The following is a 57,671-nucleotide window of genomic DNA, read 5'->3' on the forward strand; positions in this document are numbered from 1 at the left end:
AGACAAAACCGGCCCGCGGGCCGGTTTTTTTTCGTCCGCAGAATTGGCTGTCGTGAAATTGATTGTTACGCAATTGAATTGCAAGCAATTCAAAGCGCTTCTATCCATGTGTCCTGTTGCACCATAAAAATATTTTTCACGAGAAATGAATTTCCGTGGAACCATTTCTGGTATGCAATGCTCTGACGAAACGTTGTCCTTGAGCATGATCAAGGGTCGTTTTCAAGAAAGGGGACTATTTTGCATACTTCGACGATTCATCGCCATTCGCTGGCTACCTTGGCTTCCGCCTGCGCCGCCGTTCTGCTCGCTGCCTGCGGAGGCGGTTCCGGCAGCGCGGTCGATACCACCACGAGCGCCACGGCCGACAGTACGGTCGCCGCGCAATCCGCGGTCCAGACCGCCGACAGCGCCGGCACGGTAGTGGAAGCGCAATCCGCAGTAGCAGGGGCGGTCGTCGCGTCCCCCAACAGCACCGTAGCGGCAGCCGCCGCGATCGCGGACGGGAGCAGCAGCGCGCCGGGCAAGTCCGGGTCGCACGCGTCGTCGAATTCCGCTAACGCGAGCACGTCGTCCAGCGGTTCGATGGTTGCCACCGCTCCGGCGACCAGCACCGTGGTGCCCGCACCGGCACCTGCGCCGACTCTTGCGCCCGCACCGGCGCCGACTGCCGCACCCACCGCTGCGCCCACGGCCGCACCCACTCCGGCGCCGACTCCTGCACCGGTACCCGCGCCCGCGCCGGTCCCCGCACCTGCACCCGCACCTGCACCTGCACCCGCACCTGTTCCCATGCCGGCTCCCGCGCCGGCGCCGGTGCCCGCCAACCCCACGCCTTACGGCCAGGATGCGAGCCAGTTCACGCTCTCCTTCGATGAAGAGTTCAACAACGGCTTCAACAGCAGCGTCTGGAATGACCACATCTGGTATGCCGGCTCCAACGCCACCAAGAACTTCACGGTGGAGAATGGTTCGCTGAAGATCTGGCCGCAGCGCGATGCCAGCGGCAGCTTCTTCGACCGCACCATCGACACCGACGGCAAGTTCTACCAGACTTACGGCTACTTCGAAATGGAAGCCAAGCTGCCCAAGGGCAAGGGCACCTGGCCGGCATTCTGGCTGTTCAACCACATCGGCAGCCGCCGTCCCGAGATGGACATCATGGAAGCCTATGCCGGCGGCGAAGGCTGGGGCTACACCAACAGCAGCAACGTCGCCATCCCCACCACCTATGCGCCGACCGTCTGGAAGGGCGACGTCGACGGCCAGATGATGGGCTCGCGCATGTATGACTCGGGAACCGATCTCTCCGCCGGCTTCCATAAGTACGCGGTGAAGTGGGAGCCGACGAAGCAGACCTATTACTTCGACGGCAAGGAAGTGCTGGTCGTGAACGTCACCATGGGCGACCCGATGTACATCATGCTGGACCTGTGGTTCGGCAGCGCCAGCGGCACGCCGGACAACTCCACGCCGCAGGGCAAGGACAACTCCTACGAAGTCAACTACGTGCGCGCCTGGCAGTTCAAGTAAGTCGCCACCGAGCGCATAGCCAGCACAGCAAGGCCGGGTTCATCCCGGCCTTTTTTCATTGGCGGCATGAAGCGACGCGGGAGCCGGCGGGCGATGCCGGCGCCCGGGGCTCCCGGCGAAACGGCGCAAGGGTCATCGTGCATCAAGGCATGTCATTGAGGACTCTCAACCGGAGGGAGCGTGAAAACGGGAATGATGACCACGTTTGCACGAATCCATCCTGTCGCCGACGATGCGCGCCTTCCTCTTTCTTTTCTCGATCATCCTCGTCGCTTCCTGCGGCGATCGCGCGGCCGCGGATGCCCGCAAGGAGAGCGTTGCCGCGTCCCGCGAAGGCGGGGCGAAAGGCGCCTCCGGCAAAAGCCAGTCCACGCGCGACGTGCCGCATCCTGGCGGTCCTTACGGACAGCGCGCCGATGACTGGGTCCTCACGTTCTCGGAAGAATTCGAGCGTTTCAACAAGGACCTGTGGAACGATCACATCTGGTATGAAAAGCCGAACCCGACGCAGAATTTCGCGGTCGAGGATGGCCGCCTGAAGATCTGGCCACAGCGAGACGCGACCGGCAAGTTCTTCAACCGCACCCTGGATACGGACGGCAAGTTTTCCCAGACCTACGGTTACTTCGAGATGGAAGCCAAGCTGCCGCGGGGGAAGGGCACCTGGCCTGCTTTCTGGCTGTTCAATCACCCGGGCGACAGGCGCCCCGAGATCGACATCATGGAAGCCTATGCCGGCGGCGAAGGCTGGGGCTTCGTCGACAAGAAGGGCATGCACCGGCCGAACGTCTATGGCACCACCGTGTGGATAGGCGATGGCAGCTCGGCCGGATCGAAGATGAACGAGACCCACAAGGACCTCTCGGAGGGCTTCCACAAATACGCGGTGAAATGGGAGCCGGACCGCCAGACCTTCTACTTCGACGGCAAGGAAGTGATGAGCGTGCGCACGGCCATGCACGATCCCTTGTACATCATCCTCGACCTCTGGTTCGGCAGCGCCAGCGGCGAGCCGGACGACAGCACGCCCCAGGGCAGGTCGAACGCCTTCGAAGTCAATTACGTACGGGCATGGCGCGCCAGGAACGTGCCGTCTTCCGAGCGCATCCTGCAGAACCGCTAGCTTGCGCCGGCATGTTGCCGGCAAGCCTGACATTCCGTCCCGGAACGAAAAACGCCATCAAGTCTGTACCGTATCAGCAACGCGGCCCCGCTTGATTGTGTTAACGCAAAGTCAAAAGACCGTGCTCCACGAAACTAAGGATGTCCGACGACGCTCCTTGCTTTCCCGGCGCCGTCCCTGTTGTAACTCATCCGGCCGCTTTCCGGCCGGTCATCCGAGATGACGTGCAATGCTCTATAACTCCTACGAATTCATCTTTCTTTACCTGCCGCTGGTCTTCTGCGGCTTCTTCCTGGTTGCGCGCAAGTCGCACCAGCTCGCGGCGCTCTGGCTAGCGCTGGCCTCGCTGTTCTTTTATGGCTGGTGGAATCCGAAGTTCGTCGCGCTCCTCGTCGGGTCGATCCTGTTCAACTTCGGCGCCGGCTACCTCATCGGAAAGCGCAGGGAACACGATCCGGCCGAAGCGAAGATGCTGCTCATCGGCGCCATCACCGGCAACCTTGCCCTGCTTGGCTATTTCAAGTACACGAACTTCTTCATCACCACCTTCAACGGCCTGTCGGGCCAGAACGTGCTGATGCTCGACATCATCCTCCCGCTTGGCATCTCGTTCTTCACCTTCACGCAGATCGCCTTCCTGGTCGACGTCTACCGCGGCATCGCCAAGGAATACCGCTTCGTGCACTACCTGCTGTTCGTGACTTACTTCCCGCACCTGATCGCGGGCCCGGTGCTGCACCACAAGCAGATGATGCCGCAGTTCGCCGCCAAGGAAACCTACCGCATCAACTGGGACAACGTCGCCATCGGCCTGACCATCTTCGCGCTTGGCCTGTGCAAGAAAGTCCTCATCGCCGACAGCCTGGAGCCGATCGCGAATGGCGTGTTCAACGGCGCGCACCGCGGCGAGAACCTCATGCTGTTCGATGCCTGGGCTGGCGCGCTTGCCTATGCCTTCCAACTGTATTTCGATTTCTCCGGCTACTCCGACATGGCCATCGGCCTCTCGCGGATGTTCAACGTCAAGCTCCCGCTCAACTTCAATTCGCCTTACCGCGCGACGAGCATCATCGATTTCTGGCGCCGCTGGCACATCACGCTGTCGACCTTCCTGCGGGATTATCTCTACATTCCGCTGGGCGGAAACCGGCAGGGAGTGGCGCGCCGCCACGCCAACCTGATGCTGACCATGCTGCTCGGCGGCCTGTGGCACGGCGCCAACTGGACCTTCGTGGTGTGGGGCGGCCTGCATGGCGTCTACCTGGTGATCAACCATCTCTGGCGCGTCGCCAGCGAACGCATGGGCATCCGCAAGCTCGGGCCGGCCTGGCTGCGCGCCGGCACCGGCTGGCTGATCACCTTCCTCTGCGCGCTGGTGGCGTGGGTCTTCTTCCGCGCGGAAAACTTCAACGATGCATCCATGATGCTGCAAGCCATGGCTGGCATGCGCGGCCTGTCGGTCGGCGTATCCGCCCATCTGCCTGCCGCGGTGATGTCGCTGGTGCATAGCCTGAAGATGCCGGTCGAGCTGCTCGGCTTCCTGCCGCTGGCCACCGGCGCTTCCGGCCTGAGCGTGCTCGAGGTCGGCCTGCTGCTGCTCATGGCGGCAACCATCGCATGGACCATGCCGAATACCCAGCAACTGCTGCACCGCGTGCAACCGGCGCTGGAGCCGGTGGCCCGGCCTGCCTACTTCGCCGGCCTGTGGAGCGCGTCCTCGCTGTCCTCGCGCATCGCGGTCGGCATGCTGCTCGGCTGCGCCATCTTTGCCATCAATCGACAATCCACTTTCTTGTATTTCCAGTTCTGATGCGAAACTATCTGCTAAGTGTGCTGCTGATGACCGCCGCAACGTTGATGTTGCTGGCAGGCGTGAACTATGCGGTGGATCCGCTCAACCGCATTCGTCCCAATACTTCGGGTGTCTACCTGAAGGCGCAGGAGCGCGAGATGAATCCCGGCGTCGCGCGCAGCATGAAATACGATACCGTGGTGATCGGATCGTCGATGATGGAGAACCTCGATCCGGCATATATCGAGAAACTCTCCGGATGGAAGGCCATCAACCTCGCGGTCGAGGGCAGCACCGCCTACGAGCAGCGGCGCAACCTCGAGGTGGCGCTGCGCACCGGCCAGGTCAAGCGGGTGATCTGGGGCGTGGACTGGGGCTCGTTCTCCCATGGCCCGTTCGAAAGCGCGCCGGGGCCGGGCGTGCCGGACTACCTGTATCGCGACGACAGCGCGCTGGATTACGTGAAGTATGTGTTCAACGTGTCGGTGCTGCGCGCTTCCTTCAAGCGGCTCGCCGGCGTCGGACTGGTGCCCGAGAGCGAGCTCGGCCGAGTGCATAACTGGAGCAATACCTATGACTACGGCTGCAGCCAGATCGCGGTCGAGGAAGCGCGGTTCAAGCGCGTCGGCTCCATCTTCAAGAACCACAAGATCGGCACCTACCGGCAGAGCGTCGACATGAACTTCTTCGCACTCGTGGACGAATATCCCAAGGTCGAATTCTATGCGATGCTGCCGCCTTACTCCGCGCAATGGGTCAGGTCGCTGAGCAACTACAATCCTTTCGCGCTCAACGACTTCCTTGGATTCCGGAAATACCTCGCTTCCTGGAAGCGGCCGAACCTGCGTCTCTTCGATTTCATGGCCGACGAGTCCATCGTTACCAACGGCCATAACTACCGTGACCTCGCGCATTTCCATGAATCGGTCAACCAGCTGATGTTCAGGCGCGCGCTGGCCGGCGAACACCTGCCGGTGGTCGACCACGTCAACAGCTACATCGACAAGCCCATGAAGTGCAACTGACGGAGAAGGCGCGCACCGCGTAGCGGTGCCGCGCATGCTGCCGACGTACTTTCATTTCCTTTCCTAACTTTCTGATTCGCCAGCGAAAGCAATCGCCTTTGTGGCGAATACAAGGTCGGTCATGATTTGCGTCAGGCACGGTCGGCGTGGCATCTCCTACACTTGCTTTCAATGCTCCGTGCCACGCCGGAGACCCGCGCCTCACGCTTCAAGGAGATCAACCTGAGAGTCGCCTTCGTCACGAACACCCCGCCGCCGTATCGCGTTCCCGTTCTACAGCGTATTGCCCGCGTTCCAGGTGTCAGCTTCCGAGCGATCTTTTGCGCGCGGCGCGAGCCGAATCGCAAGTGGGATCTGCCGGCGCTCGACTTCGACCACGTATTTCTCCGGGAACGCTTCTTCACGGTGTCCGGGCGTTACATCCACAACAACCCCGACGTCGTGGGAGCGCTGCGCCGCTTTGCCCCTGATGTCGTCGTGACCGACGGCTTCAATCCGACCCACCTGTATGCCTTCTTCACCGCCTGGCTGAGCGGCCGGCCGCATGTCGCCATGACGGACGGCACCGACGTGTCCGAGCGCGGCCTCGGGCGCCTGCACCGCGCGGCGCGCAGGCTGGTCTATGCGCATTCCGCCGCATTCGTGCCGGCGAGCGCCGGCGGCAGGCGGCACTACGAAAGTTATGGCGTCAGCCCGGATCGCTGCTTCACGTCCTGCCTGTGCGTCGACAACGAGCGTTTCGCGCCGGCGCCGAACCAGGAGAAGCGTTTCGATTTCATGTTTTCCGGACGCATCGAAGCGGTGAAGAACCCGGTGTTCGCGCTCAGCGTCGCGGTGGAAGCGGCGAAGCGCCTCAAGCGCAGGGTAAGCATGTTGTATGCCGGCGCCGGCGGCCTCGAGGAAACGGTGCGCAATGCGGCTGCCTTGCATGAACGTTTCGTCGATGTGCATTTCCACGGCTTCGCTCGCCAGGATGAATTGCCGGCGCTCTATCGCGCGTCGCGCATCTTCCTGTTTCCTACCTTGTGGGATCCCTGGGGCGTGGTGGCCAACGAGGCTTGCGCGGCCGGCGTGCCGGTGCTGGTGTCCAATGAAGCGGGCGTTGCCGGAGAGCTCGTCAGGCACGGCGAAAATGGTTTCATCTGTCCGATGGAAGCCTCGATGTGGGCGGACCGCGCCGCGCTTCTGCTGTCCCGTCCGGACATCTATGCCGATTTCTCGAGCAGGGGCCTGCACATCGTCGGCGAGTACAACTTCGACAATGCGGCGGCGGGTCTGCTCGACGCGTGCCGCTTCGCGCTATGTGAAGCGGAGGCGGGAAAGGTCAAGATGCAGGTGTGATTCGTCATGGCATGCTTGGTTTAACGGTTTTCCTGGGAATATAAAGTGGTTCAGCACGTCATCCGCATTCGTTTCGACATCAACATGGCCCGTCCCGGGCTTCCGGCCGGCGCACCGGCGGGAGGCATGCGATGAGTCTGCTGTTCACCTGCTCCATCGACGACGGCCATCCGCTCGACATGCGGACCGCCGAGTTGCTGGACAAGCATGGCCTGCGCGCAACCTTCTACGTTCCGATCAAGAACCGCGAAGGATCCTATGTGATGACGCGCGAGAACCTCCGCGAATTGTCGCGGCGGTTCGAGGTCGGCTCGCATACCTATGACCATTGCTACCTGCGCGAGCTCGACGTGCGCCGGACCTACTACCAGATCTCGAAAGGCAAGAACGGGCTCGAAGACGTGCTCGGCCTGCCGATCAACGGTTTCTGTTATCCCGGCGGCAAGTACAGCGCCAAGGACATCGACATGGTGCGCGCCTGCGGCTTCGTCTACGCCCGCACGACAGCCAATCTTTTCCTGGATGCCGGACATTCGCGTCTGGAACTGCCCACCACCATCCAGTTCTATCCGCATTCGCGCGGGGTGTACCTGCGCAACTACGCCCGGTCCGGCGACTGGCTCAAGCGCGCCGGACCGCTCTACCTCGCCTTGCGCAACGATCACTGGATCAAGCGCCTGCATGCCCTGTTCGACCATGCGGTCGAGGCGGGGCGCGTGTTCCATCTCTGGGGGCACTCCAAGCAGATCGACGAGCTCGACGCCTGGGATGAATTCGAGGCCTTCCTGGCGCACGTCGGACAGCAGGTGAGGGCGGATGCACGCCTGACCAACGGCGAGCTGGTGCAGCGGGTATATGGCGTCGAGCGGAAGGTGCTGGCGCCGACGGCGGCGCATTTCAAGGCGGGATGAGAAGGGAATGAGAAGGGGACGAGACGCGGCGGAGAGCCGCGCCCGTCGCCCGGCCTAAACCGTCCAGCCGCTGGAAACGAAATCCTGGTAAGGCGCGGCCTGCAGGATGGCGTTCAGTACATGTGCCCGCAATACCTCGCGGCGCGGCGATTCCAGCATCGAGGCATGGGTGCCGCCGACGTGCACCGTCGACAGCCGGGTGCAGAGACCGCCCCAGCCATAATCCTCCGGCAGGTCGGGCAATCCCTGGTCCGACAGGAACAGGGTCACCGGCATCGCAAGCGGCTTGAGTTTCCAGCGGCGCAAGGCATCCACGCGCATCCGGTAGTTGCGTTCCCGGTAGAAGGTATAGGAGATCGCCTTGTTCGGCCGCGACGAGGCGGCCCAGGAAAGATAGCGGCCCAGCGCCACGAAGCGCTTGCGCACGAGGCGCAGCACCGTGACGGGATCGGCGGCCAGGTTCAGGTAGCGCAACGCCTGCGCGCGCAGCACCTCGGCGCGGCTTTTGCCGAGGGCGGCGGACATGCCCCACATGCGGCTGTCGATCAGTCCGACGAAATGCACCTTGCGTCCGGCCTCCATCAGGCGGCGCGCCGTTTCGAACGCGACGTAGCCGCCATAAGAGTAGCCGGCGAGCGCATACGAGTCGCAGCCCGGTTCGGCGATGACCTGCCTGAAGGCCGCATCCACGATGGTGCTGAAGTCGCCATCAGCGGGATCATTGCCGCGCCATTCCGGGTAGTCGATGACCTTCATCCGGACGTTGCCGCCGAAGGCGGCGCGGAAATGCGACAGCAGCGGCTCGTCGCCCAGGATGCCCGGCATCATGAACAGCATCGGCTTGCCGGCGACGGGAGAGGCGGTTTCCTCGGCTGCGGCGCCGCGCAGTTGCCGGCCGAGCGCCGCCGCCAGCGACCTTGGCGTACTGGCCGGCTCCAGGATGTCGATCGCCACCTTCGCACCGGCCCGCTGCTCGATCTGGAACCAGAATTCAAGCGTCTTGAGCGAGTCCGCATCCATTTCGTCCCAGCGCATGTCTTCCCGGTAGGCGTTCGGCTTGAGGACCTCGCGCCAGGCGCGTTCCACGATGGTCAGCAGCGCGGGATCAGCCGGCTCGTCGCCGGAAATGCCTGCATTGACGGCATCACGCACGGGGCTGGAATCATTGCGCATGGCTTGCTGGCGTTCCAGTTCTTCCTGGTCCATTCTTTCCAGGCGCTTGACATCCGGCTTGAATCCCGGAAGCAGGGGAATCTGGTCGAGCATGCGGATCTCGGATGGCCGCATGTAGGCGGGCAATCCTGCCGCCAGCCTGTCCTTCAGGTCCGCAAGGACTTGCGTGCCATCAGCGTCGCCAGACGCATCCGGCACCACGTACGCCACCATGCCGATCGTTTCCGTCCCGGCGCGGCGGGCAATCACCACGGCGTCGCGGACGCGGCCCTTGCGCAGGATGGCTTCCACCTCGCCGGGATCGATGCGCTGGCCCCGGATCTTGATCTGCCTGTCCTTGCGGCCGACCAGTTCCCACAAGCCGTCGGGAAGCTGGCGCACGAGATCGCCGGTGCGCTGGATTCGATGGCCGGGCAGCTCGGGGTCGGGCTCGAAGGGACCGGGTTCGAGCTTGCCCAGCTTCCAGTAACCGATGGCGCCGTGGCGGGTGCGCACCACGAGTTCGCCGGTTTCGCCCTGCGCCACCGGCTGCCCAGCATCGTCCACCACCCTGAAGCCGATACCTTGCTGCGGATGCCCGACCGGGACCCGGGCTTGGGTCGGCTGCCAGTCCCGGGGAACGAACCACTGGAAGGCATTGGGCATCTCGGTCGAGCTGTAGCTCACCAGGAACAGGCAGGAAGGCGGCAATACCCGGCGGACCTTCTCCAGGTCGGTGTCCCGCGTCACGTCGCCCGCCACGCGCATGATGCGCAGGCTGGCGCAAGCCTGCATGGCATCCGGCGCGTCGAGCAGCGTGCGTAGCAGGGAAGGAACCGTATAAGCCAGCGTGACGCGCTGCGCCCGCATGAACTCGAGCGTGCCGCCGATGCCGAGGCGATGCACGTCGGCGATGCACAGGCAGGCGCCGGAAAGAAGGGTGGTCAGAATCTCGCGCGTGCCGGCGATCGTCCAGGGGCCGCTGAGCAGCAGCATCCGGTCATCCGGGCCGACATGGCAGGTATTGGCCGAGGCGGCGGCGCGCTGCAGGAGTCCGCGCTGGCTGTTGCAGATGCCCTTGGGCTTGCCGGTGCTGCCGGAAGTGTAAAGGAGGCAGGCCGGCGCATCGACATCCGCCGGCGCAGGGCCTTGCGAAGCGCCTGCCGTCTCGTCCTCGCTCAGAGACGAAGCCACGTCGATGCGGGACAGCGCGGCGGGGAGGTTTTCGACCTGCGGCATCGAAAGATCGCAGATCACGGCATGCATCGCCGACTCGGTGGCGATTTCATGCACGCGAGCCGCGGGTTGCTTGGGATCGATAGGCACGTACGGATGTCCGGATGCCATGCATGCGAGCATGGCGAGCGGAAACCGGCCGTCATTGGGAAAGAAGATGCCGACGGCGCCGCCGCGCGGAACCTGCCGGCCGAGCTGGCTTGCGAGCCGGCGCACTGCCTCGCGCAGGCCGGCGTAGCTCAGCTTGAGATTGCCATCATCCAGGGCATTGCGCTGCGCGTGGCGGTCTGCGATGAACTCGAAGCGCTGGAACAGCGGGCGGTCCAGCCAGTCATCCTCGAAGCCGTCGAATGCGAGGCCGCGGGGACCGCCGTGGTCGATGGGGATGGCGTCCCCGGCGTAGCACCAGGCATCGCGCTGTCGTACCGACGCCTTGACGGCGCCATCAAGTTCAAGTTTGCCGTGATTGTCTGCTGAAGTCATTTGCACAAACGCTTGTTTCACCTGTTGATCGATGGGCGCATGACGCGAGACTGGCGGCCTTCACGAGATGGTCGGAACAAGGCTTCCGCTGGCGTTCGTCGATGCGGTGTGCCATCGGCATGCCGGCGCCGGAGATGCTGGCCGCGAGCGTTTCCCTGCGTTCATTTGCTATCCCGGTTCGACTATAGAAAAAGATTCACTTTCCCAACTTGTTTCATCACAACGATACGTCCGCTTGACAATTTTTTACATGAGGTCGAAGCGGCGCAGCGCTATCCATGCACTTCGTCCGGGGACTAGGGAAGGTGTGATCGAAGCGCCTCCTGATAGGCGCGGTTGACATACCTGATCGCTTCGGACAGCCCTGACGCCGTATGCACCAGCGTATAGCGGTCGCCCGACAGGTGCGATCGGTAGATCCGTATCCTCATCTTCGCTTTGCCGAAGAGGCCGGTGCCGGCACTCGTCTGGACGAGCGCGAATTCATAGCCGAAGTTCTTGGAACGCAGGCGGACCACGCCTTTCGCAAGCAGTTGCCGGTCGGCGGCGAGCACGAGATCGTAGTGCGGCCCGGCGCGCCTGGCGGCGATCATCAGGCGTGCATGCAGTTTTTCGCCGGCTGCGGCGTCATAGGGGCGGTTGGCGGATGACATTTGCAGTATCTCGAAGGTAAGGTCGCGCAAAGGGGCCGAAGGAGGGGTGACAGCGGGGCGTGGCGCCTCCCGGACATCGCTTGCGGTGTCGTCGATTGCGTTCTGAACCACTGGAATGACCTCCGATTGGCATTGCCTATGGATGACTATATTTAAACTGGGAAGCCTAACTTTGTTCACGCACAATATTGGTCGGCGTCGGCCTTGCTCATCGGTATGAATTGCCGTCCTTCGATGCGTCTCGTCACGATTTCCGCGCGCGATACCGGCACGTGTTCAGGGCGTGTTACTTCGTTCGGTTGCGCTCGCCGTCGGATGCCGTGGCGCCTTTCGTTTCCGCCAGCTTCCAAGCCCTCACATACTTTACTTCGAAGGCATTCTTAGGCCCGAGGGGCGTGGTGCTGTCGACCGGGCCGCTGGCGCTGCCGTATTGCATGTTGAGCAGCACGTACATGCGCTTGTTCATCCTGACGCTGGCGGCATGGATCAGCTTGCCGTCGAAATAGAACGACAGCTTATCGGGTTCCCACTTGAGCCCGTACTTGTGGAAGTCGGAAGATAGGTCGCCCGCATGATGCGCATGGGTGGCGTGCGGCCCGGGCTGGCCATTGCCGTTCTGGTAGTAGCTGACGCCATAGCGGATGGGCCGGCGCCTGGCGTCCGCCCAGTATCCCGTCTTGTCGCCGGAGTAGGCTTCCATGATGTCGATCTCCGGCTCGCCCGGCGGCGCGTCGGAGTTGAGCAGCCAGAAGGCAGGCCAGCAACCGGCGCCGGTGGGAAGCCTGGCTTCCATTTCGAAGTACCCGTAGGTCTGGTCGAACTTGCGGGCGGTCGTCAGGATGCGCTGCTTGAATTCGCCGTTCTCGTCGGGCTGGGGCCAGATCCTGAGCATGCCGTCCGCGACCCCGAAGTCGTGCGTGGCGCGCGGCTTGTCGTACCAGATGTGATCATTCCACTTGCTGGCATCCAGCCTGTCGCCATCGAATTCATCGCGAAAGCTCAGGACGTAGTTGTCTGCTTCCTGTCCGTATGGCGCGGGGAGCGAAGCGCGCGGCGATTCCTTCGCGGCCTCGCATGCGCTGACGAGGAGGATGCACGCCGTCGCAAACAGCCCGCCGGCAATGATCATCTTGAAGGTAGGTCGACGTGGCGGGAGACGGCCCGCGCACTGGCCTGCGGAGGGTGGTGTCATGATGCGCTCGACAAGAAAAAGAACCGCCTGCGGTTGCGGCGGTTCCAACGATCTCGTGACGCGCCGGCCGGATCCGCTTCCCGTGGAAGCTTGTCCGGCCGGCTGCCTTGCCTTACTGCTTGCGGCCGATGAAGCCCGCGATGCCGACCTGGCCGCCGGCGTTTGACAGCGCGAAGGTGCCCGCGATTTCGGCCGGGCCGGCGCCGGTGGCGCCCGTGGAAATGACGGGGCCGAAGTAGCGCGCGCCCACGCCGCCCTGCAGCGTGTCTGCGGTCGCCGGACCGGTGAGGTAGTTCGCCACCGTAGTGCCGGCCGCGCCCATGCCCGCCTGCGCCGTGAAGTTCAGCGGGATCGCGGTCGCATACTGCTCGCTCAGGTCGAAGTCCGCCTTGGTGTTGAGGATCTTGACCGTCACCTGGCGGGTGGCGAAATCGACGGTGATCTCGCAGTCGCCATGCACGTAGGCGGCATCTTCGGAAGCATTGCGGGCATACCACCCGAAGACGAAGCCTGCATAGGTTGCCGTACCGGAGGTGGGGATGGCGGACGGATCGGTGACGTTGCCATAGGCGACCAGGCCGCGGCGGTTCTGGTTGAATTCCTTGGGCGCGCGCCATTCGGCGATGCCGACCGTGTCCTTGGTCTTCCAGGCGCCGATGTTCGAATAGGCCATGTTGTAGTTGGTCAGTTCGCGTTCGCCCTTGGTGCCGGCATACGGCACGCCGGCCGCCGTCGCGCCGGCGAGGAAGGTCGGGTTGCCCGATGCATCGGGCAAGCCGCTGCCCGCGTGGATGTCGCCGTCGCCGTGCACCCGCTTGGCGGTCGTCAGGTCGGGGATGTAGCCGCCGTTGCGCCAGTCGCCCGAGCGGAATTTGATGCCCGCGGTTTCGGACGCGGGGCAGGGCATCATCTCTACCGGGCAGCGGGTCGGCAGCGTGCGGGGAAAGTACTGGTTGTTGGCATAGTTCGCCTGCGTCGCGCCGGTGCCGCGTGTCGCGAAGTCGTAGTAGGACACGTCGGACGGATCGGGCAGGGCAGCATAGCTGATCGCGCCGCTGGCATCGAGCAGGGTGCGTCCCGCCACGGGACGGAAGGTTTCCACGATGGGCGGGCGCTCGTTGATGCTGTCGAAGGAAATGCCCATGTTTGTCAGGACTACCGCCGTGCCGGCGACGCTGCCATCGGCCGCCTTGTTCACGCGCAGGTCTGCCGTGCCGCCCGAGGCCAGGGTCAGGCCATAGGCCGTCGTCGGGTTCTTGATCACGGGCTCGAGGTCATTGGTGGATTTGCCATAGACCTGCACGCCCGAACTGGTCAGGGCGATGCCGTTGTCGGTGCGGATGATCGAGGAGCCGCTGCACTGGTAGCTGGCGCCGTCCACGCAGGTCATGACCATCGGCGCGGTGGTGGTCGCCGGCAGCGCCGCGCCTTGCGTGGTGGGAGTGGTGGGAGTGGTGGGAGTGGTTGGCGTTGTAGGCGTCGTCGGGGTGGTCGGCGTGGTGGGCGTGGTGGGCGTTGTACTGCCGCCCGAATTGGAGGCCGTCGTCGGCGTCGTGCCGGAGGAGCCGCCGCCGCCGCCGCATGCGGCGAGCACGGCCAGCATGATGACGGACAGCGGAAGCTGATACTGCATGAATTTTTTCATAGGGACTCGCGGAAGTGGTTGGTCAAATGGCGGCGATGGTGCCGCCTGATTCATTCGGTCTTCGGGAAAATCGGATATCAGAGTTTTAGCTTTTGAGTTGAATATCCGCGATCAAAGTTACTAGTTCAACAAGAGGGGCCAATTGATTCGACTCAAGCAAGTTTGATAGGCGTGGGATGCGATGAAACTAAATTGCGATGCCACAATCGCGCCGCAGCGCATGCGGCGCGATGTTGCAGGAGGCGGGAACTCAGGCGACGCAGTGATGCAGGTCGCCGTAGGAAACGAGCTTGTCGGGACGCGTAACGCGGCTTAGCAAGGGACGGAAGGGCTGCTTCATCTCGGCGTCGATCAGGCTGCCGTCGGCGGCATAAGCCGGATGAACCATGAGTTCGACGACGGTATCCTGCGACATGCATTCGCGCGGAAGGGATGCGATGTCGTTCAGGTCGCAGAAGTAATCCGTGCCTTTGAGGCCGTTGAGTGAAATGATCCAGTTCAGGTTGGCCTTGTAGGTCCTGCGCGCGATGGACGCGGCCCTGACATTGTCGGATAACCTGAGGTAGGGAACGGAAAGTCTGCGCAGTTCGCGGACCACCGCGAGCGAGATGAACAGCTCGGTGTGCACATGGTGATGCGAGTCTGCATGCGTGAGCGAGATGCCATGCTTGCGGCAACGATGGATTTGCTGGGCCACCTCTTCGCGCACCAGGTTGATTTCGTCACGCGGCAGCCAGTAATGCGTGAAGCGCTTGAAACCCAGGTTGCCTTTTTCATCGCAGAAGATGCGCGACTGGCGGATGCCGGTCGTGAGCGGCCGGCCTTCGGTCAGGTTGAGGTGGATGCCGATCTTGTCGGCGAAGCCCATGCGCCGGGCGAGATCGCAGGCGTGTTCGAAGGCGGGCGCGTTCGCCATGATGGTGGTGCTGGAAATCAGTCCGGCGGCAAACGATTCCGCGATTGCCTGGTTGACGCTTTCAGAGTAGCCGAAGTCGTCGGCATTGATGATGAGCATGGATGATCGTTGGGTTAGACATAGGGTTGGGAAACGCCGGCTTCCGACGGGTCCTGCTTCAGCAGGTCTTCGAATTCCCTCAGGATGTTCCGGATGTTGAGCTTGGTTTCCGCGTATTCGCGGCCCGCCTTGCCGAGCGCGTGCCGCCGCTCGCGGTCGTGCGCCAGATCGCGCACCGCCCCGGCGAACGCATCGGCGTCGCCAGGCGCGGTGATGACGCTGCACTTGGACACGACGCGTCCCAGCTCAGTATCGGCATGCGCGGTGGCGACGACCGCGCGTCCGCTTGCGAGCATGCCGGTCAGCTTCGAGGGCATGACGAGGTCTGCGGCATCGGCGCGCTGCGGAAGCAGGTGGATGTCGGCGAGTCCGAGAAGATCGTTGAGCCGCTCGAAGGGCTGCAGGTCGAGGAAGCGGACGTTCCTGAGGCCCGCCGTCTGTTCCTCCAGCTTGCTCCGGCCGGCGCCGTTGCCGCAGAAGACGAACATGATCCGCGGTTCGTCCGCCAGCCGGCGTGCGGCGTCGGCAAGGATTTCCAGCCCTTGCTTGTTGCCCATGTTGCCGGAGTAGAGGGCAACGATGGTGTTGTCGGCAATGCCGAGTTCGCTCCGGTAGCTGCTCGGCCCGTCCAGCGGATAGATGTGGCTCAGGTCGATCCAGTTGGGGCAGTGGACCAGCCGCTCGGCTTCCACGCCCTTGTCGAGGGCATGCTTCATCATGCTGTCGGAAATCGTCGACACCTGGTCGAAGCGCCGCATCAGCCAGCGCTCGATGCCAAGCACCATGCGCCGCGCCAGGCTGCCCTTGAGCAGGCCGAGCGCGAATGCAGCGTCGACTTCGTAATCCTGGATGTGCAGCCAGGCGCGGGCGCGCGTCAGCTTCGCCAGGCAAAGCGCGGCGGGGGCGCAGGCAAGCGGAGGCTCGACCACCCAGACGACGTCCGGCCGCCATAGCAGCTGCCTGGCAACGACGGGAAGGCTGGCGATGGCGAAGCTTGCCAGGTGCAGCAGCCGCTTGCCGCCGGATGGCTGGCGCGGCACCCACAAGGGCGCGCGCCATACCCGCGCGCCGCCCCAGCGTTCATGCTTGTAGAGCAGGGCGCTATACCCCTTGGGGATTTCCCAGTTCGGATAATAGGGCGGCGCGGTGACGACCCGAACATCATGGCCCGCCTGGGCAAGCCACGCTGCCATCTCGCCGGTGTATTTACCGATGCCGGTGAGTTCTGGAGCGAAGTTGATGCCGTACAACAAAATCTTCATGAGGTTCCTCAGCAAGTCGTGGTTTTACGGGCCGGGCCGGCGATCCCATGCAGACCATGCCCGCGGGCATGTCGCGAAAGACGGAACTGCGCGCACCCACGACGGCGCCTTTGCCGATCGTTATTCCAGGGGCAACGAAGACATCCGCTGCCAGCCATGCTTCATCTCCGATGGTGATCTTCCTGCCCCTGATCGGGAAATCGACCTGGGCATAGTCATGGTCTCCGCCGCACAGGTAGCAGGCCTGGGAAACGACGGCATGCTGGCCGATATCGATCTCGCCAAGGCTGTAGAGCACCGCGTGGTCGCCTATCCAGGCGTGATCGCCGATGCTGACCTTCCAGGGATAGGTGATGGTCGCGGTAGGACGGACAAGCACGTTCTTCCCGATCCGGGCGCCGAAGCGCCGCAGCAGCCAGTTGCGGAAGCCGTACATGAACTGGGGCGAGGCGCGGAACAGGGTGGCCTGCACCAGCCACCAGAGCTGCACCGTCACCGCCGAGCGGCCGCGGAAGTTGGGCGGCAGGCGAAAGCGGGAAAGGTCCTGCATCATGCCTGCACCCGTTCCAGCGCCTGGTCACGGTCCGTCATGTTGAGCAGCAGGCGGTCCAGCCTCGCCTGGTGCAGCGTGCGGAGCCTCAGGTATTCGCGGTAGGCGCCTTCGGACAGCGCCTCCAAGGACGTCGTTCCCGTCAGGATGGCCTTGATCGCTTCCGAGGCGTGCTCGACGAAATGATCGATGGTCGGGCAGCCGAGCGCCGCCTGCGCGCCCACCAGCGAGCGGATGCAGCCGCGGTCCGCGGCGAGCACGGGAACGCGTTCGCGCATGGCCTCGAGGATCGTCAGCGGTTCCGCCTCGTTGCGGTACTTGGTCGGGAACAGCAGCAGGTCGACGCCCTGGAGGTAGGCGTCCTTCCGTTCGCCGTAGACCGGGCCGACGTATTCCACTTCCGGATGGTCGCGCATCAGGGCGTCGAATTGTTCGCGGATGGCGGGGTCAACCGGTCCTGCGACGCTGCCTTTCACGGCATACCCTTGCTGGCTCAGGCTGGCGATCACGTCGAAAAACTCGACGATGCCCTTCTCGAGGATGATGTTCGACAGGAACCCGAGGGTAATGCCATGCCCGCCTGCCTTGCGGGGCATCGTTGCCTGCTTCCTGTCTTCGAGGAAGGCGGCATTCGACAGAACGTACAGGCGATGCCTGGGAATTCCGTAGATGGCTTCGAGCTTTTGCGCCATGTCCGCGCATAGGCAGACGTGAACGGCATCGCCAGCGAGCCAGAAACACCATCGGTTGTGGCGTCGCGGCGAGTTCAGATAGACGAAGCTGTGGTGATGGAGATAGATCCTCGCTCCGGACATTCTCGCGACGCCGATCAGCACTGCATCGAACAGCTGGCCGAGGCCGCCGGACAAGCCGACATACATGGCATCGGGCCGCTTGACGAGCGCGAGCGCGAGGAAGGCGATCATCTGCCAGAGCCTTCCCGCCGCGCGGGATAGCGTGCCCAGACGACCGGGAAGGGGCAGCCGGCTGCCCAGCGCGGTCGGCGAGTTGTCGAAGGCGACGACCTCGGTTTTCTCGCCGAGGCATTCGAGCATCTTCTGGTTGATCGCGGCAAAGCCATGCACCGGGGGAGGAAGCGGGCCAAGGAAAAAGATCATGCCTTCCTCGCTTTGTCTTCAAGGATGGTGGAGCAGCCTTCCAGGATCTGCTGGGCGGCATGCTGGGGCGTGAAGGTCTGCATCAGGTCGATGCAATCGCGGGCGACCGTTTCCGTGTCGTTCATGCGGTCGAGGACGAGTTGCAGTTTCTCGGCGAGGTCATTGGCACTCCCTGTCTGGAAGACATGGCCCGTGCGTCCTTCCACGATCAGGTCGGGCGCGCAGCCGCAATGCGCGCTGACGATGGCGGGGCAGCCGTAGCTGAGCGCTTCATTGACGACCAGTCCCCAAGCCTCGCTCCGGCTGGGAAGGACGAGGCATGTGGCATCGAGGTAATAGGAGGCGAGCTGGTCGATGTTCGCGGCGCCGGGAAAGCGGACCGCGTCGGCGAGCCCGAGGGATTGCGCGAGCGCCTGCAGTTCGGATAGCATCGGCCCGCTTCCCACCACGGTCAGCGTCGCATCCGGAACCGTCGCGCGGACCTTGCCGAGCGCCTGGATCAGGATGTCGATTCCCTTGCCGCGGGAAAGCAGGCCGACGAAGAGGAAAGCCGCCCGTCCTGCCACGCGTCGTCGCGCGATGCGTTCCTGCAGCGCGCCGTTCGCGGTGTAGCCGTGGGGAAGCGCCGCCGCCTGGCAGCGCGCGGTGATCTTGTGCGCCGGCACGCCGAAGGTCTGGATGTATTCCTTGCTTCGCTGGCCATAGGCGAAGAAGCCGTCGCACAGGGCGAAGAACAGGCGCTTGAGCAGGAACTTCGGCGTGGATTCCGGCTGGTCGTTGATGGTCGAATCCACGAAGACGGCGCGCTTTTTTCCGGTGAGAACGCAGGCGAGCATCATCATCCAGTATTCGATGAGATGGTATCCGGGAAGCACCACGAGATCGGCGTCCGAGCGCAGCACGCGCAGGAAGAGGCGGGAGCACAGCTGCCACTTCGGCACCGCTTCGTAAGGACGATCGAACAGGAGTTGATAGGGATAGTTGTGATAGGACGTGTCGACCTCGGCCAATTCCTTCCGGTCGCCGGAGGTGGGCGCGATCTGGAAGAAGGTCACTTCCATGTTGCTGGCTGCCGTGCAGTCGTGAACACCCGAGAAGATCAGGCCCTTGTACTTGGGCCACAGGATGTTGTGAAACACGTTGATGCGATAGCGGCCGGCGCGGAGTTGGCTATCGGTAAGCTTCATGGTGTAGATGATCGTTTCCTTCCCTGTGGTTCGCCCTCTGTCCGGCAAGAATCTGAGCAACGGCTCATGCACGCACCCCGCGGCTGTATTGGTTTGTTTTCGCGGTAACGCAGGTGAATGCGCCGGCTCCGCGCGTGCGCCACGGCCGCTGTTCCCGCTGTTCCTATCGCGATGCCAGAGGCTTTGGGTGTTTCCTGACTGAACACTGCACAGTGTGTCGAAAAGCTAACTGCGCATTTTGCGGTGTCACAAAAAGCGGTTTCGGCACCACCGTCCCGCACATTGGCTTTTTGTTGGCGGTTGAGACCCATCAATGTTGGGACGGGTAAAAAAGTCACTATTCCACTTACCCGAATGTAAATAAATCACGTCATGCTCAACCTCACCGTTTGCGGCAAATTTCATTATCCGAAGTACCTCAAGCACTTGAACGAGGCCGGCAAACTCGATTGCTTCTACTACTCCTACAAGCTCGGAGAGACCTTCGGCCTTCCGGCTGAAAAGCGAAAGAACAGTTTCTTGAAGGAGTACCTGTACAACCTCCATCTGCGCACCGTCGGCGAGCGCGGACTCGTCGAGCTCGCGCCGCTCTATCACCGGCTCTGGCAGGACTCCGTCAAGAGGATGTATGCGCCGGCCGACGTGAACCTCTTCATGATCCATGGCAATTGCACCGAGCTGATCCAGATGTGCCGCAGGCAGGGCAAGGCGGTGCTTGGAGAAGCGGTGAATGCCCATCCGCTCTTCCAGGAAGCGCTGCTGCTCGACGAGGCGCGGCGGCGCGGCGTGCGCCATTACTCCAGTCCTTATCTCGTGCGCAAGATGCTCGAGGAGTTCGAGCTGGTCGACCGCCTGCTCGTGTCGTCCGAATTCGTAAAGAGGACGTTCGTCGAACGCGGATTCGACGCGAACAAGATCCTCACATTGCCTTACGGCGTCGAGCGCGGCGCGGTGACGGCGCAGATGATGGCCGACGCGGTGGTGCGCAAGGCGAGCCGGAAGCGCGGGCCGGTAAAGGTCTTGTGCGTGGGACAGATCACGCTCAGGAAGGGGCAGTTCTACCTGGTCGATGCGATCAAGTCGCTGAACATGCGCGCCGGCAGGAAGCGCTTCGAGCTGACGCTGGTTGGCCGGCCGGAAGCGGCCTACATGAAATGCCTCGCCAGGGCAGGGGAATCATTTACGCACGTGGAGCACGTCGCCAACGGCGACATGCTCCGGTTCATGTCGGAATTCGATGTCTTCGTGCTGCCGTCGCTCGAGGACGGTTTCAGCGTGGTGGTCACCGAAGCGCTGTCCGCCGGATTGCCGGTCATTACCACGCGGAACAACGGCGCGGCGGACATCATCTCGGATGGCCGCAACGGCGTCGTGGTGGAAGCAGGCAGCAGCGCCGCGCTCGAGGCTGCCCTGGAACGCATCCTGGATGAACGCATCACCGGGCAAAGCGTGAACCTGCTGTCGTGGAAGGATTATGCTTCGCGGCTCGCGTCGCATGCCGAAGCCATGTTGACGGAGGCAAGCCATGAGCGAGTCTAAACGGATCATGTCCGGCTTTATCGCCAATGGCTACAGCCAGGGCGTGACCATCTTCTCGCAGGTGGTGCTGGTGCCGTTCTTCATCGCCAACTGGGGCGTGAACCTGTATGGCGACTGGCTGATCCTGATCGCGCTGCCGATGTACATCGCGCTGAGCGACATGGGCTTCACCGCTTCGGCCGCCAGCCGCATGTGCATGATGGCGGGCAAGCAACGGGACGAGGAAGTGCTGACGACCTTCATCAGCGCATGGTACCTGTCCATCCTGCTTGCCGCCGGCCTGTCGCTGCTGCTGTTCGGTATCTTCGTCGGCCTGCAGGCGCTGGGCACCTACAAGTTCACCACGATCTCGACGGAGACGGCCCGCCTGGGCTTCTGCCTCTATCTGCTCTACATGTTCCTGACGGTGCTCTGCGGCTCCATGTCGGCGGTCTATAAATATGCGCAGAAGTATTCGCTGAACATCTACATCAACAACACCGCGAGGCTGCTCGAATCGGTCTGTACAGTGGTCATGCTCATCCTGAAGATGGACCTGATCGCGGTGATCACCGGCATGGTAATCATCCGCTTCGCCGGGCTGGTGATGATGGGCGTGGTGGCAAAGCGATTCGTGCCCTTCCTCAGCTTCGGCTCGCGGTATTTCTCGTTCGGGAAAATCAAGGAACTGACCGCGTCGTCGCTGCACTTTTCCATGTTCTATACCGCGGTGAACCTGTTTCCGCAGGCCTTCCTGATCGCCTTGGGAAATGCGTTTTCCTCGGAAGTGGTGGTCGGCTACACCATGGTCAAGACACTGTCGCGCTTCGGTTTCCAGGTCCTCAATTCCTACAACAGTTCGCTGACAGTCGAGATTTCCCATCTCACCGGCAAGCAGGACTGGGAAAAGATCTTCGCCATCGTGGAAAAGAGCTTCTACTATTTCATCGCCTTCGCTGTCGCCTACATGCTGGGCGGGCTCGCGCTCGTGGATGACATCTTCCGCTGGTGGTCGCGCCAGGACTTTTCCATCGACCACATCCTGTTCCTGCTGGTGTCCGCGACTTCGCTGATGCAGTCGATCTGGATGCTGTTCTTCAGCGTCTTCTCCTCCTCCAACAACCACGGCAGGGCGTCGCGCATCTATTGCATGCTGAGCCTGGGTTACCTGGTGGTCGTGTTCGCGGCGATGAAGAACCAGGGCCTGTATGGCTTCCTGGCGCTGGGCCTGCTCATCGAAGCGATCATGCTGGTCGTCCTGTTGTCCGATTACCGCAAGTACAAGGTTGCAAAAAGCTTCAAACTCATGACAACCATCTAGCCAAACAAAGCGAACACTGCGAACAACGCCATGCGCCATCAGATCAAGCTTCCGCTATTCCTGTCGTTCTACTGCCTTCTGTTTCTCGCGGTGCCGAAGTACGGCAGCGCTTTCCAGTTGCTGTCGCTGGCCATGATCGTGATGCAGAATGTCTCGACCGCCATCAGCATGAAGCGCAACAAGGTGACGACCTTCAAGGGCAGCATGACGCCGCTGTCGCTCTTCCTGATCGCCATCGTGCCGCTGGTTTCCCTGACCGACAACGTGTTCAACCTGGAACTGCAGTATATCGGCTATTCGCTGCTGTTCTTTCTCGTGGCCGCTTCGATCTATGTGGTGGTCAGCACGGTGGATTTCCGGACCATCTTCAACAGCTTCCTGGCTGCGGCGGTCATGATGACCTTGACGGTGCTGGCGACCCAGCATGCCATGCTGCGGGATACGCTTTCCATCAGCTACGACGCGGTGAACGGACTGGAACGCTTCGGCCCGTTCAACCTGCACCCCAACCTGGTGGGACATATCTTCGGCGGCTTCGCGGTGATGTTCTTCTGCGTCATGCTGTATGAGAGGGCGCTGCTGAGGAAGGCATTCTTCGGCGCGATGACCGGGCTCTGCTTCATCTACTGCATCGCGGCTTCCTCGCGCGGCGGCTTCCTCGCCGCGGGCCTTGGCATCCTCACGGTGTATTCGATCGCGGTGTGGCAGGACCGCAAGCGGCGGCAGGTATTGCTTCTGCTGGTGCTGGGCGGCATCGCGGTCCTGCTCGCGACCAAGGGTGCCGAAAAGCTCGTCGTCTACCTGTCGTCGATCTTCGAAACGGGAACCGGCGATCGCGGCGTGAACTCCGGCCTGACCGGGCGCACGGACAACTGGGCGAAGCTGCTGCAGACCGTGTTTTCTTCCGTCAGCTTCATGTTGTTCGGCAATGGCCTGAGAACGGGCAGTTCCGAGGTGCTGGGCTACGACATCGATAACAGTTACCTGAACCTCCTCTACGAGATCGGCCTGCCTTGCACGGTGCTCTTCGTGCTGCTGCTGGTGGCTTGCACGAACCGTTTCCGCCGCGCGTTCCGGGCCATGCCCGACGTGGTCAAGGCTTCCGCGCTGGGGATGTTCGTCTTCATTCTCGCCGAGTCGATGGTGGCGCGCTATCTTCTGTCCATCGGCAATCCGGTGTCGCTGTTCCTGCTGTTCTGCATGCTCGGCGCGCGCAATATCCTCAAGGGCAGCTACCTCGCTTCATCCGCGCCGGTCCAAAGGCATGTCCATCATGGCACCTATGTGGGATATGCGAACTACAGCGATCATGGCAATGGCACCGCGCCTGGCGGAAGATCCAGGCCGCTCGGCATGTCGGCCGGAGGCATGGTGAAGGAGGCGCAGCTCGAAAACGCCCAGGCTTGAGCGCGCCGGGGCATCGCTCCGCCGGCAGGGTCTGCGTTCAGAATGAAAAACGGGATTCCCGCGAGGGAATCCCGTTTTTTATCGCATGGCCAGTGATTATGGCTTCAGGCTGGCTTACTTGAAGGTCCAGCTGCGGACATAGTTGACTTCGAACGAGTTGGTCGGGCCGAGCGGCGTGTTGGCGGTGACCGATCCGCTGGCGCTGCCGTACTGCATGTCGAGCAGGATGTACATCTTTTTGTTCATGCTGACGTTGGCCGTCGCCACTACCTTGCCGTCGAAGTAGAAGGTAAGCTGGTTCGCTTCCCACTTCAGGCCGTACTTGTGGAAGGCGGTGGACAGGTCGCCGGTGTACGGTGCCTGCGTGCCGGTCGCGCCAGCCTGGCCGTTGCCGTTCTGGTACCAGCTCGCGCCGTAGCGGATCGGATGCTGGTTGCCGTCAGCCCAGTAGCCGGTCTTGTCGCCGGAGTAGGCTTCCATGATGTCGATCTCGGGCTCTCCCGGAGGGGCATCGGAGTTCAGCAGCCAGATTGCGGGCCATGCGCCGTCGCCGATGGGCAGCTTGGCTTCGACTTCGAAGTAGCCGTAGGTCTGGCTGTACTTGTTCTGCGTGGTCAGGATGCGTTCCTTGTACTGGCCATTCGCATCAGCCTGCGGCCAGATCTTCAGCGTGCCGTTGCTGACGCCGAAATCCTTGGTGCTGGTGGCGGGGTCGTACCAGATGTGGTCGTTCCACTTGCTCGTGTCCAGCGCCGTGCCATTGAATTCGTCCTGGAAGGCGAGGTTGTAGAGCGAGGCGTCCTGGCCGTAGGGCGTCGGCGCGCTGGTGCCGGTCGAACCGGAGGGGGTGCCGCTGGTCGTTCCGGAAGTGGTGCCCGACGTGGTGCCCGAGGTCGTGCCGGAGGATGTCGAGCCGGAAGTCGTGCCGCTCGTGGTGCCGGAAGACGTCGAGCCGGAAGTGGTGCCCGACGTCGTGCCGGTCGTGGTCGTGGTCGTATTCGCATACGAGCAGGACTTGGCCTGGCCGACGGCGGGATCGCCGAACACGCTGTTGCTGCACTCGATGGAACCGGTCGCGGTTTTGTAGAAGTAGGAGGTGCCGCTGCCGTAGCGGACCTGGCGGGTGCCGGTGAAGGTGCAGGTGCCCCATTCGCTCGCGCAGTTGGTCCAGGTGGTTGCCGTGGTGCCGGTCGTTCCCGACGCGGTGCCGGTGGTGGTCGTGCCGGAAGTGGTGCCGGTAGTCGTGCCCGTGGTCGTGCCGGAAGTGGTGCCCGTGGTCGTGCCGGAAGTGGTGCCCGTGGTCGTGCCGGACGTGGTGCCGGTGGTCGTGCCGGACGTGGTGCCGGTAGTCGTGCCCGAAGTCGTGCCGGAAGTGGACGTCGCGGGATCGACGCTGGTCGTCGCGGAATAGGCGCAGACCTTGGCCTCGCCCGGCGCCGGATCGCCGAAGACTTCGTTGGTGCAGGGGGTGGAAGTGGTCAGGGTACGGTACACGTACTTGGTGGCGTTACCGTAGCGCACCTGGCGCGTGCCGGTGAATTTGCAGGTGCCCCATTCATCAGCGCAATAGGTCCAGCCGGATCCGGTGGAGCGGCCCCAGGCCGCCAGCGTCATTTCGGTCTCGGCGGAGGTCGCGGCGGCAGCGGTCTGGTCGGCGCCAGAGGCATTTGCGCTGCCATCGCCGCCGGCACCGCCGCCGCAGGCGGCGAGCAGGGCGGTGCTCAAGGCGGCCCAGGAAGACTTTCGGCGGAATGCGCGTCCAATTGCGTTGTGATGATTTAACATGGGTCCTCTTTCCGAATGATTATTGATTAATCGCAAAACGTGTTGCGTGTCGGTAAGAGTCTTTCCTGAAAAAAATAGTTCCGCCGGAGAATATTTCTAGATGTAAATGACCTGAGGAAACTAGTTTCCACAGATCATTTGAGGGCTGACAAGAAAACTGCCTTGAGGGAGCGAAGGGGATGCCACCCTTGCAAGCGCGCGGCAAATACCGCTGGAATCATGAGCGTTATGGCAAGACCCGAGCGGGAGGCACGCGGGGTTGCCGGAGCGTCAATGATGAAAAGCCAGGGAAGGGAAAAGCGCGGGAAAGCGTGTCAGGAAGACATCGATCCGCAGGAAAGCGGACCGGCGGTCGCCGGTCCGGATGGGGTCAGGCGTTATTGAACTGCAACTTGGTATTGAGCAGCTGGCGCGTGAAGGCGAGCACGAACAGGGTGTTCGTGACGGCATAGCGCTTGAACAGGCGGCGCGGTTCGGAGGCGAGCCGGTAGAGCCATTCGAGGCCGTGCCGCTGCCACCAGAGCGGCGCGCGCTTCACGACGCCCGAGTGATAATCGAACGCCGCCCCCACGCCGATCATGACCGCGTGGATTCGGTCGCGGTGCTCGGCCATCCACTTTTCCTGCTTCGGGCAGCCGAGGCCGACGAAGACCACGCTGGCGCCGGAATCATTGATGCGGCGGACGATCTGGTCGTCCTCTTCCTTGGTCAGCGGGCGAAAAGGAGGCGCATGCATGCCGCCGATGCGCAGCTTGGGAAACTGCTGCCGCAAGGTTTTCTCGAGCTGGCCCAGGGTCGATTCGGTGCTGCCGTAGAAGAACACCACCTGGCCGCGCCGTTCCGCTTCCGCCAGGTACTTGATCATCAGGTCGGGGCCGTTGATGCGTTCCTGTCCCTGGTGGCCGAGCTTGCGCAATGCCCACGCGACGGGCGCGCCGTCCGCGGTCGCCATGTCAGCGTTGTTTACCGCGATCTTGAATTCGATGTCCTGGGTGGTCGTGACGACGGAATGCACGTTGCAGATGCAGACATAGCGCGACTCGCGGGCTGCGCCCCAGTTGACGATGCGGGACAGCGCCTCATCCCACGTGAGTGCGTCGATGAACGCTTCCAGTACCGGTTGTCCCTTGCGCAGCATAGTGCTTCCCTCTGATTGTGGCAATCGCATCTTCATAAATACTCACTAACATCTCGTGGTTGCGCGCGGGCGTGTAGCTGGCCTCGTATTCCGCCCGCGCCGCCATGCCCATGCGGACCATCTCCTCCGGATGATCGTCGGCCCAGGCCATCTTCGCGGCCAGGTCGGCGGGATCGCCCGGATTGAACAGCAGGCCGGTCACGCCATCGTTGACGATGTCGGCCAGGGCGCCGAGCCGGCTGGCGATCACGGGCAGGCCGCTGCTGAACGCCTCGACGATGGTGCGCGGCGAATTTTCGTAACAGATGCTCGGCACCACCAGGTAGCGCGCATCCTGCATCTTGCGCAGGATCTGCTCCAGCGATAGGTGGCCGAGCCAGGCCGCGCCGAAGCCGCTACGGACCTGTTCTTCCAGCGGCCCGCTACCGACGACTTCCAGCGCATGGCGTTCCATGCGGCCGGCAGCCTGCAGCAGCACGCCGATTCCCTTTTCGGTCGACAGCCTGCCGACATACAGCCCGCCCCGCCTGCCGCTCCATTGCGGCGCCGTGGCGGAAGGGATGAAGTTGGGTTTGATCCGGATCTTGTCGGCCGGCAGGCCGCCCTCGATGTACTTGTCGCGCGCGAACCGGTTCAGCGCGATGTAGCGCGTGACCTTGTCGCGGTAGGTTCCGAGCATGCGGTGCACGCCCAGCATGCCGGTAACGACCGCCGACTGGGCGGCCGAATCGCGGTAGCAGCGGTGCACGACGGAACGCCAGGGCAGCTTGCCCATGCAGTCCTCGCAGATCTTCCCGTCGCGCAGGAAGATGGGCTGCGGGCAGAGCAGCCTAAAGTTGTGCAGCGTCTGCACCACCGGTATTCCCCTGCGTGCCGCCGTCCAGTACAGGGAAGGCGATATCAGCGGGAAGGTGTTGTGCGAATGGACCACGTCGGGCTGGAAGTCGTCGCACAGGCGTCCGGCTTCCCTCGCGGTATCGCCGGACCACACGGCCTTCATCGCGGCGGCGACCTTGGGCATGCGTTCGATCTCGTCGTTGTGCACGCTGTACAGCGCGACCTCGTGGCCATGGGACCGCAGCAGCTCGACCTCGGCCTCGACGACCGTGTCTTCGCCGCCGCGGTACTGGTAGCCGTTATGGGCGATCAGGATTCTCATTGTCAGCCTACCTTGGTTCGCTCGGATGCCGCGGCCTGCTTGCGCGGTTTCTTGACGCTGACCGCATGCCGGCAGGCGGCAACGACGCCCTCTGCGGCATGCTTGAAGGTGTACTGTCCCGCTAGCGTCCGGCTGCGGCGCGAGAAATCCGCGTACAGTTCCGGTTGCGTCAGCAGCGCGATCGCGCGCTCGGTCCACGCCTCGTTGTCCAGCGCGCGCACATAGCCGTTTTCTCCTTCGAGCACCAGTTCGCCCACCACGCCCGCATGGGGAGACACGATGATCGGCAACCCGGCCGCGGCGGCTTCGTTGGCGACCACGCCCCAGACGTCCGCCAGCGTCGGGAACAGGAAGATACGGGCCGAGTCATAGAGCGCGGGCAATTCTTCCTGCTCGGCGAAGCCGTGGAAGTCCGCCTGCACCAGGCCGGCAAGTCCCGCGGCGCTTTCCCGCAGCGCGTCTTCCTGGGTGCCGTTGCCGACGTAGAGAAGGCTGGTCTGCCGGCCGAGGCGACGCGCTGCCTCGGCGGCGACTTCCAGCGCGAAGCCGGGGTTCTTGCCTTCGACGAGACGGCCGCAGAAGATGAAGTCGTAGCGCTTCTCCTCGAACGGCGTGTGCAGGCGGTATTCCTCGTTGGCGATGCACAGGCATGACTTGAAGCAATCGGCAGCCGGAATGCCGTAGCTCTCGTACAGGCGCTGGCCGCCGTCGCTGGCGGAAAGGAAGGCCTGCGAGCGCGAGTACACGATCGTGCGGATGCGCTTGTGCCAGTTGCTGAGGGCGCGCTCCGATAGGTCGGTGCCGTCCGTCATCGGCACGTGCGCCGCGCCGGTCAGCACCGCGTAGCCGAAGGCGTACAGGTAGGTCGGGTTGAAGCCGGTGGTCACGATCACGTCCGGGCGGAAACGCCGCAGGGCGGCCAGTACGTCCGGATTGTTGTGGATGAAGTTGTCGCCGCGCGTGACGAAGCGTTCCTTGAGAAAGACATGGTTGAAATTCAGGGGCGGCAGCATCCAGCGCCGGTTCGGCTCGCGCCGGCTGCAAAAGATGACCTGCAATTCCACGTCCGGCATCTTGCCGATGATTTCATACACGGGGATGCGGAATGGCGGCGGATGGTTGGTGATGATGACGATTCTCATGGGGGGCACGCTTCGGACGCCTCCTGACCGCCGCTTTTCATTCTCATCGGAATAGAGGGAGATATTGTCGTTTGATGGCAAATACATTCGCTGTTTCCAGGGCTCCGTAATCGCTTTACCTTGTCTTGCGAGTGTGCGCCGTTCCAGATGCAGACCATGCCTTGTTGCACTTCGTTCCATTGCTGGCAGTGCATCAAGTCGCTGCCTCGATTGCGGGAATCGCGCGGCGCAATGCGGCACGGGCCGGCCTGGCGGCGCGCGGCAAGGTTCACTCGCTTGTGTTTCATGCTCTAGCCTTTCACCCGCCGGGGGGACGGGGAACGAGACCCCGGACGTCCCGGCCGGACATCGGAATACCGGATGCCAGGCTCGCGCGCCTCAGTGCTTGCGGCGCCAGTGCAGCATGCCATCCAGCCTGCCCAAGGTGATCTGCCACCCTGCGAGCAGATCCGCGCCGAGCGACCCCTTGAGCAAGGGCCGGACGACGGGAGCCACCAGCCCGCGGGCGACGACCCAAAAGGGAAGGCGGTGCTTTGCATACAGGGCGCCCGTCCCGCGCGCGCGGTGGCGCAGCGCGTTTCGCATGCCGAGGGTGACCTGCGGTTGCGCCGAGGCGACCGCGTGATGCACGCGCGCCAGCGGCTCGTAGGTAAAGAGCGCACCTTCGCGCAGCGCGCGGAAGGCGAAATCGGTTTCCTCGGCGGCGCCGAACCACTGGCCGACCCCAAGCCGGGGATCGAAGCCCTCCAGCTTGAGGCACAGCTCGAGGCTGCAGAACAGGGTGATCGAGCAGACCGGAATGTCGCGGAAGGCGCTCGAGCGCTTCCAGCTCAGGTCGGCGGCCGAGGCCGGCTGTTCATCCTGTTCGACCCAGCGCGCGATCACGCCGCCGGGCTGGTCCGCGCGCTGGAAGCGCCTGGCGAGCGCCTCCAGCAGGTCGCAGTCGTACCAGCAATCGTCGTCCGGAAATCCGACGTACCTGCCTGTGGCGGCAGCAATGCCTGCATTGCGGGCAGCGGCCAGATTCGGCGGCGTGAGCCGGATGTGCCGCAGCGCGATGCCCAGCGAGCGGGCGCGGTCGAGATGCGGCTTGAGCCGGTCGTCGGCGTTCTGGTCCACCACCACCACTTCGAAATCGTGCAGCGTCTGCGCCGCCAGCGACACGAACATGCGGTCGAGCTCGTCGGTCCGTCCGACCGTGGCCAGGATGAGGGAAAACAGCGGGGTCTTGTCCCGGGTGTCGTCTCGCGTCATGCTCATGGGCGCGCTCCTGCCTGAACCATGCGCTGGCGCCGCACCAGGTAGCGTGCGAAGTGGATGGCGCGCGCGATCGGGTTGAAGCCGGCATGCGACAGGCGCACGCGGAAGTCTTCCTCCAGCGCCGGCAGGCGGTCCCGGGTGGACAGGCTGCCGTCATGCTCGCGGAAGGCCGCCAGCGGCTCGTCGAGCTGGACCGGATCGCCGAGCCCGCCCAGCTTCAGCCAGAGGTCGTAGTCCATCGCATACTTTAGCTTGGTGTTGAAGCCGCCGGCGCGCTGGATGAATTCGCGGCGCACGAAGGTCGCGGGGTGCGGAATGAAATTCGTGCGCAAGAGCTGCGAATAGCTGTAGCGCGGCGAGACGTATTTCTCGCGCTGCAGTTCGCCGTCCAGGTCGCGCAGGATGCGGCCGAACAGCCAGTTCTTGCCGCTGGACTCCAGGTGCGAGGCGACCGCCGACAGCACGCCGGGATGCAGGTAGTAGTCGTCGGAATGCAGGTGGGCGATGACGTCGCCGGTGGCGATCTCGATCCCCGCGTTCATCGCGTTGCTGATGCCGCCGCGCACGTCTGTCAGCAGGCGGGTGGGGCGCTGGATGCGCTTGATGCGTTCCAGCGTGCCATCGGTCGAGCCGCCGTCCACGAAGATGTACTCGATGTTCGGATAGTCCTGCGACAGGACCGATGCGATGGATTGCGCGAGATACGGCTCGCTGTTCCAGGTGCAGGTGATGATAGAAAATGTCAGTCGTTGCATGATGTCCGGGCCTGCGAAAATTGCGTTAATCCCATGGTCGCTTTCCTTCGTCAGGGAATGTCATCAGGATGGGATATTTGCTCGCTTGCCGTTATGATCTATTGCAGCAGTTATTAAGCATTGGATCTGTGATACTGCAAATTTTGTAACTGCGCGTAATCGACCGCGGGCCGGTTCGTGAAATACACTTCGCGGCCCTTGGTCAGCACGAGCGTGAACAGCAGTACGTGGGTCACGAATTCGCCGCTGAAGATGCCTGCCATGTTGAAGGGCGCCTCGGTGAACAGGCGCACGAAGATGACCCAGAACAGCGCCAGCGACAGGCCGCGCGTGGCGGTATTGGCCGCGAACGCATAGCGGAACAGGGTCGCCACGTACACCACCATGCCGGCCAGGCCGACCGCGCCCGCCACGGAAAGTGATTGCAGGAACTGGTTGTGGGCGTTGTAGGCGAAGGCCATGTCGACCTGCCGGCGGAAGACTTCGTCCCACATCGCCGAACCATAGCCGAACAGCGGGCTCTGCTTCCAGGTCTCGATGGCCACGTTCCAGATCTCGGTGCGGCCGGTCAGCGTCGTGACCTGTTCCTGCTGGTCGATGGCAACCTTTGCCAGCGGATTGTTCGTCATCAGGTAGGCGGCGACGGTGACCGCCGCCAGACCGAGCACGCAGACGAGCATGGGCCGCAGGAAGCGGTGAAGCGGATAGACGGCACGGCGCCCGCTGCCGCCGGTGGCCGACGCGTACATCATCTTGCCCCACCATAAGGTCGGGAAGGCGAGTGCTGCGGCCAGCCAGGCGGTCTTCGACTGGGAGAGGGCCAGCACAGCCAGTCCGGAGGCGATGCCGACCAACTGCAGCACGACATTGCGGAAAGGCCGGCGGGCGAGCAGCAGCAGCAGGATGACCGCCAGCGGCCCGGTGCTGTTCGGGTTGGAGCCCAGTCCCCACAGCCGGAAGCCGACGCCCGGGATGACGCCGTCATAGCCCTGCTGCACCGAGGCATTCGGCAAGAGATAGATCGCGGCGCAGCTGGCGATGCAGAAGAACAGCAGCCCGGATTTCGTCGCGTCCAGCGTCATGCGGGCATCTCGCGAGCGAGAGAGATAAACCGCGATCGTGACCAGCAGCGGATAGATCAGCTTCTGGTCGAACACCGGGCGCGTGCCGAACAGGTTGTTGAGCACGAAGTTCGAGATGTAGAAGGCGAGGAAGGCGAAGAACAGGCCCCGTCCTTCGCGCGGCATCGCCTCGTGGCGCATCATTGCCGACAGGAAGCGCGCGAGACAGACGCCGAGCACCGCCGCGGTGATGATCCGCAGGAACCAGGTCAGCTGCGCGGTTTCCGCGCCCGCCGCGGTGCCGATCTCGAATTCCGCGTTGGACACGTTGCGCCCGGAAAGGAAGGCCAGGCCGCACATCGCCAGCAGGATGAGCGGATTGATGAGCGCGACCGTCCATTTTCCAAACTGCCGGTTGATGCCGATGAAAACGCCCACCGCCATCAATCCGATCATGCCGGCGGCCGCGGCGCCGGCGATGGTGACGACGAGGGTGGCAAGAGAGGTGTCATTCATGGATTCACCCTTAAACGTGTTTGTTCATCTGGCTGCGGTAGAGGAAGCGGATCACCGGTTCGCCCGCTTTCCGCGGCATGCGCTGCGCGACCTTTTCGAACAGCTGCGCGACGTGGTGGTGCATCAGCCGCGGGAAGAGCCAGAGCGAAAGGAGGAGGCCCGCGCCCCCGGCGAGCACGTCGGCGGCCAGCCAGAGCCAGACGTGGCCGGTGATTTGTCGCAGGGCAAGGTCGGTGGTCCAGATCAGGGCGGTGGTAAAGACCGTGGCGACGAGGCCGCCCTGCATGGCGGCGAGCACCGCCGACGGCCTGAGGTCGAGGGCGCGGCAGGTGGCGATCACGATGGTGGCCGAGCGCAGCAGGTACATGCCGAAGGTGACCCAGGCGACCGCTTCCAGGGAAACCCTGGCCGCCAGGATGCAGGCGATGACGAAGCCGATGGCGATCGGCACCTGGATGTTGAATTCCTTCTGCGTCTGCCCCGACACCCAGAGGATGGGCGTGGCCATGCCAAGCAGCAGGTAGAGCGGCATGGCGAGCGAGATAGGTTGCAGCAGGTCGGCGGCGGGCAGCCACGCCTGGCCATACAGCGCCTCAAGGATGGTATGCGAGCATGCCGCGATGCCGGCGAAGACCGGGAACAGCACGAGGGTGACCGCGCCTATCGTGGTGAGCAGGGCCTTGCGCAGGCGGTCGAAGTCGTCCTGTACCTTGGCGCTGGCGGAGAACAGCGCCGACTGGATGACGCCGATGAGCGTCAGGGCGGGGTTGGACACCAGGTTGTAAGACAGCGAGTAAAGGCCGACGTCGACAGTCTGGAAGGCGCGTCCGACGATCACCCGGTCGACGTTGCTGATGATCCAGTTCAGGATGTTCGTGATGAAGACTCGCCCGCCGTAGACGAGCAAGTGTTTGTCACCCTTCTGCCACAGCAAAATGCGAACCGGGTGCCGGCACTTGTTGTACACCATGATGAAGGCGGCCAGCTCGCTGACGATGAAGGCCATGATCAGCGCCCAGACCTGGTAGCCCAGCATCGCCATCGGAATGCCGACCAGCAGGTAGCCGATGATGTAGCTGATGACGTTCGCGGCCTGCAGCGAGCGGAAATCCATCTCGCGCTTGAGCAGGTTGGCCGAGGGCGACGATACCGCGTTGATGAAGCAGATCACGGAAGCGACCTGGATCACCGGCACAACCCGCGGTTCCTTGAAGAAGGCCGCCAGCGGCCCGGCGAACAGGTAGACCAGCGCCGCGACCGTGGCGCCGAGGATGAGCTGCCAGGTGAAGACGAAGCGGATGTCATCTTCCGAGACTTCCTTTTTCTGGATCAGGCCGTAGGAGATGCCTACGTCCGAGAAGAACTTGCTGAAGCTGAGGACGATGGACGCGATGGCGAAGATGCCGTATTCGGAAGGACCGAGGATGCGGGCGAGAATGACCTGGGTGACAATCTGGAGGACCGCCCGGAGTGCGGAACCGAAGCTGCCCCAGAAGACCGCGCTGATTCCCTTGCTGGATAGATTGGTTTGTTGTTCCATATCGGATACTGTTTAGTCCGTGGCGCCTGAGGCCAGTTCCGACCGGAGCGACGGATCATGCGCTGGCACAATCCGTCGTTTCAACGTGATACGCTCAGGCGCGCACGGTCTCCTGCTGGAAGTGTCTGTAGGTCTCCACGATGCCGTCGCTCAGGCGCATGCCCGGGCGCCAGCCAAGCTGTGCAAGCTTGCCCGTGTCGAGCAGCTTGCGGGGCGTGCCGTCGGGCTTGCTGGTATCGAATTCGATGCTGCCCTTGAAGCCCACGGCGCGGCGGATGACTTCCGCGACCTCACGTATTGTGACGTCCTCGCCTGTGCCAACATTGATATGAGATAACATGGGACTTGTATTCAAATCATAGGTTTCGCGATCCAGTTCCATGACGTGCACGCAGGCATCTGCCATGTCGTCGACGTACAGGAATTCGCGGCGCGGCTCGCCCGTGCCCCAGATCGTGACCTTCTCCGCGCCGTTCATCTTCGCCTCGTGGAAGCGCCGGATCAGCGCCGGGATGACGTGGCTGTTCTCCGGGTGATAGTTGTCGCCGGGACCGTATAGATTGGTCGGCATGACGCTGCGGAAGTCGCTGCCATACTGGCGATGGTAGCTCTCGCACATCTTGATGCCGGCGATCTTCGCGATGGCATAGGGCTCGTTGGTCGGCTCCAGGCTGCCCGACATCAGGTACTCTTCCTTGATCGGCTGCTGGGACATGCGCGGATAGATGCAGGACGAGCCGAGGAAGAGCAGCCGCTTGACGCCGGCGCGCCAGGCTTCATGGATGACGTTCGCCTGCACCATCAGGTTGTCGTAGATGAATTCCGCCGGATAGGTATTGTTCGCATGGATGCCTCCCACCCGCGCCGCCGCGAGATACACCTCGTCGATCTGCTCCGATTCGAAGAATGCGCGCACCTGGGCCTGGTCGGTCAGCTCCATCTCGGCGTGCGTGCGGGTGACGATGTTGGTGTAATCGCGCTTGCGCAGGGTGCGCACGATGGCCGAGCCCACGAGGCCGCGATGGCCGGCGACATAAATGCGCTTGTTCAGGTGTGTCTTCATGTTTTCCTTCGTTTGGTAACGCTTGCAATAAAGCCGGTTGCTGCCGATTCGCCGGCGCGGGATGCCTTGCCGGCGCTTGATGCCTGTTGATTGATTCCTGTTGTCCGATGTCTGGCGCCGCGCCGGCGCTCCGCCTCACTCGCCGGGGAAGCCGTAGGCGTATTCCTGCGACTGCAGCAGTTGTTCCTTGCCTGCCGCCTGCAGGTCCGCGCGGACCATTTCGCCGACCAGCTGCTGGAACCCGATCTTCGGTTCCCAGCCGAGCTTGCTTCTCGCCTTGGCGGGATCGCCCACCTTGCTCATCGCGTCGATCGGGCGGAAATACCGCGCATCCACGCGCACGATGGTTTGGCCGGCGGACAGGCTGGCGTTCGTCCCGGGGTCGGCGACCACCGCGACTTCGTTCTTTTCCGTGCCTCGCCACTCGAGGACGATGCCGAGTTCGGCGGCGGCGGCGTCGACGAATTCGCGCACGCTGTGCTCGATGCCGGTGGCGATCACGAAGTCTTCCGGCTTGTCCTGCTGCAGCATGCGCCACTGCATGTCGACATAGTCACGGGCATGTCCCCAGTCGCGCCGGGCATCGAGGTTGCCGAGATAGATGCAGTCCTGCCGACCAAGGACGATGCGCGCGAGCCCGCGCGTGATCTTTCGCGTCACGAAGGTCTCGCCGCGCAGCGGGGACTCATGGTTGAACAGGATGCCGTTGCAGGCATACATGCCATAGGCTTCGCGGTAGTTCACCGTGATCCAGTAGCCGTAAAGCTTGGCGATGGCGTAGGGACTGCGCGGCTGGAAGGGCGTGAGCTCGTTTTGCGGATGCCCCTCGGCATCGCCGAACAACTCGCAGCTCGATGCCTGGTAGAAGCGCGTCTTCTTCGCCAGCCCCAGCCGCCGCACGGTTTCGAGGATGCGCAGCGGGCCCAGGGCATTGGAGCTCGCGGTGTACTCGGGCTCTTCGAAGGACACCGCCACGTGGCTCTGTGCCGCGAGGTTGTAGATTTCATCCGGCTCCACGCGCTGGATGATGCTCAGCAGCGACGAGGTGTCGGTCAGGTCGCCGTGGTACAGCAGGAGGCGGCGCTGGGATTCCTGCGGTTCCTGGTAAAGATGATCGATGCGGTCCGTGTTGAGGCGCGACGTGCGGCGCTTGATGCCATGGACGACGTAACCCTTGGAAAGCAGCAACTCCGCGAGGTAGGCGCCGTCCTGCCCGCTGATGCCGGTGATCAGGGCGACCTTCGGCCTGCCATCCGGGCCTTCGTTGCCGGCGCCGGCGTCGTTCTTGGTGCTTCTGGACAGTTCTTCTTTCATGCCGTGTTTCCGGTTGCGTTCCGATGCCGCCTCAATAGGCGTTCGTTCCCGTCCAGCCGCGGAAGGCGGTCCACACGATGATGCGGATGTCCATCCACAGCGACCAGTTCTGGATGTGGTCCAGGTCGAACTGCACGCGCTTCGCCATCTTGTCGACCGTGTCGGTTTCGCCGCGGTGGCCGTTGATCTGGGCCCAGCCGGTGATGCCGGGCTTCACGCGGTGGCGCAGCATGTACATTTCCAGGAGGTCCTTGTACATCTCGTTGTGCTGCATGGCGTGGGGCCGCGGGCCGACGACGGACATGTCGCCCAGCAGCACGTTGAGGAACTGCGGCAGCTCGTCCAGGCTGGTGCGGCGGAGGAAGGCTCCGATCGGCGTGATGCGCGAGTCGCCCTTGGTGGCCTGGGTGACCGTGCCGTGTTCCTGGTGGACGATCATGGAGCGGAACTTGTAGCAGTTGAACGGCTTGCCGTTCAGGCCCATCCGCGGCTGCTTGAAGAGTACCGGCCCGGGCGAGGAACGCTTGATCAGGATCGCCAGTACCGCGAACAGCGGGGCGAGCAGGATGAGCGCGACAGCGGCGAAGGCGCGGTCGAAGATTTCCTTGACGATGCCGTTGATGCCGCTCGAGATCGGCTGGTTGAGGTCCACCACCGGGAAGCCGAGGAAGTTCGTCATCTTGTTGCTCAGCATCTGAAGGCCCATGATGTCGGGCACCCAGCGGATGTCGACGAGTGTGTTGCGCAGCAGGAACTTCAGCTCCTGAAGCTGCGGCGACGCCATCAGAGGCAGGGTGATCCAGATTTCATGGATGCGGTGGGCGACCACGTAATCGGGGATGCCGGCGAGGTCCGGAATGACGTCGATGGTCTGTCCGCCGAGTTTCGGCAGGTCGGACGTGTCGGCATGCACCGCCTTCACGTCATAGCCGGCCCAGTCGAGCTGGAGCGAACGGTGGTGCAGTTCCTGGCCGGTGCTGCCGTAGCCCACCAGCAGCACGCGCTTGCTGTTGAGGCCCTTGGCGCGCATGCCGCGCAGCATGGTGTAGGCGGCGGAGCGGTAGAGCAACAGCATGGCGATGCCCACGGCATACCAGTAGAAGAGCCAGAGCCGCGACACATGCCCGACGTGGTGGATCAGGAAGCTGAAGAAGAGTCCGACGAGAAGCACCAGCGCAAGCGAACCGGCGAGGCGGATGAACATGTCGGGCAGGGCGCGCCCGCGCCACGACCCGTAAAGGCCGAGCTGGGGGAACAGGAAGAAGGCAAGCACGCTGCACAGGTGCAACATGACGGTATGGATGGGCGCGGCCTCGGTGAGTGAAGAGTTGAAGTGGATCAATCCCGCGATCACTCCGGCAAGCTCCAATGCCGCCACGTCAAGCAGGCGCAGCGTCAGCTCGAGCTTGGAAGAATTGTTGATGATGAGATCACGCATAGTGTTAAGTCTTGTTATGTGAACCATGATCTGCAGACGGCCTTGCCGCAGCCGCTGCATCAGCAAGCAGACGAGCGCTTGAAACCTGTTGCCTGAACATCGCGGCGCATTTCCCTGATGCCATTTTCTGCGCGCCGCGAAGCACGTTTCGTCTGTTACTTTTAAGACAATACTAGTCGAGAACACACCCCCGGATTTCCTAAGTATCGTTTGCTTGCGACGTCTCAAAAGTCGATTTGCACCCACTCAAACGAAGTGTTGCGCGGGGTGAGATCGACTAATGTGCGCAGGAAATTAGTGCATCCGGAAAACGAAAAACAGCCGCGCCGCATAAGGGAAAAACGCGGTTTGGCAACGCCGCGGATGACATGAGGATGACGACGCACATCAAGCGGAATGCATCCCGGCGGCCTTGCGCGCGCGTGCGGATGCGATGGCGCTTGCACAGTCGGTTGCGGCGGTTGCGCGCATGCCGGGGAGACGGTCGCGCGGGGGGCGCATGCATCGGCGAACGCAGCGCGCTCATGCCGCAATGGCAACCGGTTTCTCGACGCATTGCGATGCGATATCATTGCTCCCCATGATCACTCAACCCCAAGAACCCAGCGACGCCGAAGAGCGCACTCCCTACGACATGATCGGCGGCGAAGCCAAGGTGCGCGAACTCGTCGACCGCTTCTACGACCTCATGGAACTGGAGCCGGAATTCGCCGGCATCCGCGCGCTGCATCCGCCGGCCACCGATGGTTCGCGCGACAAGCTCTACTGGTTTCTCACCGGCTGGCTGGGCGGCCCCGGCATGTACGTGGAACGTTTCGGCCATCCGCGGCTGCGCGCGCGACACCTGCCATTCGCGATCGCCTCAGCCGAACGCGACCAGTGGCTGCGCTGCATGGCCTGGGCCATGCAGGATGTCGGCATCGCCGAAGACCTGCAGATGCGGCTCATGCAATCCTTCTTCCAGACCGCCGACTGGATGCGCAACAAGGCGGGCTGAGGAGCTCGCGCGCTGCCGCCATTTTTCGCAAGACCCTGGCCTGTTCAAGAGCCGGCGCCTTGGCCAAACCCTGAGGGTGGACACGACATGACAACGATCGAGATCATTACGCTGGGCCTGCTCGCGGTGATCGCGCTGCTGCAGTTCTTCCTGCTCATGCAAGCACGCGGCGGCCAGGCCGGCCGCGCGCTGCAATGGCAGGCCGACATGCAGCATCACCAGCAGGCGATCTGCGAACGCATCGAGCGCGAGATGCGGATGCAGGTGCAGAACAGCGCGCAAGGCACGCGCCAGGAAATCGGCGCGACCCTCGGCCAGCTCCAGCAAGCCTTGCTCGCCCAGCTGACGAGCGTGGCGACGATCCAGAACAAGCAGATCGATTCCTTCGCCCAGCAGCTGGCGAAGACCGGCGAAGCGAACCGCCAGGAACTCGAAGCCATGCGCCAGGCCAGCCACACCCAGGCGCTGGCCGCGCGCGAAGAACAGGCGATGGCGCTCAAGCGTTTCGCCGACACCCTGAACCAGACGCTGGCCAGCCTCACCGAATCGAACGCCCAGCGCATGGGCGAAGTGCGCGCGACCCTGGAGAGCAAGATCCGCGACCTGCAGACCGACAATGCCGCCCGCCTCGAGGAGATGCGCCGCACGGTCGACGAAAAGCTGCAGTCCACGCTGGAGCAGCGCCTCGGCGAATCCTTCAAGCTCGTGTCCGACCGGCTCGACAAGGTGCATCAGGGCCTCGGGGAGATGCAGCAGCTCGCCATCGGCGTGGGCGATCTCAAGCGGGTGCTGACCAATGTGAAGACGCGCGGTACCTGGGGCGAAGTCCAGCTCGAAATGCTGCTCGAGCAGATGCTGACGCCCGACCAGTACGCGAAGAACGTCGAGACCGTGCCGGCCAGCGGCGAGCGCGTGGAGTTCGCGATCAAGCTGCCCGGCCAGGAAGAAGGACAGCGGCCGGTCTGGATGCCGATCGACGCTAAATTCCCCAAGGAGCAGTACGAGCGGCTGTGCGAGGCGGCCGAGCTGTCCGACCACGACGGCGTGCAGGCGGCGGGCCGGGAGCTCGAACGGGCGGTGCGGGCGCAGGCCAAGATCATCGCGGAAAAATACCTCTCGCCGCCCCTGACCACCGATTTCGCCATCATGTTCCTGCCGACGGAAGGCCTGTACGCGGAAGTGATCCGCCGGCCGGGACTTGCCGACGAACTGCAGCGCGCCTGCCGCATCAGCATCGCCGGACCCTCGACGCTGTCGGCCCTGCTCAACAGCCTGCAGATGGGCTTCCGCACCCTGGCCCTCGAGAAGCGCTCCTCCGAGGTCTGGCAGGTACTGGGTGCGGTCAAGACCGAGTTCGCCAAGTTCGGCGATGTGCTGGCGGCAACCAGGAACACCCTGGAGCGCGCCGCGAAGAACATCGAACAGGCGGAAACCCGCACCCGGCAGATGTCGCGCAAGCTCAAGTCGGTCGAGGCCTTGCCGTCGGAGACGGCCCAGATCCTGCTCGGCACCGAGACGCTGAGCGACGAATGAGCGGCTACTGAGCCTCGGCCGAGCGCCCGCCGTCAGCCTGTCCGGGAAGACTTCCGGCAAGGCTTGGGCGCGGCGCCGCCCCCCGCCGCAGGCATTCTTGCTATATTGGCAGTATCGACGTCATTCCATTTCCTTTTTGCATCTGACTCCCTCTTATGGAAATAGCGGTACTGCTGGGCCTGATCCTTCTCAACGGCATCTTCGCGATGTCGGAAATCGCGCTGCTGACGGCGCGGCGCGCGCGCCTGCAGCGCCTTGCCGAGGAGGGCGACGATTCCGCCGCGGCGGCGATCCGGCTGGGCGATGATCCGACGCGCTTCCTGTCGACGGTGCAGATCGGGCTGACGTCGATCGGCGTGCTCAACGGCATCGTCGGCGAAGCCACCCTGGCGCGGCCGTTCGCCGCCTGGATCGAGCGGCAGGGCATCAGCCAGCCTTACTCCGAGTACCTGGCCACCGGCCTAGTGGTGCTGACCATCACCTATTTCACCATCGTGCTCGGGGAACTGGTGCCCAAGCGCATCGGCCAGATCAGCCCGGAGCCGATCGCTCGCATCGTTTCGCGCCCCATGCTGTTCCTGGCGACCATCTCCAAGCCTTTCGTGCTCTTCCTGTCTGCCTCGACCCAGCTTGCCTTGCGTACCTTCGGCATCAAGGAGCGCAACGAACCGACGGTCACGCAGGAGGAAATCAACCTGATGCTGGCCGAAGGCTCCAGCGCCGGGGTGATCGAGCAGCATGAACACCAGATGGTGCGCAACGTATTCCGTCTCGACGACCGCCAGATCGCATCGCTCATGGTGCCGCGCAGCGACGTGGTGTACTTCGACGTCGAGGAACCCCTGCAGGACAACCTGCGCCGCTTCGAGGGCACCGATCATTCGCGCTTCCCGGTGGTGCGGGGCGGCTGGTCGGACGTGCTCGGCGTCGCCACCGCGCGCCAGCTTCTCGCCCAGACTCTGCGCGGCGAAAAGGTCAGCCTGACGGAACACCTGCAGCCTGCTGTCTTCGTGCCGGAATCCCTGACCGGCATGGAGCTGCTCGAGAACTTCAAGACCTCCGGGGTGCAGCTCGCCTTCATCATCGACGAATACGGCGAGGTGCAGGGCATCGTGACCCTGCAGGACGTGCTGGAAGCGATCACCGGCGAATTCAAGACGCACAGCGCGGAGGAAGCCTGGGCGCTGCAGCGCGACGACGGCTCCTGGCTGCTGGACGGCCTGATTCCCGTGCCCGAGCTCAAGGACAGGCTCGGGCTGAAGGAAGTGCCGGAGGAGGAGCGCGGCCGCTACAACACGCTCAGCGGCATGATGATGCTGCTGCTGGGACGTTTGCCGCAGACCGGCGACCGCTGCGACTGGGAGGACTGGAACTTCGAGATCGTCGACCTGGACGGCAAGCGCATCGACAAGGTGCTGGCGTCCCGGCTGCCGGCCATCATCGAGGCCACCGATGAAAACAGCGGTTGAGGCCGATGGAACGACAAGCGGCGGCCGCGTTTCGACCTACCGCATTTTTACCATGATGCCAAACTGATAAGCCATGGTGCATAATTTCCCGGACGACAGAGCCGGCAGGCGTTGAGGAGACAAGGATGATGCACCGCATTTCAGACCCGATGGCGGGCGGCACGCGGCCGTCGAACCGGCACAAGATCGTGACCGCCGCCGAGGCGGTGCGCCTGATCCACGACGGCGACACCATCGCCACCGGCGGCTTCGTCGGCATCGGCTTCGCCGAGAACATAGCGGTCGCGCTGGAGCAGCGCTTTCTCGACGCCGAAGCGAACGGGCAGGGCGGATCGCCGCGCGACCTCACTCTCGTCTATGCCGCCGGCCAGGGCGACGGCAAGCATCGCGGCCTCAACCACCTCGGACACGAAGGCCTGGTCAGGCGCGTGATCGGCGGACACTGGGGACTGGTTCCCAAGCTGCAGCAGCTCGCCATCGACAACAAGATCGATGCCTACAACCTGCCGCAGGGCGTCATCACCCACCTGTTCCGCGACATCGCCGCCGGCAAGCCGGGCGTGATCTCCGGCGTCGGCCTCGGTACTTTCGTCGACCCGCGCTTCGGCGGCGGCAAGGTCAATGCGCGCACGACCGAGGACCTGGTCGAGCTCATGACGCTGGGCGGGAAGGAATTCCTGTTCTACAAGGGCATGCCCATCAACGTCGGCATCATCCGCGGCACCAGCGCCGACCCGGAAGGCAACGTCACCATGGAAAAGGAAGCCTTGACGCTGGAAGCGCTGGCGATTGCCATGGCAGCCCACAATTCCGGCGGCATCGTCATCGTGCAGGTGGAACGCATCGCCGAGAGCGGGTCGCTCAATCCGCGGCAGGTCAAGATTCCCGGCATCTTGGTCGATTGCGTGGTGGTCGCCGAAAAGCCGGAATACCACATGCAGACCTTCAGCGAGCCCTACAGCCCCGCCTTCAGCGGCGAGATCCGGGTGCCGATGTCATCGATCCAGCCGATGGAAATGAGCGAGCGCAAGATCATCGCCCGGCGCGCGCTGCTTGAAATCCGGCCCAACAGCGTGGTCAACCTGGGCATCGGCATGCCGGAAGGGGTGGCGGCGGTGGCGGCGGAAGAGAAGGTGCTCGACCTCGTGACGCTGACCGCGGAGCCCGGCGTGATCGGCGGCATCCCCGCCGGCGGACTCAACTTCGGCGCGGCCACCAACCCGGCCGCCATCATCGACCAGCCCTACCAGTTCGATTTCTACGACGGCGGCGGACTGGATGCCGCCTTCCTCGGCCTGGCCCAGGCCGATCGCCATGGCAACCTCAACGTCAGCAAGTTCGGACCGCGCCTCGCCGGCGCGGGCGGCTTCATCAACATCAGCCAGAATGCCAAGAAGGTCGTCTTCGTCGGCACTTTCACCGCCGGCAACCTCGCCGTGGCGGTGCAGGACGGCGCGCTGCGCATCCTCAAGGAAGGCGCGGCCCGCAAGTTCGTGGAGGAGGTTGAGCACCGGACCTTCAGCGGCGACTACGCGCTGCAGCGCGGCCAGACGGTGCTGTACATCACCGAGCGCTGCGTCTTCCGGTTGGTGCATGCCGGACTGGAAATCATCGAGATCGCGCCCGGCGTCGACCTCGAACGCGACATCCTGGCGCAGATGCACTTCCGCCCGGTGATCAGCCCCGACCTCAAGCTCATGGACGGCCGCATCTTCCGCACCGGGCCGATGGGCCTGCGCACCGACATCCTTTACCTGCCGCTCGAGCAGCGGCTGACCTATCACACGGAACGCGACCTGTTCTTCGTCAACTTCGAAGGCTTCGAGGTCAAGAACGTAGCGGACATCGAGGCCATCCGCTGCAGCGTCGAGGCCATTCTCAAGCCGCTCGGACGCAAGGTGCCGGCGGTGGTCAACTATGACAACTTCGCGATCGCGCCCGACCTGCTGGACGACTACGTGGCGATGGTCCATCACCTCGACAGGCATTTCTACAGCCGGGTGACGCGTTACACCGGCAGCGCCTTCATGCGCAGCTATTTCGGCAGCGCCTTGCGCAAGGGAGAGACGGAACCCGCGATGTACGCCAGCCCGGAAGAGGCCCTGTCCCGTCTCAAGGAATGATCGCCTGCATGGCGGGGAATTGGCCGGCGGTGCCTCAGCCGCCGATGTAGGACATCTCGACCTTGCGTTCCTGCTTGCCCAGGCCGTCGGTGCTGGCGGTGCGGAGTTCGGAGTAGCGGTCGCCGCGCAGTTGCCAGAGATGGGAAATGGCGGCGGAGATTTCCTCGTCGCTGCGCCCTTCGCGCAGCAGGGCCCGCAGGTCATGCCCATGGTTGGCGAACAGGCAGGTGTAGACCTTTCCTTCTGTGGACAGCCGCGCGCGGCTGCAATCGCTGCAGAAGGCCTGGGTGACGCTGGAAATCACGCCAATCTCGCCGCCGCCGCCGGCATGGCGCCAGCGCTCGGCGGTTTCGCCGATATAGTTCGGGTCGGCCGGCACGAGCGGCATTTCCGCGCTGATCCGCCGCACCACCTCCGCCGATGGCACCACTTCATCCATCTTCCAGCCGTTGCTGCTGCCGACGTCCATGTATTCGATGAAGCGGACAATGAAGGGCGTGTCCTTGAAATGGCGCGCCATGGGCACGATTTCCTGGTCGTTCATGCCGCCCTTGACCACCATGTTGATCTTGATCGGCCCGAGCCCCGCCTGGTGCGCCGCTTCGATGCCTTCCAGTACCGCCGACACCGGGAAATCCACGTCGTTCATGCGCTGGAACACGGCATCGTCGAGCGCGTCGAGCGATACCGTGACGCGCTGCAGGCCTGCGTCCTTGAGCGACCTGGCCTTGCGGGCCAGCAGCGAGCCGTTGGTGGTCAGGGTCAGGTCCAGCGGTTCGCCGTCGATGGTGCGCAAGGCCGCCAGCATCTCGATCAGGTGTTCGATGTTCTTGCGCAGCAGCGGCTCGCCGCCGGTCAGGCGGATCTTCTTCACGCCATGGGCGATGAAGAGCCGGGCGATGCGGGTGATTTCCTCGAAGGACAGCAGCGAGGAATGCGGCAGGAAGCGGTAATCCTTGTCGAACACTTCCTTGGGCATGCAGTAGACGCAACGGAAGTTGCAGCGGTCGGTGACGGAGATCCGCAGGTCATGCAGGGGCCGGCCGAGCGTATCGCTCAACAATCCGTTCGCGGGCTGCCGCACGGCGGGGATGACCGCGCCGCCGCGGAGAATCCGTTGATCGGCGATGGGAATGAACTTTTCGGACATGCTTTAGCTTTTGCTATCGTGGGTGGGCGCGTTCGCGCCTTCATCGCAAGTAAGATATCACGAGGCCCGCGATTCCACATGCACCGATGACCGGGATCGTGCCTAGACGGTAACGTATCAGGGCGAGCGCCGCGCCGGCGGCAACGATCATCGCCATGGCATCCCAGTCCCGGGGGGCTGCCCCGAGGCGGAAGACATGCCAGGCGAAGAACAGCGCGAGGCTGAGGATCACGCCGACCACCGCCGCCGAGATGGCGGTCAGCGGCGCCGTCAGCCTCAGGTCGTCGCGCGTGGCCTCGACCACCGGGCCGCCCGCCAGGATGAACACGAAGGAGGGCAGGAAGGTGAAGAAGGTCGCCACGACGGCGCCCGCCACCCCGCCCAGGAAAGGCTGCCCGCCAAGTACCGCTTGGCTCCAGCCGCCGACGAAACCGACGAAGGAAACGATCATGATCAGCGGACCCGGCGTGGTCTCGCCGAGGGCAAGGCCATCGATCATCTGGGCCGGCGTCAGCCAATGATAATTGTCGACCGCGTTCTGCACCACGTAGGGCAGTACCGCGTAAGCCCCGCCAAAGGTCAGCAGCGCCGCCTTGGTGAAAAATCCGCCCATCCTGGCCAATGCATGGCCTTCGCCGAGCGTGGCGGCAAGCAATCCCCAGGCGGCCATGCCGATGCCGATGCCGGCAAGGGCAGGGAGCAGCATCGTGCGCCAACCCGGCCTGGCATGCGCGGGCGGCGGCGTGTCGTCGCCGATCAGGGCCGGCAGGGAAGGCTGGCCGGAAGCGCCGTGGCCGGATGCCGCTGGCGCGAAATGCCCCGGGACGAGGCGTCCGCCGGCGATCCCCAGCACCGCGGCGCCCGCGATCACGAAAGGAAACGGCAGGTGCAGCACGGCAATAGCGATGAAGGCGGCAAGGGCGATCAGGATCAGGGAGGGATTCCGCAGCGTGCGCGTCCCGAGGCGCCAGCCGGCGGCGGCCACGATGGCGACCACTGCCGGCTTGACGCCATAAAGCACGCCCGCCACCAGGGGAAGATGGCCCCAGGCAAGGTAGATCCAGGAGAGCAGGATCAGGAGCAGCAGCGAGGGCAGGACGAACAGCGTGCCTGCCACGATCCCTCCCGGCGTCCGGTGAAGGAGCCAGCCGATGTAGACCGCGAGCTGGGTGGCTTCCGGCCCGGGCAGCACCATGCAGTAGTTCAAGGCATGCAGGAAGCGGCGCTCGGAAATCCAGCGGCGCCGCTCGACAAGCTCCTCGTGCATCAACGCGATTTGCCCCGCCGGTCCGCCGAAGCTGATGCAGCCCAGCTTGAACCAGTAGCGCAATGCTTCCGGGAACGACACGGTTGAGGGCGGCTCGCATTCGGCCGGCGCTGCAGGCGGGGGCGTTGTCATGAGGGCGGACTCGAGCTGGATTCGAAAACGATGGCAGGATCCGGCCGGCTGAAATGACAAAGGGAGCTTGCGCTCCCTTTGTCATTGCCTCGGGCCGTTACCCGTCATTGACGGGTTTCCACCTGGACCAGCGGCTCGCTGGACACCGGCGGCAAAGGCTTGCGCTCGCGCGGCGCGCGCGGCGGCGCCACGTAGTTCGCCGCGGCTTCCTGGGCGGCGCGCAGCTTCTCCGGGTCGGTCACGGCGAGCGTCAGGCCGGCGGAGGAGAGCACGTCGCGCAGCTGGTCGAGCTGCATGGGCGCAGGGGCGACTGCGGCTGCGGCGGGAGTTGCCATGGCAGGGGCGGCTGCGTGAACGGCGGCCGGTGCAGGGGCTGAAACCGCAGCCGGAGCCGGAGCCGAAACCGCGGCCGGTGCCGGCGGGACCGGCGCCACTTCCGCAACGGTGGCCGGAGCGGCTTGCGCCGTTGCCGGCGCAGGTTCGCTTGGCTGGCTGGCTTCAACAGCCGCCGGTGCGCTTTCCGTCGCTGCGTGGGCAGGCTGCTCGACCGGTGCGGGCGCTACGATCGGTGCGGGAGGTGCGGGCTCGGCGGACACGGCAGGCTGAGCGTCTACGCCGGTCAGCTCGAGCTGCATCGCAGCTGGCGTCTCGGCCGGGGCCTCGCCGTCCTGTTCCATGCCTTCCTCGCCGGCGCCGAGCGCTTCGCCTCCCTCGCGATCGCGGCGGTTGCGGTTGCGGCCGCCACGACGACGGCGACGGCGACGCTCCTCGCCCTGTTCGCCAGCGTTTTCCTCGCCGGCGATATTGGCCGGGTTGTCGGCATCAGTCGCGGCAAGATCCATGCTGCTGGGCTCTGCGGGAACGGCAAGCGGCTCATGGGCAGGCTGGACCGCAGGCTGGAGGTTGGTACCTAGCAAGTCTTCTGCCGGGGCAGCCGTTTCCTTGCGCTCTTCGCGCTGGCGCGGGCTGCGTTCGCGACGGGATTCTCCGCCTTCGCGGCCTTCACGCGGCTCGCGCGCTTCCCTCGGTTCGCGCGGCTCACGGGGTTCACGCGGTTCACGTTGCTCGCGGGCTTCCTTCGGCTCCCGTCCCTCGCGCGGTTCACGGCCTTCCCTGGGCTCGCGCGCTTCCTTGGGGGCGCGCGGCTGGCGCGGCTGCTGGGCGCCTTCCGCGCCGGCGGTCACCTTGGCGGTGTCCTGGGTGTCGCGGGATTCGCGCTCGTCGCGGTCACGGCCGCCACGATTGTTGTTGCCGCGTCCGCTCCGGCCGCGGCCGCGCGTGCCGCGTTCGTTGCGCTCGCCGCGCTCCTTGGCCTGGGCCGGCTTTTCCTCGACCACGGGCGCGGGCGCGGGTGCCGGCGCGACGGGTTTCTTGCGGAAGAAGCCGAACATGCGGCTGAAGAATCCTTCCTCGGCAGGAGCCATGGTCGGGGCCGGCGTGGGCGCCGCGGTCGGTTCGACCACCTTGCGCTCGACGATGGGCGCCGGCTGGTCTGGGGTGATGCCCTTGACCACGGCTTCCTGGCGCGGCCGGACGTCCTCTTTCTGGCGCTTGCCGTAGCTGATGTCGGTGTCGACTTCCTCGGCCATGTCGTAGCTGGCCTGGGGCTCCTCGAGGCGCGGATCGTCGTGCTTGATGCGCTCGAGCTTGTAGTGCGGCGTCTCGAGATGCTTGTTGGGAATCAGCACCACGGTCACGCGGTGGCGGGTTTCGATCTTGAGGATCTCGCCGCGCTTCTCGTTGAGCAGGAAGGCAGCCACGTCGACCGGTGCCTGGACGTGGATGGCCGCGGAATTGTCCTTCATGGACTCTTCCTGGATGATGCGCAGCACCTGCAGCGCGGAAGAATCGGTGTCGCGGATATGGCCGGTGCCGTTGCAGCGAGGGCAGGTCACGTGGCTGCCTTCGGACAGCGACGGGCGCAGGCGCTGGCGGGACAGCTCCATCAGGCCGAAACGGGAAATCTTGCCCATCTGCACGCGGGCGCGGTCGTAGCGCAGGGCGTCCTTCAGGCGGGTCTCGACTTCGCGCTGGTTCTTCGCGTTCTCCATGTCGATGAAGTCGATCACGATCAGGCCGCCAAGGTCGCGCAGGCGCAGTTGGCGCGCGACTTCGTCGGCGGCTTCGAGGTTCGTGTGGAGCGCGGTGGTCTCGATGTCGGCGCCGCGCGTGGCGCGGGCGGAGTTGACGTCGATGGAAACGAGGGCTTCGGTGTGATCGATGACGATGGCGCCGCCGGAGGGCAGGGGGACCGTGCGGGAGTAGGCCGTCTCGATCTGGTGTTCGATCTGGAAACGCGAGAACAGGGGCACGTCGTCGCGGTAGCGCTTGACCCGGTGCACCATGTCGGGCATCACGTGGGACATGAACTGCTGCGCCTGTTCGTAGATGTCATCGGTGTCGATCAGGATCTCGCCGATGTCAGGCTGGAAATAGTCGCGGATGGCGCGGATGACGAGCGAGGATTCCTGGTAGATCAGGAAAGCGCCCGGGGCGGAGGTGCTGGCGCCCTCGATGGCGCGCCAGAGCTGCATCAGGTAGTTCAGGTCCCACTGCAGTTCCTCGACGCTGCGGCCGATGCCGGCGGTGCGGGCAATGACCGACATGCCGGACGGCAGGTCCAGCTTGTCCATGGCTTCGCGCAGTTCCTGGCGGTCTTCGCCCTCGACCCGGCGGGACACGCCGCCGCCGCGCGGATTGTTTGGCATCAGGACCAGGTAGCGGCCGGCCAGGGAAATGAAGGAGGTGAGGGCGGCACCCTTGTTGCCGCGCTCTTCCTTCTCGACCTGGACCATGATTTCCTGGCCTTCCTTGAGCGCTTCCTTGATGGTGCAGTTGCGGACGTCGACGCCATCCTTGAAATAACTGCGGGCAACTTCCTTGAAGGGGAGGAAGCCGTGGCGCTCTTCGCCATAGTTGACGAAGCAGGCTTCGAGGGAGGGTTCGATGCGGGTGATAACACCCTTGTAGATATTGGACTTGCGTTGCTCGCGCCCCGTCGTCTCGATATCGATGTCGATGAGTTTCTGCCCATCGACAATGGCGACGCGCAGTTCCTCCTGCTGCGTCGCGTTGAACAACATTCTTTTCATGTTTCGCTCCGTGGCCTTGGGGCCATCTTGAACGCCGCGCGATGGCAGAGCCGGCGCGGCAAGCCTAGGGATGTACGCGAGGTCGGAGTGCTTGAGGAGGGAATTGCCTATGGTGCCGGACCGGTCGCCAGTGACGTGGTCTCGACAACGGGGCGCGGATGTGCCGGTGACGGTTGCCGACGGCCCGCTCCCGTCGCGTCGCGCGGGCAGGGGAAGGCGGACGTCGGGGACGTCGCCAGGCCTGGCGCGGCAGCGGGCAGCGTGCAGCAAGGGTGAGCCAAATGAGTCATTGGTCGTTCACGGATCGGCAAAACGAAAACCGGTTACATCAACCAGCGAGCATTCCCGATGACGCCGTGATCCGGGTCCGGGAAGTGCTTGCCAGAACTAATCCTTACAATTCAAGCAAACTTTTCCAGCGCCGACGCGCCGGCCCGATTGCAACAGCGGTGCAACCCTGACGCGCGCGAAGGCGGTGCATACACATCTTTTCCGCCGTTTTCGCATCTTGACGGGACCGGCAGACACGCCCCTGTGTAGAATGTGCTTTTTATTCTTGCACACAAGCCCGGTTTGTAACTCGGGCGAAACAATTATATATTCAAAATGAAGGACTTAGCGAGAGATTCTGAGGGTCGCAACGATTCTTTTGCCGAACCCCAGGCCGCAGAAGTCCAAGTCAGGGTCAGGCTGCTCACGATTTCCTCCGAAGAAGCGGAGCAACGCATCGACAATTTTCTTTTGCGCATCTGCAAAGGCGTTCCCAAGAGCCATATCTACCGAGTGCTGCGCTCGGGCGAGGTCCGCGTCAACAAGGGCCGGGTCGACCAGACCTACCGGCTGCGGGAAGGCGACGTGGTCCGGGTGCCGCCCATCAGGGTTGCGGAGAAAACCGGCCCCGCCGCGCCTGCCGCGGAATTCCGCATCCTGCTCGAGGACGCCCATGTGCTGGTCATCGACAAGCCGGCCGGGGTGGCCGTGCATGGCGGCTCGGGCGTCAGCTACGGCGTGATCGAGCAGCTGCGCGCCGCCCGTCCCCAGGCGAAATTCCTGGAGCTGGTGCACCGCCTCGACCGCGACACCTCCGGCATCCTCATGCTCGCCAAGAAGCGTTCGGCCTTGACCAACCTGCACGAACAGATCCGCGAGGGGCGGCTCGACAAGCGCTATTTCGCCCTGGTGAAGGGGGAATGGAAGAACGGCCGCCAGCACGTCAAGCTGCCGCTGCATAAATACAGCACCCCCGACGGCGAGCGCCGGGTGCGGGTGCAGGCCGACGGCATGCCTTCGCATACGGTGTTCAACCTGGTGCGCCGCTTCGGCGAGTACGCGCTGCTGGAGGCCGAGCTCAAGACCGGGCGCACGCACCAGATCCGGGTTCATCTCGCCGCGACCGGTTTTCCGATCGTCGGCGATGACAAGTACGGTGATTTCGGCCTCAACAAGGCCTTGCAGAAGGCGGAAGGCAGCCGCATCGCCTTCCGACGGATGTTCCTGCATGCCTGGCAATTGACGTTCGCGCATCCCGAGACCGGCTCGCCGGTCACGCTGAAGGCGCCGCTGCCCAAGGATTGCGAAGACTTTCTGCGCAGCCTGCAGCCAACCGGAAATATTGCTGGCTGACGAGTTACACTGAGGGTATTCGACTTCAATATTGCGCGGCTCCGGCCGCGGCCCATAATCACCATGCCAAGAAAGAAATTCGACCTGATCGTGTTCGACTGGGACGGTACGCTGATGGACAGTACGGCAACCATCGTCACCTGCCTGCAGGCGGCGGCGAAGGACCTCGGGTTTCCCGTCCCGGACAAGCGTTCGGCTTCCTTCGTCATCGGCCTCAGCCTGCAGGAAGCGCTGCAAACGGTGTTGCCCGGCCTCGATCCGCGCATGTATCCGCGCGTGGTGGAACGTTACCGCTTCCACTACCTGACCAAGGACAAGGGACTCGAGCTGTTCGCCGGCGTGCGCGAAATGCTTGCCGATCTCTCCCAGCAGGGGTATTTCCTGGCCATCGCCACCGGCAAGAACCGGGTCGGCCTGAACCGGGCGCTGGATGCCGCCAGGCTGCTGTCGGTCTTCGATGCCACACGCTGCGCGGACGAAACCTTTTCCAAGCCGCATCCGGCGATGCTGATGGAGCTTACCCGCGAACTCGGCCAGGACATGGGCCGCACCGTCATGATCGGCGATACTACCCACGATCTGCAGATGGCGGCCAATGCCGGCGCGGCCGGCATCGCCGTTCATTACGGCGCCCATCCGAGCGAAGACCTTGACGACATGAAGCCGCTTTTTTCGGCGCGGTCGGTGCCGGAACTGCACGCCTGGCTCAACGAGAATGCATGAGGACATGAAGGAAAACGTAGCCATTCCGATATGCGATTCGGCTGCTCTGGCCGAGGGCGGCAAGGGCGTCCGCTTCACGGTCACGGTCGGCGGCCATCCTGGAACCGGCTTTGCGGTCCGCTTCGACGGCAAGGTGGTGGCCTACCTGAACCGGTGCGCGCACGTGCCCATCGAGCTCGACTGGAACGAAGGCGACTTCTTCGAATCGAGCGGCCTCTACCTGATGTGCTCCACCCATGGCGCGCTCTACCTGCCGGAATCCGGCAAGTGCGCAGGCGGCCCGTGCCGCGGCGGCTCGCTGCGGCCGGTCACGGTGTTCGAGCGGGACGGCCAAGTCTACTGGACGCCCGACGAGGTCGTGCGGGCGCCGGCACCGGCCGTCGACGCACCGCCGCCGTGACGCCCGATCCGGTCGCCGAACAGATTGCCCTTTCACCATAACGAAAAAAGATGGATAACCAGGATAACTACAATGACAGCCCGGGCGGCATCCCGTCCAATCCAGGCAATGCGCGCTCCCCGGGATGGGAGCGGGAAGTGCTGGAAAAACTGGCGTTCGCCACGCTCTCCGAACAGCGGGCACGCCGCCGCTGGAATATCTTCTTCCGCTTCCTGACCCTTGGCATCGTCGCCGTCGGCCTGTACATCGCCTTCGGCTACAGTCACCAGGACGCGGAAAACGTCGGCACCCATACCGCGCTCATCGAGATCGACGGCACCATCGAGAACGGCACCTCCGGCTCGGCCGACAATGTCATTCCCGCGCTCAACCGCGCCTATTCCGATGAAAATTCCGTCGGCATCATTCTGCGCATCAACAGCCCGGGCGGCAGCCCGGTGCAGGCCGGCATGATCAACGATGAAATCGCCCGCCTGCGGCAGCAGTTTCCCAAGAAGCCGCTGTACGTGGTCGTGGACGAAATCTGCGCTTCCGGCGGGTATTACATCGCGGCGGCCGCCGACAAGATCTATGTCAACAAGGCAAGCATCGTCGGCTCGATCGGCGTGCTCATGGAAGGCTTCGGCTTCACCGGCCTGATGGACAAGCTCGGCGTTGAGCGCCGCCTCATGACGGCGGGCGAGAACAAGGGCTTCATGGATCCGTTCAGCCCCCAGACGGCGAAGCAGAAGGGTTATGCGCAGGAAATGCTCAACGAAATCCACCAGCAATTCATCGAGGTGGTGCGTGCGGGACGCGGCAAGCGCCTCAAGGAAACCCCGGAAACCTTTTCCGGCCTGTTCTGGACTGGCGCGCATGCCGTCGACGTCGGCCTGGCGGACGGTTTCGGGACGGTCGACAGCGTTGCCCGAGACGAACTGAAGGCCGAAGACATCGTCGACTACACCCAGCGCGAAAGCGTGCCGGAACGCCTGTTGAAGAAATTCGGCGGCGCGGTCGGCAGCGCCGCCATGGGCGCGGCGTGGAGCACCAGCGCGCACCCGCGCGTGCGGTGATGCCTGCGCCGGCGTTGGCGGGGCGGTGCTGGCGCGTTCAGATTCGTGTCCGCGGCGAAACTACGGTACCGTCCCAGTATTCATCCCGGGAGACGTGCGGGAAACGAGGCTTGATTCCCGCATTCACCGCTCTATACTAGAGCCATCCGGTGAGGGCCTGGAACGCTGCATGATAAAAAGATTATGCTCGCGCGAAATGCCGATCCGGATGTCAGATACCGCGTCTCGGACGTGGTGCCGAATGTTCGGCATTCTCTGATTGCCCGATGGGCATGCAAAACGGCGGCGCAATACCGCCGTTTTGCTCGTTTACGCGGCCGTTATTCGAATTGCTCTCTTCAGCCTAGAAGCAGGAATACCGTGGGTTTCTTGTGGAAATCCGGCACGTTGCCGGCGGCGAGGTCCTTGCGCCATTGCGCCGCGGATTGCGTGCGGATCTGCTCGGACGGCAGGGTCAGGTTGGTCGCCACGCAGATGGCCGTGCCCGGATGGCATGTCGCCGCCAGGGATTCCAGCATCGCCGCATTGCGGTAAGGCGTCTCGATGAACAACTGGGTCTGTCTTTCGCCGCGAGACCGTTCTTCCAGTGCCTTGATGCGCTTGGCGCGCTGTGCCGCATCGGTCGGCAGGTAGCCATGGAAGGCGAAGCTCTGGCCGTTGAGCCCGCTTGCCATGATGGCCAGCAACAGCGAGGAGGGGCCGACCAACGGGCGTACCGGAATACCTTCCGCGTGTGCCAGCCGGACCAGTTGCGCCCCTGGATCTGCGACGGCCGGCACACCGGCTTCCGAAATCAGTCCGGCATCCTTGCCGGCCCGCAATGGATCGAGCAAGGCGGGCAGTTGCGCCGCTTCGGTGTTGATGTTGAGCTCGGCAATGCTGATCTGCTGGATCGGCGTTCCCAGCGGATGGCGGGCATCGATTAGTTTCAGGAAGGCCCGGGTCGTCTTGGCGTTTTCGGCAATGAAGCAGGTCAGCCGCGCCGTCAGCCGCTGCACGTCTTCGGGAATGATCTGGGTCAGCATCTCCGCGCAGTCGGCGTTGATGCCGCCCAGGGTATTGGGAATCAGGTACAAGGTGCCTGGCATGGGTGGCTCGGTCGGACGAAGGAATTCAGCGGGTGAAGAAAGGCATGCCGGCCACGCGCAACATCGACGTCAGCGTGATCAGGGGCAAGCCGGTGAGGGCGGTCGGGTCGCTGCTTTCTATGCTCTCGAGCATGGCAATTCCCAGCGCCTCGTTCTTCGCGCTGCCGGCGCAGTCGTAAGGCTGCTCCAGGCGAAGGTAGGCATCCAGTTCGCCGTCCGGCAGGTCGCGAAAGCGCACCACGGTCTGTACGTTGGCGGCCTGGACGTTCTCCTGCCCGCGCGGAGCGCGGCCATCGCAAAGGCAGAGCGCGGTGTGGAAAATCACCTGCCGGCCGCGCATCATCTGCAGCTGGCGCATCGCGTTCGCATGATCGCCCGGCTTGCCGATCTGCCGGCCGTCCAGCGTGGCAACCTGGTCCGAACCGATGACCAGGGCGCCCGGCGCGCGGTCGAGCACTGCCAGCGCCTTTTGCCGCGCCAGGCGCAGGGCGGTTTGCTCCGGCGCTTCGCCGGGTGCCGGCGTTTCATCGATGTCAGGCACGATCACGTCGAAAGGCAGCCGCAGGCGGCCGAGCAGTTCGCGGCGGTATTTCGAGCTGGAGGCAAGCACGAGGCGGGGAAGCGTTGGCTGGTCTGGCATCATTGTCATTCGTTTGACTGGTCACTCAAGAATTCGAAGCTAACGCTTTGACGAATAAAGGAAAAGCCTGTTATTATCGCAGGTTTTCCGGGTTCGGCTTGGAGTATGGACGCATTAGTCATCGACGCCTTCGAGTTTTGTCGGCTCAAGGAGCATCGCACAGGCAAGATACAGGTTGCCGATCTCCCGCGCCTCGCGCAGGAATCGGTAGGCCAGGCGGGCAGCGTGGACTGGTCGCTTCAGGGCGGATACAGCAGCCGCGGACATCCGCAGCTTGTCCTGAAGGTGGACGGTTCGGTGCGGTTGATGTGCCAGCGCTGCCTGACGCCGTTCGATTCCACGATCGACAGCGGCGCAACCCTGGTGCTTGCCCCGGATGAAGGCAGTGCGGATGAAATGGACGCCATGCTGGCCGACGAGAACGTCGAGGTCATCGTTGGCAGCCATGAATTCAGCATTGCCGAGCTGGTTGAAGACGATGCCCTGCTGGCGGTTCCCTTGGCGCCGAAGCATGAAACCTGTCCCGACCAGCTTGCCGCGCCGCTGCCGGAAGGAGAGAAAAAACCCTCGCCCTTCGCGGTGCTGAAGGATTTGAAGAAGTCGTAATCATTGCCGGCTGACCGCCGTTTCGGGTCGGCCGGAAGAAGCAGCAAGGAATTCCTGGTTTGCAAAAGTTGGCAAACTGGATATGTTAAAATTTCGGATCTTAAGGTTTAGGAGTCATCATGGCCGTTCAACAAAACAAGAAGTCCCCTTCCAAGCGCGGTATGCACCGCTCGCACGATCACCTGGGCACCCCGCCGCTGGCAGTGGAGCCGACCACCGGTGAAACCCACCTGCGCCACCACATCAGCCCCAATGGCTACTACCGTGGCCGCAAGGTGCTCAAGACCAAAAACGACGAGTAATCGTCCGTCATTGTTTCATGCTGAAAGCGGCGTTGAAGTTTAACTTGGCGCCGTTTTTTCATATGCTGAATAAGCGCGAAGCCGACACCGTCGACGGTGGAATGCGATCGATCCTTCGATTTGCTCCATCTTCCGCGGTCATGTTGGCATGCCGATGCATCCGGGACACTCGCATCGGGGAACCGCAAGGGGACCGCGCAACGTCCAGTCGATTTTCTCGGCGTGCTGGCTGAAGCCTTCCGCAAGAGCGCTGAGTCAACACGATGACCATAAAAATTTCCATCGATTGCATGGGCGGCGACCACGGCCCGTCAGTCACCATTCCCGCCGCCATCGCTTTCGTCAAGGATGAACCGGATGCCGAACTCATCCTGGTCGGCCTGGAAGATGCGCTGAAGGCGGAGCTGCACAAGCATCTCCCATCCGGCCATCCCCGGATTTCCATCGTTCCCGCCACCGAAGTCATCGCCATGGACGACCCCGTCGAGGTCGCCCTGCGTCGCAAGAAGGATTCTTCGATGCGCGTCGCGATTTCCCTGGTCAAGGAAGGCAAGGCGCAGGCGTGCGTCTCGGCGGGAAACACCGGCGCGCTCATGGCCGTCTCGCGGTACGTGCTCAAGACCATGCCCGGCGTTGACCGTCCCGCCATCTGTACCCTCATTCCCAACCAGAAAGATTGCCCGACCTACATGCTCGACCTCGGCGCCAACGTCGATTGCGAGCCGCACCACCTGCACCAGTTCGCGCTGATGGGGTCTGCCCTGGTCTCGGCCCTGGAAGGGAAGCCCAAGCCGACCGTTGGCCTGCTCAATATCGGCGAGGAAGACATCAAGGGGAACGATGTCGTGAAGCAGACCGCCGTGCTGCTGCGGGCCGATCACGCCAAGGGCGTGCTGAATTTCTACGGCAATGTCGAGGGCAACGACATCTTCGAAGGAACGACCGACATCGTGGTGTGCGACGGCTTCGTCGGCAACGTGGTGCTCAAGGCGTCGGAAGGCCTCGGCCGCTTCCTGAAAAACGTGCTCAAGACCGAACTCAAGAACGGGCCGGTCAACCTACTGGGCGCATTCATCGCCCAGGGCGCCATCAAGGCGATTTCCCAGCGCATGAATCCCTCGCGCTACAACGGCGCAAGCCTGCTCGGGTTGCGCGGCCTCGTGTTCAAGAGCCATGGCGGCGAAGACGCCTATGGCTTCGGATGGGCCATCCGGCGCGCGTTCGAGGCGGCCCGGCATGATGCGCTGAGCCAGATCTCCACCGCCATCTCGGAACTCATGCCCGCCTCGGATGCCGCGGCGCAGGCGAGTGCGGGGCCGGGCGCCACACCGGGCATCAACGACATCAATCAAGAAAAGACGGCATGACTCTGTACAGCAAACTCATAGGGACGGGAAGCTACCTGCCGCCACGGCGGGTCGGCAATCAGGAGCTCGCTGCGCAACTCGCGGAAAAAGGCATCGAGACCTCCGACGAATGGATCGTCTCGCGCAGCGGCATTTCGGCGCGCTACTATGCCGAGCCCGACGTGAAGTGCAGCGACCTCGCGGTGCAGGCGGCGAAGCGTGCGATCGAAGCGGCCGGCATCACGCCGGACGACATCGATCTCATCATCTTGGCAACCTCCACGCCCGACCACCTCGGTGGCTTCCCCAGCACCGCTTGCATCGTCCAGCGCAAGCTTGGCATCACCAATCACTGCGCAGCCTTCGACGTCCAGGCCGTCTGCAGCGGCTTCGTGTATGCCTTGTCGGTCGCCGACAGCTTCATCAAGTCGGGCGCGCACAAGAAGGCGCTCGTGATCGGCTCCGAAGTCTTCTCGCGCATCCTCGATTT

The 57,671-nt window shown here is 63.6% G+C and carries 48 protein-coding genes (1 of these 48 running past the window's edge); 21 read left to right on the top strand and 27 right to left on the bottom strand.

The genetic code is table 11. The annotated features are described in order from the left end of the window. On the bottom strand, nt 1–207 hold a 207-nt coding region (locus tag G3574_RS28115), incomplete at its 3' end, for a hypothetical protein (protein WP_205609823.1). Nucleotides 208–257: 50 nt separating this feature from the next. Continuing rightward, entirely contained in the window at nt 258–569 is a 312-nt protein-coding gene (locus G3574_RS16610; protein WP_163965478.1) for a hypothetical protein, read from the bottom strand. Nucleotides 570–792: 223 nt separating this feature from the next. Between G3574_RS16610 and G3574_RS16615 the strand changes: the two genes are divergently transcribed. The 6 genes from G3574_RS16615 to G3574_RS16640 all read left to right on the top strand — a co-directional run bounded on the left by G3574_RS16615 (nt 793) and on the right by G3574_RS16640 (nt 7,725). Further along, nucleotides 793–1,533, top strand: a complete 741-nt coding sequence (locus tag G3574_RS16615; protein WP_163965902.1) for a glycoside hydrolase family 16 protein — start codon at nt 793–795, stop codon at nt 1,531–1,533. A 205-nt stretch (nt 1,534–1,738) separates the two neighbouring features. Further along, on the top strand, nt 1,739–2,656 hold the full coding sequence (locus tag G3574_RS16620; RefSeq protein ID WP_235953481.1) for a glycoside hydrolase family 16 protein: 918 nt from the start codon (nt 1,739–1,741) through the stop codon (nt 2,654–2,656). A gap of 229 nt (nt 2,657–2,885) precedes the next feature. Further along, complete coding sequence (locus tag G3574_RS16625; RefSeq protein WP_163965484.1) at nt 2,886–4,466, top strand: MBOAT family O-acyltransferase; 1,581 nt, start codon at nt 2,886–2,888, stop codon at nt 4,464–4,466. Further along, nucleotides 4,466–5,473 carry a hypothetical protein gene (locus G3574_RS16630; RefSeq protein ID WP_163965487.1) on the top strand — a complete coding sequence of 336 codons (1,008 nt, stop codon included), beginning with the start codon at nt 4,466–4,468 and terminating at the stop codon, nt 5,471–5,473. Before G3574_RS16625 ends, G3574_RS16630 begins: the two co-directional genes overlap by 1 nt. A 171-nt stretch (nt 5,474–5,644) precedes the next feature. Then, nucleotides 5,645–6,814: a glycosyltransferase family 1 protein gene (locus tag G3574_RS16635; RefSeq protein ID WP_163965906.1), complete on the top strand. Its 1,170-nt coding sequence runs from the start codon at nt 5,645–5,647 to the stop codon at nt 6,812–6,814. Between the two features lie 131 nt (nt 6,815–6,945). Beyond that, nucleotides 6,946–7,725: a polysaccharide deacetylase family protein gene (locus tag G3574_RS16640; RefSeq protein ID WP_163965489.1), complete on the top strand. Its 780-nt coding sequence runs from the start codon at nt 6,946–6,948 to the stop codon at nt 7,723–7,725. A 54-nt stretch (nt 7,726–7,779) separates the two neighbouring features. On the opposite strand, the gene G3574_RS16645 is transcribed toward G3574_RS16640, so the two are convergent. The 9 genes from G3574_RS16645 to G3574_RS16685 all read right to left on the bottom strand — a co-directional run bounded on the left by G3574_RS16645 (nt 7,780) and on the right by G3574_RS16685 (nt 19,218). Continuing rightward, a complete protein-coding gene (locus G3574_RS16645; protein WP_163965494.1) occupies nt 7,780–10,596 on the bottom strand; it encodes an alpha/beta fold hydrolase in 2,817 nt (938 codons plus the stop codon). Between the two features lie 296 nt (nt 10,597–10,892). Beyond that, nucleotides 10,893–11,249 carry a hypothetical protein gene (locus G3574_RS16650; protein ID WP_163965497.1) on the bottom strand — a complete coding sequence of 119 codons (357 nt, stop codon included), beginning with the start codon at nt 11,247–11,249 and terminating at the stop codon, nt 10,893–10,895. Nucleotides 11,250–11,535: 286 nt separating this feature from the next. Further along, nucleotides 11,536–12,441 (bottom strand): glycoside hydrolase family 16 protein, encoded by a 906-nt coding sequence (locus G3574_RS16655; RefSeq protein WP_163965500.1) that lies wholly within the window; start codon nt 12,439–12,441, stop codon nt 11,536–11,538. 112 nt (nt 12,442–12,553) lie between these two features. Beyond that, nucleotides 12,554–14,074 (bottom strand): transferrin-binding protein-like solute binding protein, encoded by a 1,521-nt coding sequence (locus G3574_RS16660; RefSeq protein ID WP_163965481.1) that lies wholly within the window; start codon nt 14,072–14,074, stop codon nt 12,554–12,556. Nucleotides 14,075–14,336: 262 nt separating this feature from the next. Beyond that, a complete protein-coding gene (locus G3574_RS16665; RefSeq protein WP_163965502.1) occupies nt 14,337–15,101 on the bottom strand; it encodes a ChbG/HpnK family deacetylase in 765 nt (254 codons plus the stop codon). 14 nt (nt 15,102–15,115) lie between these two features. After that, nucleotides 15,116–16,363 (bottom strand): glycosyltransferase WbuB, encoded by a 1,248-nt coding sequence (locus tag G3574_RS16670; RefSeq protein ID WP_163965504.1) that lies wholly within the window; start codon nt 16,361–16,363, stop codon nt 15,116–15,118. Next, complete coding sequence (locus G3574_RS16675) at nt 16,308–16,916, bottom strand: putative colanic acid biosynthesis acetyltransferase (RefSeq protein WP_163965507.1); 609 nt, start codon at nt 16,914–16,916, stop codon at nt 16,308–16,310. Before G3574_RS16675 ends, G3574_RS16670 begins: the two co-directional genes overlap by 56 nt. Beyond that, nucleotides 16,913–18,031, bottom strand: a complete 1,119-nt coding sequence (locus G3574_RS16680) for a glycosyltransferase family 4 protein (RefSeq protein ID WP_163965509.1) — start codon at nt 18,029–18,031, stop codon at nt 16,913–16,915. The genes G3574_RS16675 and G3574_RS16680 overlap by 4 nt, the downstream gene beginning before the upstream one ends. Beyond that, on the bottom strand, nt 18,028–19,218 hold the full coding sequence (locus tag G3574_RS16685) for a glycosyltransferase (RefSeq protein ID WP_163965512.1): 1,191 nt from the start codon (nt 19,216–19,218) through the stop codon (nt 18,028–18,030). Before G3574_RS16685 ends, G3574_RS16680 begins: the two co-directional genes overlap by 4 nt. A 372-nt stretch (nt 19,219–19,590) precedes the next feature. Here G3574_RS16685 and G3574_RS16690 point away from each other — a divergent pair, with 372 nt between their 5' ends. From G3574_RS16690 to G3574_RS16700, 3 genes are read left to right on the top strand one after another with little or no spacing between them, the layout of a single operon-like run. Continuing rightward, nucleotides 19,591–20,757, top strand: coding sequence for a glycosyltransferase family 4 protein (locus tag G3574_RS16690; protein ID WP_163965516.1), 1,167 nt, complete (start codon nt 19,591–19,593; stop codon nt 20,755–20,757). Then, nucleotides 20,744–22,057, top strand: coding sequence for an MATE family efflux transporter (locus G3574_RS16695; protein ID WP_163965518.1), 1,314 nt, complete (start codon nt 20,744–20,746; stop codon nt 22,055–22,057). The genes G3574_RS16690 and G3574_RS16695 overlap by 14 nt, the downstream gene beginning before the upstream one ends. Nucleotides 22,058–22,087: 30 nt before the next feature. Next, on the top strand, nt 22,088–23,464 hold the full coding sequence (locus G3574_RS16700; RefSeq protein WP_163965520.1) for an O-antigen ligase family protein: 1,377 nt from the start codon (nt 22,088–22,090) through the stop codon (nt 23,462–23,464). Between the two features lie 114 nt (nt 23,465–23,578). Here the strand turns inward: G3574_RS16700 and G3574_RS28410 are convergent, their stop codons facing one another. From G3574_RS28410 to G3574_RS16760, 11 genes are all read right to left on the bottom strand, one after another. Further along, a complete protein-coding gene (locus tag G3574_RS28410; protein ID WP_235953482.1) occupies nt 23,579–25,189 on the bottom strand; it encodes a glycoside hydrolase family 16 protein in 1,611 nt (536 codons plus the stop codon). A 430-nt stretch (nt 25,190–25,619) separates the two neighbouring features. Next, nucleotides 25,620–26,387 carry a WecB/TagA/CpsF family glycosyltransferase gene (locus G3574_RS16715; RefSeq protein ID WP_235953483.1) on the bottom strand — a complete coding sequence of 256 codons (768 nt, stop codon included), beginning with the start codon at nt 26,385–26,387 and terminating at the stop codon, nt 25,620–25,622. Then, entirely contained in the window at nt 26,329–27,546 is a 1,218-nt protein-coding gene (locus G3574_RS16720) for a glycosyltransferase (RefSeq protein ID WP_163965527.1), read from the bottom strand. The genes G3574_RS16715 and G3574_RS16720 overlap by 59 nt, the downstream gene beginning before the upstream one ends. Nucleotides 27,547–27,548: 2 nt before the next feature. Further along, nucleotides 27,549–28,688 carry a glycosyltransferase family 4 protein gene (locus tag G3574_RS16725; RefSeq protein ID WP_163965529.1) on the bottom strand — a complete coding sequence of 380 codons (1,140 nt, stop codon included), beginning with the start codon at nt 28,686–28,688 and terminating at the stop codon, nt 27,549–27,551. Nucleotides 28,689–29,066: 378 nt separating this feature from the next. Beyond that, nucleotides 29,067–29,948, bottom strand: coding sequence for a glycosyltransferase family 2 protein (locus G3574_RS16730; RefSeq protein WP_163965530.1), 882 nt, complete (start codon nt 29,946–29,948; stop codon nt 29,067–29,069). After that, a complete protein-coding gene (locus G3574_RS16735; protein ID WP_163965532.1) occupies nt 29,945–30,703 on the bottom strand; it encodes a glycosyltransferase family 2 protein in 759 nt (252 codons plus the stop codon). The genes G3574_RS16730 and G3574_RS16735 overlap by 4 nt, the downstream gene beginning before the upstream one ends. 113 nt (nt 30,704–30,816) lie before the next feature. Next, entirely contained in the window at nt 30,817–32,280 is a 1,464-nt protein-coding gene (locus tag G3574_RS16740) for an O-antigen ligase family protein (protein WP_163965533.1), read from the bottom strand. 10 nt (nt 32,281–32,290) lie between these two features. Next, a complete protein-coding gene (locus G3574_RS16745; RefSeq protein ID WP_163965535.1) occupies nt 32,291–33,820 on the bottom strand; it encodes a lipopolysaccharide biosynthesis protein in 1,530 nt (509 codons plus the stop codon). A gap of 94 nt (nt 33,821–33,914) precedes the next feature. Then, nucleotides 33,915–34,883 (bottom strand): GDP-L-fucose synthase, encoded by a 969-nt coding sequence (gene fcl / locus G3574_RS16750; protein ID WP_163965537.1) that lies wholly within the window; start codon nt 34,881–34,883, stop codon nt 33,915–33,917. A gap of 135 nt (nt 34,884–35,018) precedes the next feature. Then, nucleotides 35,019–36,197 carry a GDP-mannose 4,6-dehydratase gene (gene gmd / locus G3574_RS16755; protein ID WP_163965538.1) on the bottom strand — a complete coding sequence of 393 codons (1,179 nt, stop codon included), beginning with the start codon at nt 36,195–36,197 and terminating at the stop codon, nt 35,019–35,021. 31 nt (nt 36,198–36,228) lie between these two features. Then, nucleotides 36,229–37,635: an undecaprenyl-phosphate glucose phosphotransferase gene (locus tag G3574_RS16760; RefSeq protein WP_163965541.1), complete on the bottom strand. Its 1,407-nt coding sequence runs from the start codon at nt 37,633–37,635 to the stop codon at nt 36,229–36,231. A 580-nt stretch (nt 37,636–38,215) separates the two neighbouring features. On the opposite strand from G3574_RS16760, the gene G3574_RS16765 reads away from it, so the two are divergent. The 4 genes from G3574_RS16765 (at nt 38,216) to G3574_RS16780 (ending at nt 43,757) form a co-directional block, all read left to right on the top strand. Continuing rightward, the gene (locus G3574_RS16765; RefSeq protein WP_163965543.1) at nt 38,216–38,632 is read left to right on the top strand and encodes a group II truncated hemoglobin; all 417 of its coding nucleotides are present in this window, start codon (nt 38,216–38,218) and stop codon (nt 38,630–38,632) included. A gap of 87 nt (nt 38,633–38,719) precedes the next feature. Then, nucleotides 38,720–40,165: a DNA recombination protein RmuC gene (locus G3574_RS16770; RefSeq protein WP_205609824.1), complete on the top strand. Its 1,446-nt coding sequence runs from the start codon at nt 38,720–38,722 to the stop codon at nt 40,163–40,165. Nucleotides 40,166–40,320: 155 nt separating this feature from the next. After that, nucleotides 40,321–41,634 carry a hemolysin family protein gene (locus tag G3574_RS16775; RefSeq protein ID WP_163965546.1) on the top strand — a complete coding sequence of 438 codons (1,314 nt, stop codon included), beginning with the start codon at nt 40,321–40,323 and terminating at the stop codon, nt 41,632–41,634. A 125-nt stretch (nt 41,635–41,759) separates the two neighbouring features. Then, nucleotides 41,760–43,757, top strand: coding sequence for an acyl CoA:acetate/3-ketoacid CoA transferase (locus G3574_RS16780; RefSeq protein ID WP_328804799.1), 1,998 nt, complete (start codon nt 41,760–41,762; stop codon nt 43,755–43,757). A gap of 34 nt (nt 43,758–43,791) precedes the next feature. Here the strand turns inward: G3574_RS16780 and moaA are convergent, their stop codons facing one another. The 3 genes from moaA to G3574_RS16795 form a co-directional block, all read right to left on the bottom strand. After that, nucleotides 43,792–44,907 carry a GTP 3',8-cyclase MoaA gene (gene moaA, locus G3574_RS16785; protein WP_163965548.1) on the bottom strand — a complete coding sequence of 372 codons (1,116 nt, stop codon included), beginning with the start codon at nt 44,905–44,907 and terminating at the stop codon, nt 43,792–43,794. A gap of 40 nt (nt 44,908–44,947) precedes the next feature. After that, nucleotides 44,948–46,306 carry a chromate efflux transporter gene (chrA, locus tag G3574_RS16790; protein WP_163965550.1) on the bottom strand — a complete coding sequence of 453 codons (1,359 nt, stop codon included), beginning with the start codon at nt 46,304–46,306 and terminating at the stop codon, nt 44,948–44,950. A 104-nt stretch (nt 46,307–46,410) separates the two neighbouring features. Further along, nucleotides 46,411–49,398 carry an Rne/Rng family ribonuclease gene (locus G3574_RS16795; RefSeq protein WP_163965552.1) on the bottom strand — a complete coding sequence of 996 codons (2,988 nt, stop codon included), beginning with the start codon at nt 49,396–49,398 and terminating at the stop codon, nt 46,411–46,413. Between the two features lie 606 nt (nt 49,399–50,004). Between G3574_RS16795 and G3574_RS16800 the strand changes: the two genes are divergently transcribed. The 4 genes from G3574_RS16800 (at nt 50,005) to G3574_RS16815 (ending at nt 53,199) form a co-directional block, all read left to right on the top strand. Next, nucleotides 50,005–51,021: an RluA family pseudouridine synthase gene (locus G3574_RS16800; RefSeq protein ID WP_163965554.1), complete on the top strand. Its 1,017-nt coding sequence runs from the start codon at nt 50,005–50,007 to the stop codon at nt 51,019–51,021. 63 nt (nt 51,022–51,084) lie between these two features. Next, nucleotides 51,085–51,744 carry an HAD-IIIA family hydrolase gene (locus G3574_RS16805; RefSeq protein ID WP_163965572.1) on the top strand — a complete coding sequence of 220 codons (660 nt, stop codon included), beginning with the start codon at nt 51,085–51,087 and terminating at the stop codon, nt 51,742–51,744. A gap of 4 nt (nt 51,745–51,748) precedes the next feature. Next, nucleotides 51,749–52,144 carry a Rieske (2Fe-2S) protein gene (locus G3574_RS16810; protein WP_163965573.1) on the top strand — a complete coding sequence of 132 codons (396 nt, stop codon included), beginning with the start codon at nt 51,749–51,751 and terminating at the stop codon, nt 52,142–52,144. Nucleotides 52,145–52,194: 50 nt separating this feature from the next. Further along, nucleotides 52,195–53,199, top strand: a complete 1,005-nt coding sequence (locus G3574_RS16815) for a S49 family peptidase (protein WP_163965575.1) — start codon at nt 52,195–52,197, stop codon at nt 53,197–53,199. A gap of 338 nt (nt 53,200–53,537) precedes the next feature. On the opposite strand, the gene G3574_RS16820 is transcribed toward G3574_RS16815, so the two are convergent. Beyond that, complete coding sequence (locus tag G3574_RS16820) at nt 53,538–54,287, bottom strand: SAM-dependent methyltransferase (protein WP_163965577.1); 750 nt, start codon at nt 54,285–54,287, stop codon at nt 53,538–53,540. Nucleotides 54,288–54,312: 25 nt separating this feature from the next. Further along, the gene (locus G3574_RS16825) at nt 54,313–54,927 is read right to left on the bottom strand and encodes a Maf-like protein (protein ID WP_163965918.1); all 615 of its coding nucleotides are present in this window, start codon (nt 54,925–54,927) and stop codon (nt 54,313–54,315) included. Between the two features lie 105 nt (nt 54,928–55,032). Between G3574_RS16825 and G3574_RS16830 the strand changes: the two genes are divergently transcribed. The 4 genes from G3574_RS16830 to G3574_RS16845 form a co-directional block, all read left to right on the top strand. Then, nucleotides 55,033–55,533: a YceD family protein gene (locus tag G3574_RS16830; protein ID WP_205609825.1), complete on the top strand. Its 501-nt coding sequence runs from the start codon at nt 55,033–55,035 to the stop codon at nt 55,531–55,533. A 119-nt stretch (nt 55,534–55,652) separates the two neighbouring features. Next, entirely contained in the window at nt 55,653–55,835 is a 183-nt protein-coding gene (gene rpmF / locus G3574_RS16835) for a 50S ribosomal protein L32 (RefSeq protein WP_163965578.1), read from the top strand. Between the two features lie 263 nt (nt 55,836–56,098). Further along, on the top strand, nt 56,099–57,202 hold the full coding sequence (plsX, locus tag G3574_RS16840) for a phosphate acyltransferase PlsX (protein WP_163965580.1): 1,104 nt from the start codon (nt 56,099–56,101) through the stop codon (nt 57,200–57,202). After that, a protein-coding gene (locus tag G3574_RS16845) for a beta-ketoacyl-ACP synthase III (protein ID WP_163965583.1) crosses the window boundary here: on the top strand, nt 57,199–57,671 show its start. It continues 514 nt past the right edge of the window; 473 of the gene's 987 nt are visible here — the first part of the coding sequence; its start codon is at nt 57,199–57,201; its stop codon lies beyond the right edge, outside the window. Before plsX ends, G3574_RS16845 begins: the two co-directional genes overlap by 4 nt.

This window comes from Noviherbaspirillum galbum (assembly GCF_010974945.1).
In the GTDB taxonomy this organism is placed as follows: Bacteria; Pseudomonadota; Gammaproteobacteria; order Burkholderiales; family Burkholderiaceae_D; genus Noviherbaspirillum; species Noviherbaspirillum galbum.

What these genes read in the sequence shown, in the direction of transcription:
- G3574_RS16615 (WP_163965902.1), top strand. Translation starts at nt 793, where the DNA reads ATGCCGGCTCCCGCGCCGGCGCCGGTGCCCGCCAACCCCACGCCTTAC.
- G3574_RS16625 (WP_163965484.1), top strand. Translation starts at nt 2,886, where the DNA reads ATGCTCTATAACTCCTACGAATTCATCTTTCTTTACCTGCCGCTGGTC.
- G3574_RS16630 (WP_163965487.1), top strand. Translation starts at nt 4,466, where the DNA reads ATGCGAAACTATCTGCTAAGTGTGCTGCTGATGACCGCCGCAACGTTG.
- G3574_RS16635 (WP_163965906.1), top strand. Translation starts at nt 5,645, where the DNA reads ATGCTCCGTGCCACGCCGGAGACCCGCGCCTCACGCTTCAAGGAGATC.
- G3574_RS16640 (WP_163965489.1), top strand. Translation starts at nt 6,946, where the DNA reads ATGAGTCTGCTGTTCACCTGCTCCATCGACGACGGCCATCCGCTCGAC.
- G3574_RS16645 (WP_163965494.1), bottom strand. Translation starts at nt 10,596, where the DNA reads ATGACTTCAGCAGACAATCACGGCAAACTTGAACTTGATGGCGCCGTC.
- G3574_RS16650 (WP_163965497.1), bottom strand. Translation starts at nt 11,249, where the DNA reads ATGTCATCCGCCAACCGCCCCTATGACGCCGCAGCCGGCGAAAAACTG.
- G3574_RS16655 (WP_163965500.1), bottom strand. Translation starts at nt 12,441, where the DNA reads ATGACACCACCCTCCGCAGGCCAGTGCGCGGGCCGTCTCCCGCCACGT.
- G3574_RS16660 (WP_163965481.1), bottom strand. Translation starts at nt 14,074, where the DNA reads ATGCAGTATCAGCTTCCGCTGTCCGTCATCATGCTGGCCGTGCTCGCC.
- G3574_RS16665 (WP_163965502.1), bottom strand. Translation starts at nt 15,101, where the DNA reads ATGCTCATCATCAATGCCGACGACTTCGGCTACTCTGAAAGCGTCAAC.
- G3574_RS16670 (WP_163965504.1), bottom strand. Translation starts at nt 16,363, where the DNA reads ATGAAGATTTTGTTGTACGGCATCAACTTCGCTCCAGAACTCACCGGC.
- G3574_RS16675 (WP_163965507.1), bottom strand. Translation starts at nt 16,916, where the DNA reads ATGATGCAGGACCTTTCCCGCTTTCGCCTGCCGCCCAACTTCCGCGGC.
- G3574_RS16680 (WP_163965509.1), bottom strand. Translation starts at nt 18,031, where the DNA reads ATGATCTTTTTCCTTGGCCCGCTTCCTCCCCCGGTGCATGGCTTTGCC.
- G3574_RS16685 (WP_163965512.1), bottom strand. Translation starts at nt 19,218, where the DNA reads ATGAAGCTTACCGATAGCCAACTCCGCGCCGGCCGCTATCGCATCAAC.
- G3574_RS16690 (WP_163965516.1), top strand. Translation starts at nt 19,591, where the DNA reads ATGCTCAACCTCACCGTTTGCGGCAAATTTCATTATCCGAAGTACCTC.
- G3574_RS16695 (WP_163965518.1), top strand. Translation starts at nt 20,744, where the DNA reads ATGAGCGAGTCTAAACGGATCATGTCCGGCTTTATCGCCAATGGCTAC.
- G3574_RS16700 (WP_163965520.1), top strand. Translation starts at nt 22,088, where the DNA reads ATGCGCCATCAGATCAAGCTTCCGCTATTCCTGTCGTTCTACTGCCTT.
- G3574_RS16715 (WP_235953483.1), bottom strand. Translation starts at nt 26,387, where the DNA reads ATGCTGCGCAAGGGACAACCGGTACTGGAAGCGTTCATCGACGCACTC.
- G3574_RS16720 (WP_163965527.1), bottom strand. Translation starts at nt 27,546, where the DNA reads ATGAGAATCCTGATCGCCCATAACGGCTACCAGTACCGCGGCGGCGAA.
- G3574_RS16725 (WP_163965529.1), bottom strand. Translation starts at nt 28,688, where the DNA reads ATGAGAATCGTCATCATCACCAACCATCCGCCGCCATTCCGCATCCCC.
- G3574_RS16730 (WP_163965530.1), bottom strand. Translation starts at nt 29,948, where the DNA reads ATGAGCATGACGCGAGACGACACCCGGGACAAGACCCCGCTGTTTTCC.
- G3574_RS16735 (WP_163965532.1), bottom strand. Translation starts at nt 30,703, where the DNA reads ATGCAACGACTGACATTTTCTATCATCACCTGCACCTGGAACAGCGAG.
- G3574_RS16740 (WP_163965533.1), bottom strand. Translation starts at nt 32,280, where the DNA reads ATGAATGACACCTCTCTTGCCACCCTCGTCGTCACCATCGCCGGCGCC.
- G3574_RS16745 (WP_163965535.1), bottom strand. Translation starts at nt 33,820, where the DNA reads ATGGAACAACAAACCAATCTATCCAGCAAGGGAATCAGCGCGGTCTTC.
- fcl (WP_163965537.1), bottom strand. Translation starts at nt 34,883, where the DNA reads ATGAAGACACACCTGAACAAGCGCATTTATGTCGCCGGCCATCGCGGC.
- gmd (WP_163965538.1), bottom strand. Translation starts at nt 36,197, where the DNA reads ATGAAAGAAGAACTGTCCAGAAGCACCAAGAACGACGCCGGCGCCGGC.
- G3574_RS16760 (WP_163965541.1), bottom strand. Translation starts at nt 37,635, where the DNA reads ATGCGTGATCTCATCATCAACAATTCTTCCAAGCTCGAGCTGACGCTG.
- G3574_RS16765 (WP_163965543.1), top strand. Translation starts at nt 38,216, where the DNA reads ATGATCACTCAACCCCAAGAACCCAGCGACGCCGAAGAGCGCACTCCC.
- G3574_RS16770 (WP_205609824.1), top strand. Translation starts at nt 38,720, where the DNA reads ATGACAACGATCGAGATCATTACGCTGGGCCTGCTCGCGGTGATCGCG.
- G3574_RS16775 (WP_163965546.1), top strand. Translation starts at nt 40,321, where the DNA reads ATGGAAATAGCGGTACTGCTGGGCCTGATCCTTCTCAACGGCATCTTC.
- G3574_RS16780 (WP_328804799.1), top strand. Translation starts at nt 41,760, where the DNA reads ATGATGCACCGCATTTCAGACCCGATGGCGGGCGGCACGCGGCCGTCG.
- moaA (WP_163965548.1), bottom strand. Translation starts at nt 44,907, where the DNA reads ATGTCCGAAAAGTTCATTCCCATCGCCGATCAACGGATTCTCCGCGGC.
- chrA (WP_163965550.1), bottom strand. Translation starts at nt 46,306, where the DNA reads ATGACAACGCCCCCGCCTGCAGCGCCGGCCGAATGCGAGCCGCCCTCA.
- G3574_RS16795 (WP_163965552.1), bottom strand. Translation starts at nt 49,398, where the DNA reads ATGAAAAGAATGTTGTTCAACGCGACGCAGCAGGAGGAACTGCGCGTC.
- G3574_RS16800 (WP_163965554.1), top strand. Translation starts at nt 50,005, where the DNA reads ATGAAGGACTTAGCGAGAGATTCTGAGGGTCGCAACGATTCTTTTGCC.
- G3574_RS16805 (WP_163965572.1), top strand. Translation starts at nt 51,085, where the DNA reads ATGCCAAGAAAGAAATTCGACCTGATCGTGTTCGACTGGGACGGTACG.
- G3574_RS16810 (WP_163965573.1), top strand. Translation starts at nt 51,749, where the DNA reads ATGAAGGAAAACGTAGCCATTCCGATATGCGATTCGGCTGCTCTGGCC.
- G3574_RS16815 (WP_163965575.1), top strand. Translation starts at nt 52,195, where the DNA reads ATGGATAACCAGGATAACTACAATGACAGCCCGGGCGGCATCCCGTCC.
- G3574_RS16820 (WP_163965577.1), bottom strand. Translation starts at nt 54,287, where the DNA reads ATGCCAGGCACCTTGTACCTGATTCCCAATACCCTGGGCGGCATCAAC.
- G3574_RS16825 (WP_163965918.1), bottom strand. Translation starts at nt 54,927, where the DNA reads ATGCCAGACCAGCCAACGCTTCCCCGCCTCGTGCTTGCCTCCAGCTCG.
- G3574_RS16830 (WP_205609825.1), top strand. Translation starts at nt 55,033, where the DNA reads ATGGACGCATTAGTCATCGACGCCTTCGAGTTTTGTCGGCTCAAGGAG.
- rpmF (WP_163965578.1), top strand. Translation starts at nt 55,653, where the DNA reads ATGGCCGTTCAACAAAACAAGAAGTCCCCTTCCAAGCGCGGTATGCAC.
- plsX (WP_163965580.1), top strand. Translation starts at nt 56,099, where the DNA reads ATGACCATAAAAATTTCCATCGATTGCATGGGCGGCGACCACGGCCCG.